This is a genomic window from Lunatibacter salilacus (assembly GCF_009797935.1).
In the GTDB taxonomy this organism is placed as follows: domain Bacteria; phylum Bacteroidota; class Bacteroidia; order Cytophagales; family Cyclobacteriaceae; genus Lunatibacter; species Lunatibacter salilacus.
The window spans coordinates 288,357-346,027 of sequence record NZ_VOLC01000002.1 but is presented as its reverse complement, the minus strand read 5'-3'; the positions used below and the strand labels follow the sequence as shown (position 1 = coordinate 346,027).

The window sequence follows — 57,671 nt, the reverse complement described above, 5'->3', positions numbered from 1 at the left end:
CCGTTATGGTGGGGTAGTAGTATCCAGAACCAAGACCATTGGATCAACTTCCGGGCAGCTTGAAGAGACGCTGCTGGGAAGGGAAAATGGGTACGACCTAAGTATAGAAGGTAACGGGATTCTCAGTCCGGGGGTGATTCGAACAGCAGATGGCTCCTATATTCCCAACGACAGAAAGATCAGTTCCCGTGACTGGCACAACAGGTACTATGAGCGAAGCAATGTGGAGGCAGCTCTGTATGATGCCTCTTTTGTCAAACTGAGGGAGGTGACTTTGGGCTATACGATTCCCGGTGCGGCTTTAACGAGAACACCTTTTCAAGAAGCCAGAATATCCTTGGTAGCCAGAAATTTGGCACTTTGGACGGAGAACCCGCATTTTGATCCGGAGACCATGTCCATGTCAGGCGGTACGCTTATTCCCGGCGTGGAAGACATGGCCTTTCCGTCCACAAGAAGTATGGGCTTCAATTTGAATATCAAGTTTTAACCGAAGAATCGTAGAACTCATGAAATCGAGCATGACGAAAACGTCACACAGTGGGATGATTATCGTTGCGACCTGCCTGCCGCAGGCAGGGATTCCACCCCGATACTCGGGACAAGTTATGACCGTTAAAAATCAAATTATAAACAGATGAAAAATATCAATCATATACTATTTACAGGTTTAATGCTGCTGAACGTCTTATTTTTCAGTAGCTGTGATGAGGGCTTTGAAGAGGTAAACCGTAATCCAAACAGTCCAGAGACAGTTTCCGCAGCCCTGTTGTTGCCTCATGTAATCCGAAATGCTTCCAATGAAATAGTTGGAAAATCCTGGGGTATTGGAAATGTGGTTATTCAGCATTCCGCCAAAATCCAGTTCACCAATGAGGATCGGTACAACTGGGGTCCCCAGGGAAATCCGTACAATGTATTTTATAACACCATGCGGGATGTAACGAATATCATCAACCTCTCGGGAGAAGCGGGACAGAACAACTATGTAGGAGCTGCCTTGGTCATGAAGGCAATGATGTATGCCTTTATGACCGATGCTTACGGCGATCTTCCGTATAGTGAGGCTATACAAGCAAAAGAAGGCATCAATTATCCCAAATTTGACAGACAGGAAATGATCTATCAGGGAATTTTGGCGGATTTGACGCAGGCCAATCAGCTGCTGGGAAGTTCTACTGAAACCATGGAAGGTGACATTCTCTTTCAGGGAAATGTAATGAAATGGAAAAAACTGGCTAACTCTCTCCGTTTAAGAGCATTGATGAGGTTATCTAAGCGCCAGGATCCGTCAGCTGCTATGCAGGCCATTGTATCCAATCCCTCTACTTCACCGATTATTGAAAGTAATGAAGACAATGCGGCTTTACAGCACCTTCAGGATGTCCCTAACCAACACTATTTGTTTACTACACGATCAGGATCTTTTGACGAATATCGGTTGAGCAAAAAATTGGAGGGCGTGCTGAAGGCATATAATGATCCCCGATTATTTGTTTATGCGCAGCCTACCGAAGAGTCCGGCGCGGGTTTGATTGGCGATCCTGAGGATTATTCGGGGGTTCCCAATGGACTTGCGGATGAGGAGGCCTACGGGTATTCTCCTACGGGCGACCCCAATAAAGGCGGGTCCAATTACATTTCCCGTGTAGGAATGCTGTTCTCCTGCCTGGCTTGTTCCCCCAATGCTTCTCCGATAGGGTTTCAGACCATGCTTATAAGTTATTCCGAAGTTCAGTTCATTTTAGCGGAGGCCAGAGAGCGTGGATATATATCTACCGGGGATGCTGAAACCTATTATTCGAATGGCATCAAAGCATCATTTGATTATTATGAAGACCGTCTTCGGGTTGCCAATTTGGGCGTTATTGCAGATGCGGTGCAGCCGGACCCGGCATACTATACACAGACGATCATTGCTTTCAGTGGGTCTCCCCAAGAGCGTTTGGAAAAAATAGGCACTCAAAAGTGGCTTGCCCTATTTTTCTCCGGACTGGAGGCATGGTATGACTGGAGGAGAACGGGTATTCCGGCTATTACACCTGGTCCTGCGGCTTTCTTCGATGTAGTTCCCACAAGGTTTATATATCCTACGAGTGTACAGGCACTAAACGGCGACAACTACGAGGAAGCCGTCAGCCGACAAGGTGCTGATGTGATTACCACCAAAGTTTGGTGGGATGTAGATTAGTTTTATTTCCTAGCAAGTAATAAAAAAGCATGGCTAATATCTAGCCATGCTTTTTTATTAAATGGAATTAGGCAATTTCCCAAAATATAATCTGGGGCAATAAATATACACTCCTTTTGCAAGTAGAAACCCATCCCTTGTCCATCGTTTACTTATTTTCCTTCTTGCGGTTCTACTAGATTCTATCTTGATTTCTCCTTTTATGCAATACAAGTCTTTTGTGGAGGTGCAAAGCATTTAGGGCATTGTTATACATTGTTACTTTTTTGCTGCAGGCTTGCCCTGACTACAGTCAGCGGGGTTCGACTAAGCTCACACCCACCGTATTCGGTTTTAAAAAATGACCAAGGATAATATTTTCTACCTATTTTTATCCAAGTTGTTATAATACTTGATTTTCTCATTTAAGGCTTTGAAGTCCAAGGCTCCATTTACTTCTTTAAGGTGGGAAATGATGGCCAGAGATTTGTTTAGCCGGCTATTCGGGTTCTTTACCTTATTGACTAAAAAAATCAGTGCTCTTTGTTTGCCTTTCGTTAGTTCTTGGAAAAACCGATTTCCCTCTTCGTCCTGATCCATCAATACTTGTAGCTCTTCCGGCATTTCGTGTCCATATTCAGAGTAATCTTTCTCAAGTGTCACATTTACTTTATCTCCCTCTGAAAGATTAAGCCTTTGACGGAACTGTTTGTTGACAAGGATAAACCAGTAGTCTTGATTTTTTATAAGCGCGGCAGGGTAGGGCGCCGCATTATTTATTTTACAGATCACCCGTTTGTTGTCTCCTTCAATAAATAATGCAGCCAGTTCATCGGGCACGGGAACATGAAACTGCCATAGACGGGTATTAAAGTTTTCCAGCGTTGATTGGAAGTTTTTCATAATGAAAGTTAAAAATATTATTTCGGAATTATCTCAAGGTTTGTTAGTTTAAATAGGCAAGAGATTATTCTTGGTTTAAGTAAGTGTTAATTAGTTAAAATTCTAAATTTGTCTATTTATTGATGGAATATTATTATCCGAGTATTATTTTAAATTCTATGGGGTCATTTGTGTATAGATCTTTCTCTTGTTAATGAAAATTAAAAATACAGCACTCTTGAGTTTAAAGGATCTAGTATAGACTGAAGCCTAAAACAGCTCTAATTTTTTTAAATTTTCTATTTCCGGTAACGTACACATAAAAATCTGATTAAAAGGGTTTTAATGAGAATTTTTATCAGGACATCAATTATTTTTTAAAAAATAATTCGTTTAGCACCCTGTAATCCTTGATTTAGATTAAAATATTTAATAGCTTTTCAAATCATTAACTATGTATTTAAATTATTTTAAATAATTATTTTTTTATATAGTTTTAATTATGAAATTATTTTAAAAAATTATGTATTAGGCATTTTAATATTTATCAACAAGCAAGCAACTTAAAATAATTATATATGATATAATAAAAATTTTATTTCCCGGATAGTATAATTTTATCAATTATTAATTTAAAAATTTAAGACAAATGAAAAAAACACTACCAGTTAGAAGTGGAATACATCCGTTCCACATGCGTGGCTTTATTGTCCATCTGCTATTTATCGTTGGGTTTTTTGCTTCTCTAGGAGTAAACGGTGCCGAAGCAAATAAAAACCATATCTATGATATCGAATCTGAGTTCGAAATTACCATTACTGGTACAGTGCAGGATGCCAATGGTGCACCGATACCGGGAGTTACTATTTCCGTTCCTGGAACCACAAAGGGTACAGCTACCGACATTGACGGAAAATATTCGCTGAGTGTCGACGAGGGAGTGACCTTGGTCTTTTCTTTTATTGGTTTCGAATCACAGCGGGTTGTGGTAGGCACACAAAGTGTGATCAATGTGACTTTAAATGAGGATACCTCATCCCTTGCGGAAGTAATCGTGGTTGGTTACGGTACCCAAAAAAGGGAAAATTTAACAGGTGCGGTATCCACTGTCACCTTTGATGATGAGCTACAAAACAGACCGTTGACCAATGCTTCACAGGCACTTAGCGGACAGGTTCCTGGGGTGTGGATAAGCCAAAACTCAGGACAGCCCGGAAATGACGGTGCGCAAATCCGTGTAAGAGGTTGGGGAACTTTGAATAATTCAAATCCTCTCATTCTGGTAGATGGGGTGGAAGCCTCCATCAACGAAATCAACCCAAATGATATCGAAAGCATGACCGTTCTAAAAGATGCTGCCAGTGCTGCCATTTATGGATCCAGAGCTGCCAATGGTGTGGTTCTGATTACCCTGAAATCGGGTAAATTTGGGGAACAGACCAGAGTAAATATAGGTAGTTATGTAGGTCAACAATCTTTGGGAAGAAGATATGACATCATAGATAACAGTGCGGAATACATGGGATTGTGGAATCAGGCTCTAATAAATCAGGGAGGGGGTGCACTGTTTCCGGAATCTGTTATCAATGAGTTTAGGAACAATAATGATCCCTACCAATATCCCAACACTAATTTTTTTGACGAGGTATTCAAAACGGCACCAATAACGGAACATAATTTATCCATTAATGGTGGCTCTGAGCAAACGAAATTTTACATTTCGATGAACTACTTAGACCAGGATGGAATCATGCAGAACTCAAAATCCAGCCGCTATGGTTTGACAGTTAATCTGGAATCCAAACTTAATAAATGGCTGACAATAGGCGGAAGACTGAACGGTATAAAAAAAGCTTCCGAGGAACCTTTTAATTTAGGCAGGATGATGTACATATTTGCCAATGGTGGATATCCTTTTACAGCACCCTACACAGAAGATGGGAGATTTGGATCTGTCCAGGCATTACACGCAAATGGGAATACTATTGTCGGGAACAGGAACCCATTAATCGAAACAGCAAACGGACTGACATTGACGGAAAATAATTTTTTCAAAATGAATGTTTATGCCAATATTGCTTTTACAGATTATCTGACGTTAACAACAAATTTCACCTCCCAGTATAACAGTAACCTCAGGGACAGACATAACAGTTTGGAATTTGGATACACCCATACTGGTCGGGAGGGAAGAAATCTGGATTATCTTACCATATTGGAAGCCAGCAGAACCAACGTTCAAAGTGATTATAACATCCTGTTTTCTACGTTGAATTTCAACAAGACCTTCAATGAAATCCATAGTGTGTCTGCGATTCTAGGTACCCAGGTAGAAAGCACAGTTATAAAAGATGTTTATGGAAGAAGATCTGACCCTCCAAAAGAAGGGCTGACTCAGATAAACGCAGGGACATCAGGGTTCCAGGCAAACGGAAATCTGAGTGAATTGAGGATGATGTCTTATTTCGGAAGGGTAAATTATGCCCTGTCAGACAAATATCTATTTGAAATGAACCTAAGAGCCGATGGTTCTTCCAGATTTAAAGAGGGCTACCGATGGGGGATATTCCCGGCATTTTCAGCGGGATGGAGACTGGGTGAAGAAGCATTCATGCAAAATTTGAATATTTTCTCCGATCTGAAATTGCGGGCCTCATGGGGAAAATTGGGTAACCAAAACATTGCTTCGTATTGGCCATATCTTGCGGCTGTTAACCAAACCAATGCGCTAAGTTACAATTTTGGGGGAAGTTTTGCTCCCGGAGCCGGTGTCACCGCTTTGGTAGATGAAACGATCGGTTGGGAAACCTCTGTGACCACTGACCTTGGTATCGAATTCGGTTTATTTGATAACAGGGTATTTGTTGAGGCAGATTATTTCCGAAAAACCACCAACAATATCATTGTACAATTGCCTATACCAGCCATTCTTGGTGGAGTAAGTGCACCTTTCGAAAATGTGGGTGCAATGATCAATAATGGGTTCGAATTCAATATCAATTATTCCAAAATGTCACCTGACAGGAATAACGTTGGATATAATCTGGGGGTAAATATGACCTATATTATGAATCAGGTAACCAAATTCAGAGAAAATGCACCGGATCAGTTGTACCTTATCCGTGAAGGGTTTTCCTACAGGGAATTGTACGGATACAATGCGGTCGGCATCTACCAGTCTGACCAGGAAGCCAGTGAGCACATGTATGCCAATGGGTATGTGCCCAAAGCAGGTGAATTGAAATATGAAGACGTCAATAATGACGGCCGCCTAGGTTTTGAAGATAAGATGGCGCTGGGAAATACAATCCCAAAATACACTTTTGGTTTTACCCCAAGTGTTAATTATAAGGGTTTTGACTTTAGTGTTTTGGTAATGGGTATTGCAGGTGCGAGCGTATATACTCAAAATGCATGGACCCAGCCATTGGGGATATCGGGCGGAACAATTACAAAACGTTGGAGAGATGCCTGGACTCCGGAAAATATGGATACCGATGTACCCCGGATCTCCATCAGTGATACATGGAGAAGTGAACCATCTTCTTTTTGGGTGAATGATGTATCCTTCGTAAAGCTAAGAAATGTTCAATTAGGCTATACTTTTGATCCTGAATTCACTAGAAGGCTAGGTGTTCAAAAGCTATATTTGTATGGCAACGCCCAAAATGTGGGAGCTCTAGTCAGCAAAGATTATGAAGGGTTCGATCCTGAAAGAAATACATTCGACTCTGGAGAAAACTTCTATCCCCTTCCAAAAATATTTACTGTTGGTGTTAATATTAGTCTATAAGCATTATGAAAACGATAAAGAATATTAATATAATTATACTGCTATTGGGCATGTTTACCTTTAGTGGATGTAGTGAAGATTTTCTGGAAGTATATCCCCAGGACAGGATTACTACTGTTTCTTTCTGGCAGAATGAAAATGACGTAAAACTAGCTTTAAATGGTATCTACAGCGTATTGAAGCATCGCGGTGTTTATGGGGCAGGGCCTACTATGGATGCCATTACTCCGTATGCGTTTCAATGGGCCCATTGGAACGGAATGCAGATGCAAATAGGCAATGGGTCTATTACTGCTGCTACTTCCGGCGGAATGCTGAATGAACGATGGACGATGTGTTATCGCATCATCAACTTCTCCAATGATTTTTTGGCTAATATTGACAGGGTAGAACTGGATGAAGCTTCAAAATCCACTTATTTGGGAGAAGTGTATTTCCTTCGGGGCCTAGCCTTCGCACTATTGGCGGAAACCTATGGTGGGGTGCCGGTAATTACCTCTGTGTTGAGTACCGCGGAAGTGACTTTAGTAAGCCGAAATACCCTTGAAGAGACTTGGAATCAGGCCATTTCGGATTATGATGAGGCTATACAAAGACTGGCTCCAGTTTCCTATGAAGTAGGACGGGCCACTAAAGGGGCCGCTCTGGGAATGAAAATGAGAGCTTATTTGTACCAGAATAAATACGACCAAGTATTGAACCTCATCGATGAAATTGATGCTTTGGGCATGTATTCCCTTTTCCCAAGTTATGAAGGGCTCTTTCAATTGGATAATGAAAACAATGAAGAAGTTCTTTTTGATATCCAATATATGGTAGGGGAACAAGGTCAGGGCAATTTCTTTGCCTGGCTTGCTCTACCCGGAAGTGTAGCGGGCGCAGGGGCTAGTGATCCCGCACCCACCCAACATATCGTCGATAAATATGAGATGATTGATGGGTCTGAAGTGGACCCCAACAATCCCTTTGAAGGAAGAGATCCCCGGTTGGATTTTACCATTCTTAGACCGGGAGCTACTTTTGAGGGCTTGGTCTATCCAACAGAAGTATCCAACCATACCGGTCAAAGGGTAGGGTATAACCTTAGAAAAAACGTTGGCGAAGGAATTCCATTGCTATCGCCTAGAGTATCTCCTTTGAACTTTATCGTATTGCGCTATGCGGACGTCTTGTTGGCCAAAGCAGAAGCCCTGATCGAAACCAATCAAAATTTGGAGGAAGCAATAGGACTTATCAATAGGATCAGAACCGAAAGAACGGATGTCACCATTACTAGTTTACCAAGCGATTTGTCCCAGGAGGAAGCGAGAGATGCGTTAAGACATGAGCGGGTGGTGGAGTTTTTTGGAGAAGGTATATTGTGGGCGGATATTAAACGGTGGAATATTGGTCAAGATCTTTACCCCGTCGAAGTAAGAACAGCCGATGGAGGTTTGGTTGAGGTGAAATTTCCTACTGGATATGAGGATAAAGACAATTTATTGCCAATCCCGGATAATGAAATTTCCTTTAATGAAAATTTGGAACAAAACCCAGGTTGGTAATTCCGCTTGATTGATGTCCTATGGATGATCACTAAAACTTGAGTAATTATTTCCGTTTGAATTAAATCAGGGAAACGTTTTAGGTGAGGCTGTGGATAGTGAATTTAACATGAGGGAGATGAAATGGCTGGCGAAATTCTGGTAAGATCCTTAGTGTGGGTCTGTTCAGAACGGCACCGGTCCTTTCATCTTCTTTTATGTAAGCTTTTTTTTATATCTTGTTAACGATTTAGAAGGATAAGTAAATGTAAAATGAGCCAAAATCAGGTAATAAAGATATTGATTTCAGTGGCTATTGTTTTCTTTGTCATTTGGGTGTTGCAGTACGAATCTGAAGTAAGATTCCCGGATGAAATCGAGGCTTCCTTACCCGCCGAAATTGATTTCAATTTTCATATCAAACCAATTTTATCAGACCGTTGCTTTGCCTGCCACGGGCCGGATGAAAACAAAAGGGAAGCGGGCTTGAGGTTGGATTTGGAAGAGTTTGCCTTGGCGGCATTTGGTGAAGAAAGGAATAATTATGCCCTAGTCCCTGGCAATCCTCATAAAAGTGCGGTTTACAAGCGAATTGTCTCCTCCGACCCGGAACTGAAAATGCCGCCGGCGGCATCCAATCTGGCATTATCCGAAACAGAAATAGCCCTTATTACAAAATGGATAGAACAGGGTGCGGTCTATAAACCCCATTGGTCCTTTATTATTCCAGAAAAGCCGGAAGTTCCTTCAATCGAAATGGAAGAATGGGCGATAAACGAAATTGATCAATTCGTTTATGACAAATTATCGAAAGTGGGTTTGGAACCATCTAAAGTGGCCACAAAAGAGACACTAATCCGTCGGGTATCCTTTGACCTTACCGGACTGCCACCTACCGTTCAGGAAGTGGATGATTTTTTGGAAGACCAAGCGCCGGATGCGTATGAAAAGCTGGTAGACCGATTGTTGGCATCCCCCCATTACGGCGAGCGCATGGCTTCCGAGTGGCTGGATGTGGCCAGGTATGCGGATTCTCACGGTTATCAGGATGACGGCATGCGAAATATGTGGCCCTGGCGTGACTGGGTAATCCGTTCCTTTAACAAAAACCTTCCCTATAATGATTTTATTACCTGGCAGTTGGCAGGCGACATGTTGCCGGACGCCACCAAGGATCAAATTTTGGCTACCGGGTTCAACAGAAACCATCCCCAAAGTCAGGAAGGTGGGGTCATAGCCGAAGAATACAGGGTAGAATATGTTGCCGACCGGACCAACACCCTGGGTAAGGCATTCCTGGGATTGAGTACCGAATGTGCCCGTTGTCATGATCACAAATATGATCCTATTTCGCAGAAAGAATATTTCCAACTGTATGCATTTTTTAACAGCGTAAAAGAAACCGGTCAGGTGCCCTACATGGGAGAAGCAAGTCCAACTCTAATTCTCACTGATGAGGAGGTAGAAAAAAAACTAGCCTTTGTCAATCTACAGATCCAGCAGCAAGAGGGGGAATTGGACTCCCTACAGGATAAATACCGGAAAGGATTTGAAAAATGGTTGTCCGGAATAAAAACTAAATCTGAGACAAAGCTGGTCCCTAAAGGAAGAGTTGGTTACTATCCCTTGGATGCGCCATTCAATGATAAATTTAATAACCTGGCTGATCCGTCCAATCCTGCCAGTATGGTGGTGATCCAAAAGGACAAGGAACTTCAAATGGCGGAAGGAAAGTTTGGCAAAGCGGTAAAGCTGGTGGGTGACAGTTATGTGGATTTGGGGAGTAATGTAGGCTATTTTGAACGCAATGATCCTTTTACGATCAGCTTGTGGTACAAAGCCTTAGCGGACAGTTTGGATGGGCCGATTTTCTCCAAAACTGGTGGGTTTGCCAACGGTTTTCGGGGGTATGAGTTGTTGGCGGCAGGGGATGGTAGCCTGAAAGGTCTAATTTCCCATACCTGGCCCGCCAATGCGATCGAAGTACAATCCGAGGATAAAATTCCCGAAGGGGAATGGGTTCATTTGGCCATGGTATATGATGGATCAAGCGAGGCAGCAGGGTTGGAGCTTTTTATCAATGGAAAGTTGGTGACACTAGAGATTAAAACAGATAATCTGAAAAGAAGCATTTTATCCTACGGAAAAGACAAGCTTAGTACCGGTCATCCGGGAAACCTACAAATCGGCAAGCGGGGAACAAACTTTGCGGAAACCCTAGACCAATCCTTGGTGGATGAATTTAGTGTATTTGATCGCCGGCTGTCGGCCTTGGAAATTGATGCCTTGTATTCGATGTCCAATCCGATAAATTCCTATATCGAATTGGGCAAGGAAAAGGAATTGTTTGACTATTACCTATTAAATGTTGACTCGGATTTTCAAGCCCGTCAAAAAAACCTCACCCGCCTGCGTGGTGAAGAGAACGCCGTTCTCAGTGCACAGCCTGAAGTGATGATAATGGAAGAGCAGAAAGACCCCCGCCCCACATTTATTTTGGCCAGGGGTACCTACGATGCGCCTACCGAACAGGTATTCCCGGGGACACCTAAATCCGTTTTGGAATTCCCGGATGATTTCTCTAGAAACCGGCTGGGCCTAGCCTCGTGGGTGACTCATGAGAAAAACCCGTTAACCGCCCGTGTGGCGGTAAACCGCTATTGGCAGCTTATTTTTGGAAACGGAATTGTTTCCACTACAGATGATTTCGGGAATCAGGGTGCATTTCCTTCCCACCCGGAATTGCTGGATTGGCTGGCGGTATATTTTAGGGATTCGGGCTGGAACCTCAAGGAACTGCTTAAACTAATGGTCACCTCGGCAACCTATAAACAGTCATCTGATTGGAATGACACCTTAAGGGAAAAGGATCCCGAAAATGTTTGGTTGGCCCGGGGGCCAAGCTACCGCATGCCCGTGGAAATGATCAGGGACAATGCCCTTGCTGCCAGTGGTCTGTTGGAGAAAGAAATAGGTGGTAGAAGTGTCAAACCCTACCAGCCAAAGGGGTTGTGGAAGGAGCTTGCTACTGCCAACGTGCGGGAGTATGTGCAGGATACCGGAAAAAACCTTTACCGCCGTGGCCTGTATACTATTTGGAAACGCAGTTCCCCCCCGCCATCGATGATCAGTTTTGATGCTTCTGACAAATATACATGCACGGTGGAAAGGCAAAAGACCAATACCCCTTTACAGGCCCTTGTACTCATGAATGATCCTCAGTATTTGGAAGCATCAAGGGCATTGGCGGAAAAAATGATTAAAATTGGCGGGGATGATCTTCAAAGACAAATCAGCTACGGATTCAAGGCCATGACCAGCAGAAGTCCCGATTCGGAAGAATTAAGGGTATTGATGAGACTTTATTCAATGGAATTGGAGGATTTTACGGCATCTCCCGAAACAGCGGAGGGCCTTTTGAGCCTCGGAGAATTTACCTCGGACCCAAATCTTCCCAGGGAAGCAGTGGCTGCCATGACATTGGTGGCATCTACGTTGGTGAATTATGATGAAGCTGTATATAAAAGATGATAACGTTTGCCAATAAGCTTACGGTTTGAAATCAACATGTATTATAGAATTAAATTTCCCTTGAAATGAGCATTTTGCACAATCTACATATGGACCGCCGTCAGTTTTTAACAAAAACCAGTTTGGGTTTGGGTAGTTTAGCCCTTGGCTCGCTGCTGGGTCCCAGCCAATTGATGGCCAAACTGCCTCCGGGCAGTGATGAGGGTGGCGGATTAAGCGGTCTGCACTTCGTGCCTAAGGCTAAGCGTGTAATCTATCTTTTTCAAAGTGGAGGTCCTTCTCAGATGGAGCTTTTTGATTACAAACCCCTGCTTAACGAACGCTTTGGTCAGGAGTTACCGGAGTCTATACGGGCGGGGCAGCGGCTCACCGGCATGACCTCCAATCAGAATTCTTTTCCATTGGCGGGGTCAGTTTTTGATTTTGCCCAACATGGTCAAAGCGGTGCATGGGTTAGTGAATTAATGCCACATACCGCAAAGATTGCGGATGAGTTGTGCTTTATCAAATCCATGCATACAGAAGCGATAAATCATGACCCGGCAATTACTTTTTTCCAATCAGGATCCCAACTCAGCGGTCGGCCTTCTATGGGTTCTTGGATTAGTTATGGGTTGGGCAGTGAAAACAAAAATTTACCGGATTTCTCCGTGTTGCTTTCCAAAGGAAGAGAGGGTGACCAGCCGCTGTACGCCAAACTTTGGGGGTCCGGCTTTTTGCCATCTCTACACCAGGGAGTGCAGTTTCGATCCGGTAAGGACCCGGTCCTATATCTGAATGACCCGGAGGGGATAAACAAAGGAAGCCGTAGAAGGATGTTGGATGCGCTGAAGGAGCTTCATGAGATGAAATACGAGAAGGTAATGGATACGGAAATTAATTCCCGCATTGCCCAATATGAAATGGCGTACCGGATGCAGGCTTCCGTTCCGGAAACCATGGACATATCCAAAGAGCCTGATTACATCTATGACATGTATGGACCTGATTCCAGGGTACCGGGTACCTTCGCCGCCAACTGTCTTTTGGCGAGGAGGCTGGCGGAAAAGGACGTGAAATTCATACAACTCTATCATCAGGGTTGGGATCAGCATGGCAATTTGCCTAGAGATATACGGACCATGAGCAAGAGCGTGGATCAGGCGGGTGCTGCTTTGGTCATGGATTTAAAACAAAGGGGGCTCTTGGATGATACGTTGGTTATTTGGGGAGGGGAGTTTGGTCGAACCAATTATTCGCAGGGGAAATTGACAAAAGACAATTACGGCCGCGATCACCACCCGAGGTGCTTCACCATGTGGATGGCAGGAGGTGGTGTCAAGAAAGGATACACCCATGGTGAAACCTGTGAATTTGGATACAATATTGTCAAGGATCCCGTACATGTGCACGATTTTCAGGCCACCCTGCTCCACCTTTTGGGAGTAGACCATGAAAAACTTATTTTCAAACACCAGGGAAGAAGGTTTCGGCTGACGGATGTAAGTGGACATGTGGTAAGGGATATTTTGTCTTGAGTACCATATATTGGAGTCATGTATGGTAAACCCAACCCTGTGAATGGTTTGAAAACGACCTGTAAATAGGTGAGGGAGCTGCATGTAACGTTCTGGATCTATACTACTGACCCTAATTAAATAGGAAGAGTACTTGATATTCCCCAGATGAATTGGATTTTGGGAGTGCTATCCTATTTTGAAAAGATTGGTTTTTGACGCGGATAAAATCATACAATTCGAAATTCTGGGAAGAAAAAATAATTATGAACTGAAGACAAACTTTTTTAATCGATCAAAACCTGCAGCTCCTCTTGATTTCATCCATATTCCAGTCGGTCTTTTTCGGATGTCACCTTCAGAGGCGGGTGTGGAAGTTTTTCATAGCGTAATTAAAAATAATTTTTCAGAATGATACTAAAGTTTCCACCTAGAAATTTGTGTTTTTAAGTTAATATTTTGTTTTATAACTGACGATTGGATAAATATTTTGTTTCCTTGGTTTTAATAAATTTAATTTATTTCATTTTATATTTTTTTTGAAATTTTATGGGGTCATTTTGCTGCTTATATTCCTCTTAATTATATAAAGCGAAATACCCAGCGCTCATGAACATAAACCCAAAAAAGAATACCACTATACCCGTTATCCCCTTGCCCTACCGGCATGCGGCTACTATGGAGATTTTTAAAGATAAAACAGACACGGAAGTATGGAACGCATTTGATGCGGGAGACGAAATGGCTTTTAACTATATTTATCGTATACATGCGGCCTCCCTTTTTGGTTTTGGCAGCCAAATCAGCAAGGATCAGGGATTGGTTCAGGATTGCATACAAAATATTTTTATAGGGCTTCGCAAAAAGAGAGGCAGCCTAAACGAAGTGAAAAGCATAAAATCTTATCTCTTCAAATGTTTACAAAGAGATCTGATTCGGGAACTTAATAAAAAGGAAGGAACAAAATTTACTTCAGAGGGAATGGACGAGCGTTTTTTTCACATTGAAGTTTCCTTTGAAACCAAATTGATTCAGCAGGAACGGGAAACCGAGCAAAAGGCAATGATACAGGAGGCACTCAATCAACTTACATCCAGACAAAGACAGGCGGTATTGTTGCTGTATGAGGAGGGTATGAGCTACAAGGAAATTGCGGAAGTGATGGATCTGAACGAGGTTAAGTCAGCCCGAAAAATCATCTATAGGGCTTTGGACAGCCTTAAGATTCTTTTAAAGAAATAGGCAGTCATTGAAGCATTAGAAAACATGGAATATCCGACATCAATAAGATATAGAGATTATAAATTGGAAGATTTCCTTATGGATGAATTTTTTATCCAGTGGGTAAAGTTTCCCGACAGCAATAACTGTCATTTTTGGGAAAAATGGATCCAAGAATATCCCCACAAGCGGGAAATGGTGACGCAGGCAGCGAGATTTATAAGAGGAGTACACTACAGTCAGGAGGCAAGTTTTTCGGATAACATGTATGTAGAAACTTTTGAAAACATCATTCGCACCACCACACCGCTTGATCGGAAAGTTTCTGCTAAAAAGACTACTTTTAACCTACTAAGTCTATTTTCGCTAAGAAAGTTAGTGGCTGTCTTGGTAGTTGGATTTTGCTGTTGGATGGGGTATTCCCTTATGTTTCAGCAGGAAGAGGTGAAAGTAGCTGTAGTGGAAATACCAGTGGTCAAAAAAATCAATCCTGCTGGAAAGAAGTCCCTTATTACCTTGTCGGATGGGAGCAAAGTATACCTGAATGCAGGCAGCTCCCTGCAATACCCTAAACAATTCGGTGCTGAAAGGAGAGAAGTTCAACTAACAGGAGAAGCATTTTTTGATATTCAATCTGAAACTGACAGGCCCTTTATAGTGTGTACGGCAAATACCCAAATCAAAGTATTGGGTACCACCTTCAATGTCAACCAAGAGGAGAGCGGCAAGATTGCCGTGGCTCTAGTATCTGGAAAAGTGAGGGTAAATGACAATAAAGGCAATCAAGTTAATTTGGAGCCCAGTGAAATGCTAGTAATGGAACATGAGGGTGAATTTTACAAAACAAGTTTTGATGCGCTTGAAATCTCGGGTTGGAAAGACAAAAAACTGGTATTCAAAAAAGACACTTTTGTAACTGTGCAGCAAAAAATTGAAAACTGGTACGGTGTGGATGTGCAGGTAATTGGTAAGATGCCAAAGGGTTGGGTTTATACCGGCGTTTACGAGGATGAATTGTTGGAGAATGTGCTTACAGGAATTTTCTACACCTCCGGGATAACCTATAAGATTGATGGAAAAAAAGTAACCATTAATAACACTAAATAATATAAGCATGAAGCATATAGATACTGGTTAGCATCAAAGGCAGCATCTGTTCTGGGGAGAACAGGATACTGCCTTCTTACAGCCTTGTGTCCGTGGAAAGAAGACAAGGCATGGTTCAAGCTCAAAAACTTAAACAATTCAATATTATGAAAAAAATTATACTTAGGCAACTAGTTATGCTGTCCAAAAGATTATTGTATGGGTTTCTAATTCAGCTTTTCTTCTGTACGTTGCTTTTGGCCAATACAGGGAACGCACAGCGGAAAACCCTGGAGGAGGTGAAAATTTCAGTAAACCTCACCGATAAGTCCTTAAGCCAGTTTTTCAGACTGGTGGAGTCCAAGACGGATTTTAAGTTTACTTTCAATGATGGGTTGGTTAATCTCAGCCAAAAGGTAACACTTACTGAAAATAATATTTCTTTATATAGAATTTTGGAGAATATTTCCCATCAGGCCTTTCTAAATTTTGTTCAGGTAAACAATAATATCCATGTGAGAAACAGGGAGGGAACCGAGCGGATTTCTTCGGTTGAGGTTGTGAAAGTTCAGGATATAACCATTACAGGAAGGGTAGTTGATGGTAACGGTGAACCATTACCAGGAGTTACAATTGCTGTGCCTGGCACTACTACGGGTACAGCAACGGACTTGGATGGCACATATTCCCTAACCGTTCCTGAAGGATCTATACTTGTGTTCTCCTTTATCGGGTTTGAATCCAAACGCATTGAAATCGGGCAACAGAATGTTATCGATGTAGTTCTTACGGAGGATATGAGTTCTTTACAGGAAGTTGTAGTAACAGGTTTTGGAACCCAAAGGAAGGAGAACCTTACCGGGGCCGTATCGAGCGTAGGAAAGGAAGTTCTTGAAAGCCGTCCCATCACCAATATAGGTCAGGGATTGCAGGGACAGATTTCCAATTTGAACATTACCCAAAATACAGGAACCCCGGGAGGAGGGGCTTCTTTTAATGTCAGAGGATTTACTTCCATTAATGGTGGATCGCCATTGATTTTGGTCAATAATGTCCCCATGGATGTGAATCTAATCAACCCCAATGACGTGGAAAGCATTTCAGTGCTTAAAGATGCGGCCTCGGCAGCTATTTATGGTGCTCGTGCCGCTTACGGGGTAATTTTGATTACCACCAAATCAGGTAGCACCAGTCCGAAACCAACTATTTCTTTATCTTTTAATTCCGCAATCAACACTCCAGTAGTTAGGTTTGAAACCGAGGATGCTTTGGAGAGAATGAATTATATGAATACGGCGAATATTGCAAGAAACGGTGTCCCCTATTACCAGTTTACAGACATTTACCAAGAAAGAATTAGGAATCATTATAATGACCCTTCGCAACCTAGTGCTTTTCCGGATCCCCAAAACCCTAATCAATGGTTGATGAGTGGCAATACGGATTGGCCAAGGGAATTATTGAGAGACAGTTATCCCATGAGCCAATATACTGCTTCCATATCCGGAGGAGACGAGAGGTTTGATTATTATACCTCATTGAATTACCTGTATCAGGAAGGCATCAATCGGCAGTTTGATGAAAAATATAAGCGATACAATTTTATGACCAATTTGAATTATAAAATCACGGATTGGGCGAAGATTGGTACCAAAATTTCCATGAACAACAGTAACCATATCTTCCCGCCCAATAATTCCGCCAACCATCATCCAGAGGGAAACAGCCCTTTCCAATGGCACCAATGGGCCAATTGGCCTGTTTATTTTCCTGATGGGAATTATGCATCAGCTGGTTCTGTTCCCAATATGGTTCAATTTTACAGGGAAGCAGGACACAGAAAAAGGGATATTTATGATACCTGGTTAACTGGGAGTATACAACTTACTCCGATTAATAATATGACTTTTAATTTTGAATATACTTCCAACATCAAAAACACTCAAGAGGAAGAATATTGGCGTAGATTACCCATGTATTTTGTAGATGGGGGCATCAGTGGTTATTTTCCATATACCAATCCAAGTCAAGTTACCAAACGGAATTTTAATGACAGATATTATGTCATCAATGCATATGCAGATTATGCCAATAGCTTTGGGAAGCATGACATCAAGATTATGGCAGGATTCAACCAGGAGAACCTTGATTCTAGGTTTTTTAATTCCAAAAGAGAAAATCTGACAGTCGAATCCATTCCTTTTATGAACTTGGCTTATGGAGAACGCTTTGTAGGGGATGGTGCCTCTGAATATGCCATTCGAGGAGTATTTACACGGTTTAACTACAGTTATGAAGACAGGTATCTTTTGGAATTTAACGGTAGGTATGACGGTTCTTCCAAATTTCCCAAAGACGATCGGTTCGCTTTTTTCCCCTCTCTTTCCTTGGGTTGGAGAATTGACAATGAGGCCTTTTTCGGGAATTTGGAAAGAACATTTGACATGCTTAAAATCAGGGCATCCTATGGGAATTTGGGAAATCAGAATGTACCAGGGAACTACCCATATATTGCTACCTTTGCTTCCAACACGGTGAATTATCTTTTAAATGATGACAGGCCATTAACCGTTTTAGCTCCAGGATTGGTCAGCCCCACACTGACTTGGGAGACCGTGACCCAGCGCAATCTAGGATTGGATTTTACCATGTTTGAAAATCGGCTGAATACCTCTTTTGATATATATAGAAGAGATACAAAAAACATGTTGACCCGATCTCAGACTCTACCTGCAGTCTTAGCGGAAAATGAACCACGTGAAAATGCAGCGGACCTAAAGACTACGGGGTGGGACTTAACAGTGGGCTGGAGACAGCAAAGCAATGATTTAAGGTGGGGGGTTACACTTATCCTTTCTGATTATACCGCTGAGATCACCAGATTCAGTAATCCTGTCGGACTTATTTCCGATTATTATGTAGGACAACAGATTGGTGAAATTTGGGGATATACCACTACTGGTATTGCACAGACCGATGATGAAGCCAAGGCTCTGGACCATAGAAACTTAGTCGCATTTGAAAGAAAAGCCGGAGATTTGCTTTTTGCAGATCTAGATGGCGATGGAAGGATCACCCCTGGAAATGGTACTTTGGATAATCCCGGTGACCGCAGCATTATCGGAAACAATACCCCACGTTATAGTTATGGTTTCAAATCCGATTTTCAGTGGAAAAATTTCGATCTTGATATCTTTTTTCAGGGTGTGGCAAAGCGAGATCTCTGGTTAAGCAATAATTTTTGGCTTGCTGGCTATAACAATGAATGGAATGCACGAAATAAGGTTCTTACAGATTGGTGGTCCCCTGAAAACACAGATGCTTATTTTCCTAGGCCGATGATTACCGGTGGAAGCGATGTAACTGCAGTTCAAACCAGGTTTTTACAGAACGCTGCTTACCTGAGGCTGAAACAATTGACCATTGGCTATACCATTCCCGAGGTCATTTCCCAGCGTATCAAAATGAATATGGTAAGGGTCTATTTATCAGGTAATAATGTATGGGAAGTAACAGGGATTTATAAGTACAAAAATGTATCGGACCCTGAAATGAATGGGGCACAGTTTTACCCCATTTACCGATCATTTTCCTTAGGAGCAAATATCAATTTCTAAATTCTGAAGACCGTGAAAAATTTAAAGATATTCGTATTATTATTGTCATTGATTACAGTATTTGCCTGTAATGATGATTTTCTAGAGAGGTATCCTTTGGACCAAATCAGTGATGTCCAGTTTTGGACATCTGCCACCGATCTGGAATTGTATGCCAACCAATTTTATGTGGACCTGAGGGATCCCCATTACAATTGGAGATATGATGATATTTCGGACAACAATGCACCTGGCAACAGACATCCTTTCTCTTGGAATGAATACGTTATCCCAGCCACAGGAGGAGGTTGGGGAAAAAATGATTGGCTGCCTATTCGTAGAACCAATTATGCCTTGGTCAGGATAGCAGATATGGAAAAAAATGCTTCCATTTTAAGGTACGAAGGTGAAATTCGTTTTTTTAAAGCGTTTTATTATCATAAAATGGTTGTCAGATATGGAGATGTACCATGGTATGATGCCGACCTTCAAACTGATTCTGAAGAATTGTACAAACCTAGAGATTCCAGAAAAGTCGTATTTGATAATTTATTGGCTGATCTCGATTTTGCTATCGAACACCTTCCGGAGGAATCCGGGACAGACAGGTTGACCAAATATGCAGCCCTCACCTTCAAAGCCGAAGCATGCCTGTTTGAAGGCACCTTCCGGAAATATCATGGTCTTGGGGACCATGAAACTATCCTCAGAGAATCTGTGGAAGCTGCGGAGCAAGTTATCAATTCCGGTAAATTTGCATTATATTCGACAGGTAATCCTGATCAGGATTATTTTGACCTCTTTGTTCAGTACAATTTGAATGGAAATCCAGAAGTCATCTTTTTTCAAAGGATGGTACAAGGCATCCGAATGCACAACAATGTTCGGCAACTTGGTGAGCAACGAACTGGATATACCAAAGATTTTGTCAATTCCTACCTCAGCGTAGACGGTTTGCCAATTGCTTTAAGCCCCCTTTATCAAGGGGATAAGGGAGAATTTGATAAGGAATTTCAAAACAGAGATCCGAGGATGAAGCAATCCATCTATGTTCCAGATCGTCCTTATAGGATTTATGTTGATGGGAGTGTAGATTACCGTACCATGCCAGAGTTTGATAATAATTATGTAACCACAAGTTATTATATTACCAAGGGGTATTCCCCTTACGAAGTTGACCGGCTACAACTTCAATGTACAATTGATGTTTTCACCTATAGGTATGGTAAATTATTGGTTACCTATGCGGAGGCAAAAGCAGAACTTGGTGAGGCCACTCAAGAGGTTTTGAATAATTCCATCAACCTGTTACGAGACAGGGTCGGAATGCCACATTTAACTATAAATGTAGGTTTTGAGGATCCCAACTGGCCGGATTGGGAAATGCCTGTATCTCCACTAATCAATGAAATTCGAAGGGAACGCAGGATAGAGACTGCGGGAGAAGGTACCCGTTGGGAGGATATAGTGAGGTGGAAAGCAGGAAGATTATTGGAAAACCCCTTAACCTACAGCGGGGCATATGATCCGGAATCCGGCAATTATAGGGAGATCTATCCAGGAAATACCCGGCAATGGAATGATAAGTTATATCTTTTCCCCTTGCCTGTACAGGAAATATCCCTGAATCCTCAATTGGAGCAGAATCCAGGCTGGCAATAGTTAATCACCTCACAAATAGTTTTATTTATGATCATTGGAATGACAAGTTTATAATGGTTATTTATAATTTCTTCTGATTTAAATTTGTACAAATGGCGTTTTATTTTAAATTGACATCATCCATTTTTCTTCTGGCCTTCCTTCTATTTCCAGTTTTGGCCAGTAACGATCCTTCTTTTGATGAAACCTTAAAAGTCGGTTGGGCTTTAGCGGATATTACCCCCGATAGACCTGTTTTAATAGCCGGGCAATTTCATGCCCGGTTATCAGAAGGGGTTTTGGATCCTGTGTCCGCCACCGTTTTGGCTATGGAATCCGGAGTCGGCAACCAAACCAAAAAGGTTGTCTGGATCAGTTGTGACCTTGTAGGAATCAGTGATGGAACCAGGGGTGGTGCTAATATTAGGGACAGGATCAGGGAGCAGGTAATCCGGTTGGAGCCCTCCCTGTCACCGGGTCAAATCATCATTAATGCTACCCATACCCATGCTGCGCCTTTGGTTTCATCGGTGGATAAAATTGAAGAAGTATATGGAGTAAGTTTGGAAAAAATTGCTTCAGGAGGTGATGCTATGCCACCTGCTGAATACATCGATTTTGCTGCTGACCGCATTGCAAAGGCTACAAAGGAAGCTTGGAATAGTAGAAAGAAAGGGGGCGTAAGTTTTGGTCTGGCCCATGCTGTGGTAAGCATGAACCGATTACAGGCCCTACATACCGGCAAATCCGTCATGTATGGCAATACCAATAACCCGGACTTTAGCCATATAGAGGGACATGAGGATCATAGCCTAAATCTGATGTATTTCTGGGATGAAAACCGGAAATTGACTGGGCTGATCATTAACGTTGCTGCCCCGTCGCAGGTAAGTGAACATTCCTACCAATTGTCCGGAGATTTCTGGCACGACACCAAAGAAGAATTGAAAAAGCGGTATGGAATGGATATCCATATATTGGGTCAGGCTAGCGCAGCAGGAGACCTATCCCCTCATGTCATGATAGGCGGGAAGGCTGAGGAAAGAATGCAACGCCTATTGGGTTTTGAGGAGGATGGAACTGGACGCGGAAGTTTGGGGCAAAGGAAACAGATTGCCTTAAGGATTTCCGATGCGGTAACCTCCATTTATCCGGTCATGAAAGACAATATTAACTGGAATCCTGAATTTGCGCACCGGGTGGCAGAGTTGCAGCTTTCAAGAAGGTTGTTAAGCATTGAAGATGTCACAGAGGCAAAAAAAGAAGCGGAAGAATGGCAAAAACGCTATCAGGATATGCTTGATGATTTGGAAAAGAATCCGGAGAAAATAAAAGAAGCCAGATGGTACAGGGATATTACTATCAGCCACAGTAGATTAAGAAGAGGATTGGTGGTAAAAGAAAGGTATGAATTAGAAAAGACGGAGCCCAAATTACCAATTGAGGTCCATGTTTTAAGGATAGGTGAAGCGGTTTTTGCCACCAATCCTTTTGAGCTTTATCTGGATTATGGTATGCAGATGAAAGCAAGGAGCCCTGCAACACAGACCTTTATCGTGCAGCTTACAGGATCAGGTTCCTATCTGCCCACCAAAAGGTCAATTGCTGGGGGTGCTTATGGGGCTGTCCCTGCAAGTACCTTGATTGGTCCTGAAGGCGGCAGGGAATTGGTAGATCAAACTTTAAGTCTTATCGAATCCCTTTGGTAATATCGTGATATGATTGGAACTGAAATACGGAAAATAAAATCCTGGTTAATAGAAAACCTAATACCCTGGCAATTCCTCTTGTTAGTGCTGTTTGGCGCCTATCAGAACCAGTTGTCCGCCACTACAAGCCAAGGTCTAAGGATTGGAACGGCTTCCATTGATATTACCCCACCATTGCCTGCAGCGGTTGATGGTCAAATGAGGCTGAGGGTGGCAACAATAGCGGAAACTGCTTTATTAGCCAATGTGGTGGTATTGGAATTAAAAGATGATTTCGGAAAGCTTGATGTAAGTGTGCTTATTTCTTGCGATCTGGTAACCATTCCCTATGAATTGAGAGATAAGATCAGAGAATCTGTGGCATTTTCAATTCCGGAACTGGATACCCGCAAAATAATCATCAATGCCACCCATACCCATACTGGGGGCGTGATAAGGGATGGATGGTATGCAATTCCCGACACAGTAACCCAAGCTGTGGACTATCAGAATTTGGTGTCCAGGCAGGTAACCCGTGCGGTGGCGGTAGCATGGAAAAAAAGGGATTTTGGAAGTATTTCCTGGGGGATGGGACATGCCAAGGTGGCCTATATCAGAAGAGCAGTCTATAAAGACGGCAGCGCCAAAATGTATGGGAAAACCAACCAGGATGATTTTAGAAAAATGGAAGGATATGAGGATCAAAGTATCTTTTCATTGTTTTTTTGGGACCAGGCTGGTAAATTGATAGCCACCTGTATCAATGTCTCCAGTCCGGCTCAAATTGTAGAATCTAGGTCGACCATTCATGCAGACTATTGGGATCCCGTTAGACAGGGGCTACAGAAAAAATTTGGTTCCGACCTGGTAGTCCTGGGGTGGATAGGTGCTGCGGGGGACCAAACACCCAGACCAATGTACGACCAATTTGCCGAACTCAGAATGGTGGAATTGCGCCAAAACAATAGCAGTCCAGAATTTGAAAGTGGTTCCGAATCGGTTAATTTTAGATCCGACAGCTATTTGGATGAGGTGGGGGATAGGATTGTAAACGCAGTTATGCAAACTTATGATACTGTGAGCAAGGACCAATATCGGGAAGTTGTATTTGATCATGCTGTGGAGGAAATAGACCTGCCAATGCGCTTGGTGACAGAAGAGGAATATCATAATTCTAAAAAACTGAGGGATGAAGATCTTAATGACAATTATAGAGCAATAGAATTCAGTAGGCGTATTGCCTTTTATGACGAGGTAGTAAAAAGGTTCGAGAACCAGCAAAAGATTCAACAGCCTATGTACCCCGTGGAAATTCATGCTTTGCGGATAGGGGATGTGGTGATTTGCACCAATCCATTTGAAATGTTTACTGATTTTGGGATACAAATCAAAGCCAGAAGCAGGGCTTTACAGACCTTTATAATCCAATTGGTTGGTCCAGGCACCTATTTAGCAACCAAAGAAGCTTTGGCTGGAGGGCATTACTCCGCCATTGTAGAAAGCAACCGGGTTGGACCTGAAGGGGGGCAGATCCTGGTTGATCATACGATTTCAATGATCAGTGCCCTTTGGCCAAAATAAAAATTCATAATTAAAATAACTGCATTTCATTTTCAGATTGATAAAAAAATGGTCTCTACATTCAAATACTTCATTGCTTTTATTGTAGGGGTGTCGTTGCATCTGCACCAATTGGAGGCTTCCCAAATTTACATTGGTGCCCAATCAGTAGACATCACTCCCGAATTACCAGTTGCTGTGACAGGGCAATTTCATCTTAGGATTGCAACGGAAGCGGAAACGCCACTTACTGCAAATATTTTGGTGCTGGAATCCCGGGAAAACAACCGGATGGAAGAGCTGGCTGTGATGGTTTCCTGCGATGTGTTGTATATTCCCATTGATTTGATTGCAGATCTCAGGAAATCCGTAAAACAAAGAATTCCCGGGTTGGATGTAAACAAAATATTTCTAAATGCCACCCACACCCATACCGCTCCTGTCTTGGCAGAGGAAGGGGAATACTGGATACCAAAGGAAGGGGTAACCCAAGTGAAAGATTACAGGTTGTTTTTTGTTGAAAAGGTAACAGAAGGGATTGTAAGTGCGTGGAATAGCCGTACGGAAGGAAGCGTGGCCTGGGGTCTGAGTTATGCAGTCGCGGGATATAACCGCCGTATTGCATATTCCGATGGTACTTCAGGAATGAGCAGCAAAACCAATTTGAGGGAATTTGTAAACTTGGAGGGATCAGAGGACCACGATATCAACACTTTGTTTTTTTGGAACAAGGAGGGAAAATTGATCTCAATGGTCATTGGAGTGGCCAGTCCTTCCCAGGAAGTGGAAGGGAGGCATGCGGTGAATGCCGATTTCTGGCATCCAGTTAGGATGGGCATCCAGGAAAAATTCGGTAAAGAGGTTTGTATACTGGGATGGGTTGCAGCAGCTGGCGACCTCACACCCCATCTGCGCTATAGAAAGGCAGCGGATGACCGGATGAGGGAACTGAGAAACCTAAGCAGAATAGAGGAATTGGCGAGAAGGATAATCATTGCCGTAGAAGAAGCCTATGAAACAGTGAAGACGGAAAAACAGGTGACACCTATTTTTAAGCACCATATCGAAAAGGTCCCTTTACCGGAAAGATGGGTCACGGAAAGAGATTTCCTTGATGCGGATGCCTTTGTTTCGGATGCCAAAAAACAGATTGCTAATGATCCCAAGGCCTCTGAAAGACTGTACCGCCGGATGAAATGGCAGGAATCAACAGTAGAGAGATATAAAAAACAAAAGGATAACCCAAACCCCGTTTATGGAATGGAATTACATGTCATCCGTCTAGGAGATATTGCAATTTGTACCAATGAGTTTGAACTCTTCTCCGATTTTGGCATAAGAATGATTGCCAGAAGTAAAGCACTACAGACATTCGTTGTTCAATTGACAGGCAGTCCAGGATGGGGATCCTACCTGCCCACGGTCAAAGCAGTACAAGGCGGAGCCTACAGTGCAGTAATTCACAGCACACTGATCGGGCCAGAAGGCGGTCAGAAATTGGTGGACAGAACCGTAGAAGTAATCAATGGCCTTTGGCCTGAATAATACAGGTTATTTAATCCAAACAAAAATGATAAACATCCGAATTATTATAGTATTTGCCCTGGCTTTCTTAGGAAAATCAGGCGTTCAGGCTTCCGATTTGTATTTGGGAGCTGCCACCGCCGATATCAGTCCCGAATTGCCGGTGGCACTTATGGGCCAGTTTCATATGAGAATTGCAGAAAGGGCAGATACACCCTTATATGCCGCCATTGTAGCCATTGAATCCAGAAATGGGGATAAGGGACTTGATACTGCCGTTTTTGTATCCTGCGACCTGGTTTATATTTCCGCCCAGTTAAGAAGGGAATTAAGGCAGGAGGTTGGCAGGCGGTTGCCCGGCTTTAATGTCAATAAAATTATTCTGAGTGCCACCCATACCCATACCGCTCCTGTTCTTGAAGACGACCCGGATGAATCTTCCTTCTTATATCCTATACCTGCAAATGGGGTTTCCAAAGTGAAGGATTACAGGGACCTTTTTACGGAGAACGTGGCGGATGCCATTGTAAAGGCATGGAACAGCAGAAGTAGGGGAAGCGTTACCTGGGGCCTTGACCGCGCGGCGGTGGGGTATAACCGTAGAGCCGTCTATGCCGACGGAACTAGCGTCATGTACGGAAACACCAATAGGCTTGATTTTCAGAGCCTGGAAGGGTACGAGGACCATGACGTCAACTCCCTGTTTTTTTGGGATTCGAAAGGCAAATTAATCGCGATGAGCATTGATGTGGCGTGCCCTGCCCAGGAGTTTGAACATAAATCCACTGTCAATGCTGATTATTGGCATCCCGTACGAATGGCTTTGCAAAAACGGTTTGGCGCCGATCTCCATGTTCTAGGCTGGATAGGTGCTGCCGGAGACCAGTCCCCCCATAGTATGTACCGAAAAGCTGGTGAAGCACGGATGCAGGAACTTTCCAACAAATCCCGGTTGGACGACATTGCTGAGCGGATAATAAGGGCGGCTGAAAATACTTATGAAATCGTAAAAAATGACCAACATACCAATGTGGCTTTTTTCCATGAGACCGAAAATTTAAAACTTCCCATGCGCGTCATTACCCATGAAGAATATCTGGAATCAAAAAAGGTAACCGAAGACTGCGCCACCCAGATCGCTGCTGATCCTTCCAAGGCTTCTCAATTATATGCGAAAATGACTTGGTTCGGAGACGTACTGAAGCGGTACCATGACCAACAAAAACATCCGGAAAAGATGTATGAATCGGAAATCCATGTGTTAAGATTGGGTGACGCAGCCATTTGTACCAATCAATTTGAATTATTTACGGATTATGGGATTCGGATCCAGGCCAGAAGCAAGGCGGTCCAAACTTTCGTCATACAGCTGGCAGGGCCAGGTACCTATTTGGCTACAGAAAAGGCCATTGCTGGAGGAGGGTACAGTGCGGTTTGTCAAAGTAATGTGGTGGGTGCTGAGGGAGGTCAGATTCTGGTAGACAGAACCCTGGAAATCATAGACAGCTTCTGGTCAGAAGAAAGACAACTTGAAATCGAAAGAAATCTGTAAACTACAAAAAACAGCGCTTTATCCACCGGCTTGCAAAAGAAACCTAATGAAAAGAATTTGTTTTAAAAACCATATCCCTTTATTATTTATTGTTGCACTTGTTATATCCTTTGGTTGTGGGAAAGGTAAAGACTCCCCTTCCACCGAAGGTTCTGTCCCTCCCGGTAATGCCCTTTCGACCTTCGAATTGGAAGAGGGTTTTCAGATGGAATTAATTGCCCATGAACCCCTGGTTTCAGATCCCGTGGACATGGAGATTGACGAATTTGGCAGGCTGTATGTGGTTGAGATGCCCGGGTATCCGATCGACAAAAGCGGAACCGGACGAATCAGACTACTTTCTGACAGCAATGGAGATGGCATCATGGATGAAAGCACCGTTTTTGCGGAGGATTTATTGCTGCCCAATGGCATCCTGAGGTGGAAAAAAGGGGTTTTAGTAACGGATGCTCCGAATGTATTATACTTGGAGGATATCGATGGAGATGGAGTGGCTGATGTGAGGGACACCGTTCTTACCGGTTTCTCATTATCCAATCCCCATGTCAATGTTAACAATCCGGTTTATGGTTTGGACAACTGGATACACCTTGCCCATTTGGGACATATTGGAACCCGGAAGTACGAGGACCTATTTGGTGACCGGGGCAGTGAAATCGTCTTTTATGGCCGTCAGGATGGACCTATTTTACCTAAAAATGCCAATGGCCATTCAGTCAGGTTTAGACCGGATAAGATCGAGATGGAGATGGCTTCAAGCAGGACGCAGTTTGGCCATACTTTTGACCAGTGGGGAAGGTATTTGCTGACCCATAATCAAAATCATATTTACCATGAAGTAATAGGAGCTTCCTATCTTGACCGCAACCCGGACCTTTTGGTTTCCAATGCCACAGAATCCATTTCGGATCATGGGAATGAAACCGAAGTTTTTCAAATCACAACCAATCCGGACCGTCAGCTTTTTACCCCAATGGGTTTGACGACTGCATCGAGTGGGATTACGGCCTATTTGGGAGGAATTTTCTCGGAACCCTTCGATCAAAATGCTGTTTTTGTAGCGGAATCCGTAAGTAACTTGGTTCATGTGGATATACTTGAGGAAAAAGGGGCAAGCTTCACAGCCAAAAGGCATAGGGATAACAGAGAATTCTTGGCCTCAAGGGATTCTTGGTCTCGGCCTGTCAATATGTATGTAGGGCCAGACGGCGGACTGTATGTTCTGGATTACTATAGAAGGATCATAGAACACCCAGAATGGATGTCTGATGAGGCGGTGGAAGCTGGAGGGCTCTATGATGGGGTAGGAATGGGGCGGATTTACCGAATTACGCCCAAAGGTACCGGAAAGGCGGATTGGACTTCCGGCCTGGATTTTGGAAATGAAAGTCCAAAAGAATGGGTAACCCATCTTGCCAATCCCAATATCTGGTGGAGGATCAATGCCCAGCGCCTCTTGATAGATGCCATGGATATGGACGTTATACCGAATCTGGTTTTCATGGCAAAAAACGAAAACTCACCTGAAGGACGTTTACATGCGCTTTGGACGCTTGAGGGCATGGGAAAACTGGAATCCCCATTGATTCTGGAATCATTGAAAGATTCAGAAGCTGGAATCAGGGAAAATGCCATAAAACTGGCAGAATTGCACTTGGAAAAATCTCCCGAATTGGGTGCGGAATTACTTAAACTAAAAGATGATCCGCATCCAAGGGTACGGTTTCAGTTGCTTTGTACGATAGGATTTATGGATAATCCTCAATCGGCAAAAGTGACCGAAGAATTATTATTCCAAGACTTGGCCGATGAATGGGTTCAAATCGCGGCCTTGTCGGCTGCATCTTCCCAGGCTGTTCCATTATTGGAAACGGTATTAAAGCGGTTTGATTCCTCACAGCCAGCTTATGGGAACTTGGTTACCAGGCTAACCGCAATGATTGCTGCGGGTGATGAATTAGATAAAACAATGGATTTATTAAATATTTCCCTTTCCCCTTTGGAACGGGAGGAAACTGGTTGGAAGGCGCCGGTGCTAATTGGAATAACCGAAGGAATAAGGCGAAAAAAGGAAAACGCGAAGCAAATCAATAATCACTTAGACAAAATCCTCCGGGCATTCTTTGACCATCCCCAAGCTGAAGTCCGAAAATCTGTCCTTGCTTTAATCAAAGTGCTGGAAATTGAAGAGGTAGAATTGGTTGAGAAAAGCATGGAGAGAGCCATTTCAATCGCAACGGACCCTTCTGTTTCCGATGATAGGAGGGCGGAGGCATTAAGGTTTCTCCCTTTGGGGGATGTTTCCCCATTTGATGCCAAGCTAAAAGAGATGATCGTGACAAAGGAACCGATGGTCATTCAGATAGCTGCAATGCAGGCATTGGGAAGAATTGAAGGAATAGGCGTTCCTCAGTATTTTCTGACCAAATGGGAGACACTAACACCAGAAATACGCGATGTGGCTTTGGAAACGTTTTTATTCGAACCCGAAAGAGTTAAATTGTTGTTGGATGCCTTGGAGTCAAAAAAAATACCTGTAGCGCTGATAGGTTGGAAACGAAGGGTTCAGTTGATGAACCATTCCGATCTTAACCTAAGGACACGGGCACGGGACCTGTTGACCAAAGATGAGGGAGAAGAAGTTAATCGCCAATACCAAGAAGCACTGGAAATGGAAGGGGATCCGGTAGCAGGGAAAACAGTGTACATGGAGAACTGCGCCGTCTGCCATCAGTTCAGGGGAAAAAACGGGGTCGCTTTTGGGCCAGACCTTGGGACCGTCCACAATTGGCACCCCAAAGACCTAATGGCAAATATACTGGATCCCAATTTGTCTATTGCACCTGGTTTTGATTTGTGGGACGTAAGGATGAATGATGGAGAACAGGTTCAGGGAATGATCATGAACGAAACTTCGGCTGCCATCAGCCTGAGAACCTCTCCGGGAATTGAAAAATCGATCAACCGGCAGGAGATAAGTTCCATCCGTGGATTGAACATGTCGATGATGCCGGGATTGGCGGGGCAGATAGATCAGCAGGAAATGGCAGACCTTATCGCCTATATCCGGAATTTGCAATAGATTTTAGTAAACGAAATTTTCATGAACCCTTTAACCTGTAAGAAATGAAAAAATATCGGTTGGTTTTGACAATACCCATTTTGCTGTTACTCCTGGTTAGTATGTTCCAAGTTGGGAAATCCAATAGTAAATCCAATGATTCGGACTGGAACATCGGTGTAGCCCTTTATTCCTTCAACCGGTTTCCCTTTGTAAGTACATTGGAAAAGGCCGGCACTACGGGGGTTAAATATGTCGAAGGTTTCCATTTTCATAAGATGGGGAAAGAATTTGGAGATAAGACCATGGCTGAATTAACCCCTGAGGAAATCCAAAGGGTAAAAATCCATTTGGATAAAAAGGGATTGACAATGAAATCCATGTACGTGGGAGGGGCAAAAGACAGAGAGGGTTGGAAGGCTTTTTTTGATATGGCCCAATCCCTAAACGTACAATACCTGGTTTGCGAGCCGGAAAGGAAAGACTGGGATATGGTGGATGAGCTGGCTGGAAATTACGGCATAAAAATAGCCCTTCACCAACATTCCAAAGAATCGGGAAGCATTTATTGGCATCCTGATTCAGTTTTGTCCGCCCAAAAAGGCCATCCCAATTTTAAAGCTTGTGGGGATTTGGGGCATTGGACAAGGAGTGGATTGGACGCCGTGGCCTGTTTAAAAAAGCTAGAAGGACAGCTATTAAGCATACATTTAAAAGATTTGGACGGCAACCACCAGAAAGCCAACGATGTAATGGTAGGAACCGGAATAATTGATTTTGATAAAGTGATCAAGGAACTGAAACGCCAAAATTTCAATGGAGAGGTCTATGTGGAATGTGAACATAAAATGGAGGATAATCTTGCGGATGTTCTGGAGGCTGTGGAATACTTTGAAGGTTTATCCAAATAACACCATTGAAATATTACCCAAAGGCAACTTAAAAACCCAAAAACTTAAACTACTACCACATGAAAAGGAGATCTTTTTTCAAAAATGGACTTATTGCGGGAGCAGCAACCATAGCTGGACTATCTTTTCCTAAGCCAATAATGGCCTTAGGCGGTTCCCAAAAAGCCAATTCTTTCAACATGAAATTTTCCCCTGAGTTCGGAATTTTTTCCGAGGTGGCTGGAAAAGGCTTGGATGACCAGATTAAATGGGGCCATGACCATGGATTTACGGCATGGGAAAACACTTATTTAAAAAACAGGCCTGTGGAAGAACATGAACTGATCAGTAATACCATTCAAAAGCTGGGAATGGAGTTTGGACAGTTCGTGGGAACCATGAATTTTAAGGAGGTAACTTTTGCTGGTAGGGATGCCGCTATCCGTGATAATGTCCTTAATGAGGTCAGGGCCTCGGTGGAAATAGCAAAGCGGATGAATACCAAGTACATTCATAACGTCCTTGGCGTTGCAGATCCGAAATTACCCTGGGATTTTCAATCCGCAAATGCGATAGAACTGTTAAAAAGGATAGCAGAGATATATGAACCCCATGGCCTGATTATGGTAATGGAGACCATGAACCATAAAATCAACCACCCGGGGATGTTTTTACATACCGTCCCCCAGGCCTACGCATTGGCAAAGGCAGTTGGAAGCCCTAGTGTAAAATTGCTTTTTGATGTTTATCATGTTCAGATCCAAGAAGGTAACCTGATACCTACCTTGGATTATGCATGGGACGAAATTGCCTACTTCCAAATTGGGGATACGCCGGGTCGTTTTGAACCTTCAACGGGTGAAATTAACTATGTGAACTTACTGAAACATATTTATGAAAAAGGGTACCGAGGGTTTTTGGGTTTGGAACATGGAAAAAGCCAACCGGGTAAGCAGGGAGAATTGGCAGTTTTGGAGGCATATAAGAAGATAGATTTTCGTTAAGTGATTTTTATATAAAATATACATGAATATTTACTTGCACTTCAAGAAGTATAAATACTTAACGGCGTGTTGGTAAACAAGGCATTGGAAGAAAGGCCAAGAAGAGGGAAAATCCACATCCAGTCCGAAGGCGCGGAAATGATGGTGAAAAAAGTCGACCTGAGCCCTATAAATTAGGGGTTCTTGTTTAAATACTTAACCGATTGATATTGAGATGAAGACCTTACAATTATTTAACTTAAATGCCCAAAAAATCGAACATTTACCATGAAAAATTTTAATAAAAATTATTTAGCGAAATGTATTTATACCTTGTTTTTCCTTGTCGTCGCCACTCCGATTTTTGCTTCTGAATTATTGGTAGGAACATCGACAGTTGATATTACCCCACCATTGCCGGTTTCTCTGGACGGGCAGATGCGGTTAAGGGTTGCTGAGGAGGTGGAAACTCCCCTAACAGCCAGCGTGGTAGCCTTGGAAAATATCAAGGGGACTGAAAGCCAAACCAGTATCTGGGTGGCAATGGAATTGGTTGTGATTACGGATAAATTGAAAGAAATGATTCTGGATGCAGTAAAACAAAAAATACCTGGAATCGATTCGGAAAAGATCATTATCAATGCTACCCATACACATACAGGGCCTACTACGAGGGAAGGAAACTTTATTTTACCGAATGGCATTACGACCATTGATGAAACCTTGAACTTTCTAACTGAAAAAGTTGTGTTGGCCATATCACAGGCCTGGGACTCCAGAGAACCAGGGAGTGTTTCATGGGGAATCGGTCAATCCAAACTGGCGACCAACCGTAGGGCCGTCTACTATGACGGTTCTTCGAGGATGTATGGAAAAACTGATCTACCGGAATTTAGAGGGTTAGAAGGGGTCGAGGACCATGATGTTAATCTTCTGTTTTTCTGGGATGCGACGGATAAGCTTTTGGCCACCGTAATTAACGTTGCCTGTCCCGCACAGGAAGTGGAAGGCAGGTCCTCCATCAATGCTGATTTTTGGCATCCGGTAAGAGAAACATTAAGGGAAAAATTAGGTGAAGAATTAGTGGTTTTAGGTTGGATTGGTGCAGCTGGAGACCAATCTCCCCATTTAATGTTTGGAAATCAGGCCGAAGACAGAATGCTAAAATTGAGAAATCTGGACCGTTTGGAGGAATTGGCCAGGCGTATTGTCACTACGGTGCTGGATGTTTACCAGGTAATTGAAAATGATCGCTACAAAGATGTAGAATTGATCCATGAAGTGAAGCGGGTAAAACTTCCCAAAAGATGGGTGACATTGGAGGCGGTCAACGAAGCTAAAAGGACGATTTCGGATTTGGAGAAGTTGGATGAGGAAACCAAACTGAGGCAGTACAGACTATTGAAATGGCATGGTGCACTTTTAGAAAGGTACGAAAAGCAGAGTCAGAACCCGGATGAAACCTATGATGTGGATATACACCTGGTTAAACTTGGAGATGTGGTGATATGTACCAATCCATTTGAATTATTTACGGAGTATGGAATTAGAATAAAGGCAAGGAGCAAAGCCCTTCAGACTTTTGTAGTTCAACTGGTAGGTGGCGGAACCTATTTGCCCACCATGGAGGCAGTTAGGGGCGGCCATTATAGTGCCATTATTCAAAGTACTGAAGTGGGCCCCGAAGGAGGTGATATTTTGGTGGAAGAAACGGTCCGGGGAATTCATCAATTATGGGAAAATTAAATAAATGCAAGAAGAAAAAAGACTAGAGGTAGAGTAAAAAATTCCGTACCACTAACAATCAATTGGTAGTAAATTTCTAAAAAAATGAAAAGCAGAAGGAGTTTTATCAAAAAAGTATCTGCGTTGGGCTTGATCATTAGTTATCCAGCAACAAGTTTTGCCCATCGAGGTGGCCCGGAGAAAATTACTTGGTTTGCCTCCGGAAATGATGGAATTCTGGCTGAGATTCCTGCCCCATCTGCAAAGGCTGGTGTTAACAATCTTGAAAAATGGGGCAATGCGGTAGCAGTCATTACTATAAGGGGCCGAGCTGACCGCTGAGGAATTCGACTACCTGAGGACTGTCAAATTCGTGCTTGACAAGCAGGTAGTTCTTCTGAGCCATCCGGCGAGAGAGATGAAAAACAGGATCGTTGCACTTCCCAGACCCTAATTCCGGCCCATTATCCGTGGAAATGAAAACAAACGGGTGGAGTCGGAATTGCCTGTCCCGTTTTTTCGGGAAAAGTACACATGATCCAGGTGAACGGGATATTGTTCCTGGACACAATCGACTTCAGCAACTTCAACGAGTGTACCCGGCTCCTGATGTAGTACTGAATTACAAGAAGATTTTGACCAAGCCCCTCAGCTGGCTGGGGCTAGGATCTATGCCACCAACAGCACCCGGAGATTGCATGGAAAAGAACTATTCACCTGCTTTCCCAAAAAAGGTCCCAAGGGGAGCCTGTAAAGATACTGAGCCGTGAAATATCCAGGCTATGGTTTACGGTGATGGAAGAAGTGTTTGGAAACCACAAAAACCATTAGGGTTGAGTAAAAAAAGTGTAATAGGTGAGAAAAACGAGAATTGGCAGTTGGGTTTTTATTCCAACTGAATGTTTTTAGGCTTAAATTGTAAGTGTTTGTCGATAAACTGATAAGCCTCCAATCTGGTTGTTGTAGGAAAATCATGTTCAGCTTCAGGGTAGCGGACCTGGAGATGTTGGGGAACCCCAAAAAGATTGAAAACTTCCTGGACCTGTTCAATTCCTTTTTTTACACCGACCACATCAAAGTTACTGTCATTCAGTGGGGAATTGGAGTAAAAGGCCCTGGGTGCCAAAGTGCTAATCAGCTCAGGGAAATCAAAGGGAAGTTTTCCGTCCTCCATATAATTCCTCACTTTAGGCATATATCGGATTTGTGCCCATGGGCCCAATCTTCCTCCATACCTTTTAGTTCCTGCGGTGCCGATATTATAGAAATCAAAAGGTGTCCAACCGCAGCTGGAAACTACTACTTTGATCCTTTCGTCAAATGCCGCAACAAATATCGAGTTATGGCCTCCCAATGAATGACCTATGACCCCGATTTTCTCTGGATCAACCTCCTCCAAGGATTGCAGAAGATCTACTGCCCGGTAATGGTTGACAATTGCTTTCATGGTCGCTGATTCGTACCGGTCATTTTCAAAATCATAATCCGAAAGGTCTCCCATGCTAGGATAATCCGGTGCAATGACTACATACCCTCTCATTGCCAATTCTTTGGCAGTGGCCCGGTTTGCCAGCGGGCTTTTACCGTCTACCAATTGCTTCCCAAGATCTCCGGTGCCATGCAGCACCAGCATGCCAGGTTTTTTTTGGTTCTTCTTGGTTTTTGAAGGTAGGTAAAGATAAGCCGGCACTTCCTCATTGACGGCGGCGGTGTAGAGAATCGAATACCGTATGTAATCCTTGGTCTGTAAACTGTCCAGGTATTGAATGGAAAGAGGGGGTGAATCGGCAAGGAGGGGTAATGGTCCTGTTACTTTTTGAAAATTTTCAAGTATAGCTGTTTTTTTGGCTTTCCATTCCTCCACTTTTGTGATTGGGCTTCCGTCTTTTTTAAACAGTAAACCCTTAGTTTCGGAAGCGGGGAAATCTTTATGCAAAAGATTTTTGATTGCACCCATCAGCACAGCTTCCGCTTTTTCCGTCACAGGGCTGACATTGATTTCATAACCTCCTTTGGGATAGGCAGATGCCGGACCAATGTAAAAAGGCCCATAATCACCATAAGCTGCCATGGCTACAAATAAGTCCGTTCTTTCTTCTTTGGCTGCCAATTGATATTCCACAAATAATTCTCCTGGGAGGTGCAATATCCGGACATCACCCACATAGAGACAAGAGATATCTATTTTTTTTCCTTCTTTTTGTCGGTTGTACCAGGCAAGTTTCATCAGGTTATTGGTAAGCCAACGATGGTTTTGCGTCTCCATCTCAGTCCGGATTTTTTCCAATCCCTCCTTGGGCTCCATCGAAACAGGAACGAAATCCCATCCCAGATCATTGGCGGAAATGGGCAGTTTTACGGTATTTTCCCATGCCCGTCTCATACCATCCGCAAGCCTTTCAGCCAATTTTAAGCGGTTTTCTTTGGAACCGTCATTGTATTTGCCGGCAGTAACGTTAGCTCCGGCTCCGTTAAAGTGAACATGGAGTGCGTCTGGAAGGGACATTTGCCTTAGAAATCTGGCTACACCCGGAAAATCAGGGTTGGCCACTTTGGTAAGGTAATAGCTTTGGGGATGAACGGCATAATAACTCAATACGGCAAGTGCTTCCTCTCCGTTCCAAAAACTAACCAAGGAAACATCCGGATCTATCAATCCTTCAGGATGGGCCCTCATAGTAGAATCACGAGTCGACGATGTTCTTGAAAATACGATTTTACCATCCTCACCCTCAATTCTTCTGTTACTGGCCACTTGATGAACCTGTGCTTTACCTTTACCCACATGGGTAACCGTTTTCATGTTTTGCATCGCATCCGTAATGGCAATTTCCAGATTCGTTATCAATTGTCTGCTGAAGCTGCCCTCAAAACTTTGAGGGTCCATGCCGGCGTCTTTCAATATTTTTTCAGCGCCAAAATCCGATATCGGGGCATCGTGTTGGTGCAGGGTATGGATGGCTACTCTGGATGGTATGGTCCCGGCTGCCCTGGCTAAACCTTCTTTGAAGGCATCCTGGCTTTCATTGGCGATGCCAATCCAATCCACTGCACATAGGACAATGGGCATTCCTTTACCTACCAAAACAATTCCCTTGGCTTTGAGCCCCAAATCCCAATTTTTTTCCATCGGATCATAAGCCAGCTGACTTCCAATAGGTGGGCTGGCATCCACATCAAAGGTGGCGATTTTGACCATTTTGGATGCTGGAAGAGTATCAAAACCCTGGGCCATTGACCAAGTTGGGCAATTAAATATGAACCAGCATAGAAACAGAGAAAAAACAATTCTTTTTATGGGATACTTGAAGGCGATATTGGTAATCATCTATTTTGTTTTAAATGTAGGTTGTGTTATTGAATGTTTTGATTTTCCGTTTGGACTTTATTTTGAATAATATATATGATAGGATCAGGGACCCTCGTCAATTCCCCAGTCCTCAGGGAGTTGAAGTGACCATACATCATTGACCAAAGGAGGAGTCATTCCCCCGGCCACATAAATTTTATCCTTAAATACAAAAGCAGAATGCTCATGGCGTTCAGGCCAACTGACCTCAGGTCTATAAGCCATCCATTCTTTGCCGTCCTTGGTATACCAGACGTCTGCCCAGTTTTTATAGGGATTGTTGGACCAACCTCCCATTACCCATATTCTGTCTCTGTAAACTACGGAGGAAAACCAAATCCTTGAGTGCCAGGGAGCGTTTCTCGTCACTTCTACCCAATTTGTTCCGTCTTCTGTTACCCAAACATCATTTTTAGCGTGGTATTCGGGTGTGTAGTTGCCACCACCGAATAAATACATTTTACCATGGAGTACCGCAGCCTGATGGTAAGCCCTGGGAGACCAGGCTGCATTCTCCGTAGCCAGTTTCCAATCTACTCCGTTATCCGAATACCAGACATCATTTTTCAGGCTGGCTTCATCCCCAAAATAGTAGTTTTCTGTCCCTCCGAGCATCCACATTTTCCCATTGAACTCCACTACCGCCGCTGCAATTCTTGGTGACCAAGTGGCTTTCCTGTTTTCCAGGTCCCAATCTTTCCCATTGGTGGAAGACCATACACTGTTGCTGGCGGAATGACCTTCCAGCCGCCCATTGTACCAGCCCCCCATAATCCACATTTTGTTTTTAAAAACAAAAGTCATGGGAAGGTCACTGTGGATCCATGGAGCAGAGGGTTGAATAAGCTCCCATTTTTTACCGTCCTTTGAACCCCATACATCCCGGGGTGGTGCTTCATCGGAAGCAAACCATCCCCCTAATACCCACATTTTATCTTTAAACACCACTTCACCTTGTGAATCCCGGGCTTCCCAACCGGCATTTTCGGTTACCTTCACCCAGTTGTGGGGATCAAGTTGGGCGTAAAGATCCATTTCCATTGACCCTTGAAAAACCACAAATACAAGAAGAGTTTTGGAAACCGAACTCAGCCATTTTTTGGGAGGCGAGAGGGAGCACATTGAAAGTAAATCATTCATTTTCACTTTATTCTTCAATGGTTTCTAAGGGTGGAACATTCCCTTCAGACCCCTGATAACCTCTGTTTTGGTTGATTTTACCCATGGTATTGGCGGTAATTACACTTTGTGGAATAGGCCAATAAATGTTATGGGTCTGGATTCTAGGGGTCTGACTTCTCCACCACGTTCCTTGTGGGGTTTTATAAATATCATTATAGGCCATTACCCGATCAAACCACCAACTGCTTTGACTGATATTATTCAAACTGTAGCCGTTCATGTTTAACTTGGCCATGATGTTGGAAACCCGGACCATTTCAGAATGACGGGTTTCTTCCGCATACAATTCTCGGGCTCGTTCATCAAATAGGTAATCTATGGTGACATCCCCTCCGGTAATCAAGGGAGCATTTGAACGTGCCCTCACCATATTGATATCATTGGCCGCTTGGCTAAGCTGGTTGTTCCAAAAATAGGCTTCTGCCCTGAGGAGATAAATTCCCGCTAATCGATAAACATAAGAATCTCCATTTCCACCTCCCCAGGTGCTTTCTTCTTGATTTGAGGGGTTGTAGGTTTTGTAATGGGGCCATGAATACCACCGAATGGTGGTATCACTGGTATTGGGCCAAAGTTGCCGGATGGGTTCCCCCAAATTGGGAGACTCCGGACGATTATATCTGATTTCAGACATTTCAATCCAATTGATATCCGCCCTTCTCAAATCAGGTGTATTTTGCCAGTTGTAAGTTTCATCTTCCCACAATTTGAATTGGTAAAAGTTAGAAGCAGTGATGATTCCCTGACCCCTCATCAGGGTATCCATCATATCGGATGGGTAAACGATTCCCCTGGTACCCGCTTGGTCAGGTACATCCCAATAATGGGGCATGAAATTGGCGGCGAGATGTTGGTTTACCCTTGCTCCATCAGGAGCTTCCCATCTGTCCACCAAACCCAGTATGGTTTCGGTATTTTGGGAGTTATGGATGTTTTCATGTCTATGAAGATCCCAAATCACATTCCTAGAAGGATCATTGGCCATACTGCCAAAACGGTGTTCCATCAGGGAGTAAGGGCCTTCTATGACCCGGGTAGCGGCTTCAATGGCTTTATCAAACTCGGTATTGGCCAGATAAATTTTTGTCAAAAGGTAATTTCCAGCACCTTTGGTGGGTACCCTAGGTGCAGCCGTTACAGGCATCCATTCAACCGCCCATTCCAGGTCAGATTGGATTTTTTCCAAAATGGCCCATCTGGAATGGGTTTGGAAATCCAGCTTAGCACCTGTTAATTCAACTCCAATATAGGGCACATCTCCATAAGAATGGGTTAATCGATAATACCAATAAGCTCGGTGCCAGTATGCCTCTGCCAATAAACGGTTTCTTACCGTTTCATCATCCCAGGTAACCCCATCTATTCTTGAAATCAGTACATTGGCATTTTTTATAAAGCCGTATACCTCATCAAACATGGGGCCATAGGGAACCCTATCTGATGAAGTGGGGGTATTGATCGAAAAATCAGGCACATAACCAGCCACTCCCAGATCACTGGGGGCAAATTCTGCCGTTGAAAAATTGAAAAACCCATAATATTCTCTTTTCAGGCTCCTTCTCATGGTCACCAAAAGCGACTCAAAACCTGCTTCATCCACGTAAACATTTTCCGGTGCAAAGAAAGACAAGGGATCAGGTTCCAGCCACTTTTCATTACAGGAAACCTGGATTAACACTATTGAAATCATTAATAGAAAAAGCTTGATGTTTTTGATGGCTAAACGTTCCATATCTTGTCGCATTGAAGTTTGAAAATTATAATGATAGGTTTAACCCCAAGGAGTAAGTCCTGGGCATAGGTGTCATGTTGGATTCTGGATCCCAACCGGGCCATTGATCAAAACTATAAAGGTTTCTTACCGCACCGAATATTCTCATTGAATTTAATTTTAACCGATCTACGGTCGCCATTGGCATATTATAGGATAAAGATAGGTCCTGTATTCTTACAAAAGAACCCGGATGGTAGATTCCCAGACCACCCCCATACGGCGAATGAATCGGCCTTAAACGGGCAAATTCATTGTTGCGGTTCTCAGGTGTCCAATAGGGCATGGGGCCACCGTCATAATTCCTCCTGTCATGGGACAGGGATCCCTGTAAGGCTTGATTGAAAGGCAGAATATGTCCAAGACTTGCCCGGATAAATATTGTGGCGGTAAAGTTTTTGTAGGTAGCTTCATTTCTGAAGCCGATGTTGTATCTGGGGTTGGTATATCCTATGAACTGTTTGTCAATTAAATCTGTATAAACACCATCCTCGTTGACATCTTCACCTTTAAAATCCCCGGGTGAAAGATTGTACACACTTGCCGCATCGGCTTCCTCCATCTGCCACACCCCAAGCACATTATAATCCCACACTATATCCACTGCTCTTCCAGGAAACCAATGATTGGAAAAATCGGGCAACTCCCCAAAACGGGTTTCACCCAATAAAGTATATTCTCCTTCATCTCCAAAAAGAGATTTTATTTTGTTCCTGTTTAAAGAGAAAACCAAATTCGAACTCCATAAGAAATCAACTTTACTGATGTTTACAGTCCTCAGCGCCAATTCAAACCCCCTGTTCTCCAATTCACCTAAATTGGCAGTAATGCTTTGAAAACCGGTGATACGGGGGAGTTGTCGGTTCATCAGCAAATCTTCCGTAGTACCCACATAATAGTCGGCACTGATATCTATCCGGTCGTCAAAAAGTCCAAAATCCAACCCAAAATTCAGTGATTGTGTTTTTTCCCACGTTAAGCCGGGATTTGAAAGGGTGGCATTTTGAACCCCCACCACCACATTGGTGCCATCATAATCCAAAACCGAACCCAATTGAGCCAAAGCCGAGTAGGCGCCTATGTCCCGGTTACCGTTAAGCCCCCAAGAAAGACGGAACTTTAATCTGTTTACTAGCCAGTTTTCATCGTAGAAACCTTCATCGGAAACCTTCCAGGCAAAGGCAGTAGCAGGGAACAAAGCCCTAGGAAACTCCTGCCCAAATGCGGAATATCCATCTCTGCGGAGTGAGGCGGTAAACAAATATTTATCCAATAAGGTATAATTGATTCTTCCCATCAGAGCATCCCCGGTTTGCCTGATATCATTATTGTTAAGTGAAGGATTACTGCCGAATTGAAGGCCATGATACCCCAAATTAGCATTGGGAGCAAAATTCTGATTAGCCTGCTGTTCAAACCAGCTTCTGAAACTTTCTGCATTGTATAAAAAGGTAGCATCAAAATTATGGACGCCAAACTGTTGGTTCCAGGTCAGCAGGTTATCCAACATCCACTCACTGGTTTTACTGGATTGCCTGACCCCTCTTCCTCCGGGAAAAGTTTGAGAACCGGTGATGGTTTGTTCTCCCCAAAAACTCTGGTCTGTGGTAAAAGTGTACCGAGGCTGAAAAGAAATTCTATAGTTGATACCGAATGGAAGTTTTACATTACTATATATACTTGAAAAGAAAGTATTGACTTTTCGGTTCCTGTCTCGGCCGTAAAAGTCCATTAAGGGGTGGTAGGCAGAAGGATCGTCATGTGGTCTCAGATTAACGCTCCCATCATCATTAAATGGCTTTCCAAATGGGCTGGCAATATACATTAAACCTAAATTTGCAGGTACGGAGCTTTCATCCCGCTCGCTAAATTGGGAGTTGGCTCCAAAAGAAAGCCAGTCATTTACTTTGAAATCCACATTTAGCCTGGACCGGATATTTGTATGTTTGTCCCCTTTAATGATACCCTCGGTGTCGGTATAGCCCACGGACCAAAAATACTTGATGTCTTCAGTCCCCCCACCGATACTGAGATCATAAATCTGCCTTAAACCTTGGTTCATGGTCTTGTCATACCAATCCACGGTTCTTCCTGCCAAGGCGTTTTGCTGTTCGGTGGGATAAAGGTTTAATCGGGATAAATACTCTATATAAGGGTCTTGATTGGGATTCTCGTTATAATTTAACCAATCATTGACACTAACATTTTCCGGTAAGTCATTGGGATTGGTGTAAAAGGTTTGCGGTACGTTCGGATTATTCAGGGCACCTTCACGAAAAAAATCCCCCTTAAATATAAGGTATTCCTCTGCATTCAATGGCCTTCGGTCTTTTGTGGTATTCGAAATGCCAACCTGGGCCGAAAAATTGATGGTTGGTTTCCCAATTGAGCCTTTTTTTGTCGTAACCAGGATGACACCATTGGCGGCCCTTGCTCCGAAGACGGCTGAAGAACTGGCATCTTTTAAAACATCTATCGTTTCAATATCATTTGGATTGATATCCGCAATGCTTCCGTTATAAATTACTCCGTCCAATACCACCATCGGATCTGTGCCCGCACTTAGAGAAGTGGGACCCCGGACCTCCAGAGAACCTCCTCCCGCAGCAGAAGGACTTTGGTTGGCACTTAAGCCGGCGATTGTTCCGGTAAGCATATCGGTCAATTGCGTCATGGGTTGGTTTTTGAAAGTCTCTGCATCCACCCTAGCCACCGATCCGGTAAGGTCACTTTTTTTGGACGTACCATATCCTATGACTACCACCTCCTCCAGGTCAGCCGCATTGGATACAAGACTTATATTTAACTCACTTTGATTTCCCACCACAATTTCCTGCGTTAGGTACCCAATAAATGAAAAAACCAAGATAGATTCAGCATTGGGGACATTGAGGCTGAAGTCACCGTTAATGTCGCTGATTGTACCGATTGAAGTTCCTTTGATTAAAACATTTACACCAGGCAGGGTTTCATTGGAACTGGCGTCATTTACCACTCCGGAAACCCGTTGGTTGGACTGAAATCCATGCGCAACGGAAAAATTGACTAGTGATATTATCCCCCACAAAAACAGAAAAGGTCTGAATGAGGGAAAAAACCTTTTAGGTATTAAAGATAAACCTATTAAATTTATTTTAATAAAATTGATTAATTTATAGTAAATCTTCATAAAAAAACTATTAAAGGATTAGTATTTTTTTTTGGATTGGGAATTTCATATTGAATTTGAATTTTATTTCAATGCTATGGTTTCCACGCAATCGAATTAGAAGCCCCTGGCAATAGCAGGGTTTTTACATATTTTGTTTAAAGGTAAAATTTAGTTGTTTCTTCTGTTCGGGTACGTAACCTAAACTTAATTAAAAAAAAATCATAAAAAAACTATGATCAAATTTTTGTTGAATTTTTAATATTATTGGCTTTATTCGAATTCTATTGGTGAGAGTTATTAATGATCCTAGGAATCAGAGGCCGATTTTCAATTCCGCATCGGTGTAACCTAAACATCTTCTGCTTCAGCTTTGAGAAATCAGATGCAGGATTAGTTGACACATCAAAAAGCCATCCTTTTACTTTAATTTACTCTGCGTCCATCAAGGTAATGATTTTCACTTTTTTTTCCTCGTATAAGCAACAGTTGATCTAGCAATAATGCTCCCTTGATTGATTGCCCAGTAGTCTCGTTTGCTTTCATATCTTGATATTGCCCTTTGTGTTTAGTAATAAATTTTAACCGCAAAGAACGCCAGGAGGTAATTAAATGTAATCCCTTTTGTCTGCCATGTTTCAGAAGAAAGCTTTTGTGTTCAAAAACTTAATAAAAATACGCATCAAAGCTGGCAAAATTCACCATGATCAACTAATTTGTACCTAACTATGACGTCTATTAGATTTTAGCAAATCAAAAAAGCACCCTACCAATGACTTACTTCAAAAGAATAATAGGATTATCCTTTATTTTTTATGTCTATTTTAATGGCTCACTTGCGCAAGGAAACCAACCTGAATTTGATCCCCCACAACTAATAAATGGTTCCGAGATATCACAACAACATTCCATAGAGAGCAGAAAATTTAGCGGTATATCAAGCCTTGCAGTGAGTCCCAAAGGACGGATGTGGGCGGTTTGGTATGCAGGTATAACCCCCGGCGAAGACCTGAATAATTACGTTGTATTGGCAACAAGTGCGGATCTAGGTCAAAATTGGGAAGAAGTATTGGTGATTGATCCGGATGGGCCGGGACCTGTAAGGGCTTTTGACCCGGAAATTTGGCTTGCTCCAGATGGAAAAATCAAGGTTTTTTGGGCACAGGCCACCGCTAAAAGCGGAGGTACTTGGTCTTTAGTTTCGGAGGGCACACCGGCAGGTGTTTGGGCCTTGGATATAGAAGATCCCGAAGTCGGCAACCCAAAGTGGGGCGAACCAAAACGCCTTACCGATGGGGTAATGATGTGTAAGCCAATCGTTTTGTCTACCGGGGAGTGGGTTCTTCCCGTTTCATTGTGGAAAATGGAGAAAGAAAATGCCAGAATGGTCGTCTCATCAGATAATGGCCAATCTTGGAATGTGCTGGGCGGGGCCTCCGTAGCTGATGATGTGCGCGCCTACGATGAGCATATGATAGTTGAACGAAAAGACAGATCCCTCTGGATGTTAATTCGAACCAAATATGGTATTGGCGAATCTACCTCCTTTGATCGGGGATTGACTTGGACACCAGTCGTTCCTTCAAGGATACAGCATCCATCCGCCAGGTTTTTTATATACAGGCTCAATTCTGGCAGTCTTTTGCTGGTGAAACATGGTCCCATAGACCAAAAAATCGGACGTTCCCATTTGATGGCATTTATATCTAAAGATGATGGCTATACTTGGTCAAATGGCTTATTGCTTGATGAGCGGCCTGGGGTATCTTATGCGGACGGTCAGCAAACTAGCGATGGCACGATTTACATCACGTATGATTTTAGCCGGACGGGGAATCAGGATATCCTCGTGACGCAATTTTCTGAGAGTGACATCTTATCGGAAAGAAATAGCGAAAAAATTCTTAAAGTTTTCAACAATAGAAGGTTAATTAGTTCGGGAGTAAAATGAAATATTTTCTAAAAGCTTTTTATCTGCTTTGTTATGAGGTTGAGATTGGAAGCGGATAAATGAATTAAGTTGAAGATGCTATAAATCGTTGAGCGAAACATTGCTTTTTCTTTTTTTTGTTTCGAGGTGGTTCAAACTGAGATCTAAATTGTCTCGGTAAAAGTCAGGATCTATTCGTATCCAAAAAGCGTCTGCATGCATAGCCACCAAGATCTTGTATTTTTAACCAATTGTTTTTCAGCGGAGGATTACACAGCTACATGAAATATAAATCCTCCCCTTGCCAATTATTTGATTGAAATATTGGAATTATAGGATTAATTTTATTATAATTACCCGTCTTTTTAACCCAATAACCCAAAATATGACTGTTTCAAAGTACAAACATGATAGCAATGATTTAGAAAGGGATATAAAATTTTGGAATGGTTTAAAAAATGGAGATAAATCAAGTTTGGAGGGGTTGTATCTAACCTACGCAGAGGACCTTTATCGCTACGGACTTGCCGTTTGCAAAAACAAAGACGTGGTCAGGGATGCCATTCAGGATTTATTCATTGATTTATGGAAATATAGGAGAGGTCTAAAAAATACAGATAATGTCAAACGGTACATCTGTAAATCTCTTGTCAATAGAGTCTTGAAAGTTGCATTAATTGAGAAGACAAGAAGCCAACCTGATTTTTACGAGTTGAAAAGCACTCTTTATGAGGGCTACATATCACCTATAATTGCCGATGGAGACCGGGAAGATGAAGTGTTGAAAATTAAATTGACAACGGCCTTGGACAGATTGCCCAAAAGACAGAGAAAAGTTATACAGTTGGTGTATTTTGAACGGCTTTGCGGGGTCAAAGTTTCCGAAGTAATGGGGATTAATCTTCAATCTGTTTATAACCTTACTTCTAAAGCCTTGGTTAACTTGAAAAAAGGCCTTGTTTCGGTTTCATGTTTATTTGTCGCATTGTTTTAGACATAGATATTGCATATTTTTTTACAAAATATTATTTCTATTTTAATTTTTTTACTTATATAATTAGTGTATTTGATTAGTAAATTCCGGTATTTACAAATTTTATATCAAAAGATCAAAGGTAAAGTGAATTTTTGTAATTTCTGTACTATTTATTTTTCGATAAAATAGGGTAGGAAATTCAGGTATCGTTCTTTAAGTAATTATAAAACAATCTTATGGACATATCTAAATATACCATATCGGATTTTGTATTTGACAATAGCTTCAGGTCTTGGGTGTATGAAAAGAACTCAAGTTCGAATAGCCATTGGCATAAGCTAGTGAAGGACAATCCACAACAACGGGAAAATATAGAGAAAGCCATCAAGATTTTGATTGAATATCAAAACAACAAAGAAAAACTGGATCCCGCGGAAATCTGGAAAATATGGGAAAAGATTGACATGGAAACGGAGAGTGAGGAAGGAAATGTAGTGCCGCTTTCTTCTCATAAATTTTACAACAAACCAGAAATATCTGTACATCGGAGGTCTTATTTCTCGATACAAGGGAAATCAGTTGCGGCTATTTTAGTTGTAATTTTTGGACTGGCATTTTTTGCAAATTATTTTATGAATAAGGAAATACCGGATTCTGAAACACTATCCGTGATTATAGAAAAAATTGAAACAGAAAAAGGAACAAAGTCCTCTTTTGTTCTAGAGGATGGAACTAAGGTGATGGTCAATGCAGGCAGCCAAATTCGTTTTAAAAAGGGGTTTGATGGCGATCAACGTGAGATTTTTCTCGAAGGAGAAGCATATTTTAAGGTAGCGAAGGACACACTTAAGCCATTCACTGTGGTTTCATCTCAAAACATAAGCGTTACGGCGTTGGGAACTTCCTTCATGATTCAGGCCTATCCCGGCGAGGAAATGAAGGTTTCCCTACTTACAGGAAAAGTGAAAGTGAATGTTGGCCAAGAAAAGGACCCGGTTTATATGGAAGAAGGGGAAGGGTTAAAAATAAATACCGACACAAAACAGACGCATAAGCATACATTCAACCGGGACCAGGTACTGGCTTGGACCAAAAGGACTATTTATTTTGATAAAATCCCCATTTCAGAGGCCATAAGGATTTTGGAAAATTGGTATGGCGTTCAATTTGATTTCGAAAACTCCCCTCCTCCAGATTTATTGCTGACAGGAATATTTGAAAATGAAACGTTGAAAAATGTTTTGGAAGGGCTGAAATATACATCAGGTATCCAATACAAGATGGAAGGGAAAAAGGCAATCATTTCATTTAATCATTGACAAAAACTACTAAAACCGAAATTGCTATGTAACAATAAAACCCTACACCACATAGCCGGGGATGCGCTGACACCCCCGGAATTGACAAGCCGGTATGTAGATTCCCGTCAAGTACCGACTTAAGTTTATTTTAAACAGTTGCATCAGTCTAAAACAAACATTGTAAAGGTATGAAAAATATTATACTGTCACATGTAATAAGCATGAGTAAACTATCTGTGTACGCATTTTTGATTCAATGTTTTTCTATGAGCCTGCTTTTTGGCTCGAACGGAAATGCTCAAATAAAAAATATTGAAGAAGTTGTAATTAGGATTTCATTGAACGAAGTTATTATTGAAACCGCTTTGAGCCGAATTCAGAAAGCGTCGGGTTTTAATTTTGTATTTACTAATAAAGAGATACAAGACCTGCCCAAAGTCACCTTAACGAACGAGAGTAGAAGCGTTTATGGAATTCTTCAGTCGCTTTCCAGTCAAACCGGACTGCAATTTAAACAGGTGAATAAGAATATACTCGTCCATCGCTCACAGGACCCAGTACCAAGCCATAGGTCGAGTTCCGTAAGTAATGGTCTGGAGGTGGTCATTTCAGGGGTTGTTTCCGATGAAAACGGAGAACCTTTACCCGGAGCGACAATTACAATACAAGGGACCAACAAAGGATCCGTAACCGATTTAAATGGTCAATTCAACATTGAAGCGGAAGAAGGTGCTGTTTTGATTTTCTCCTATATCGGTTATGAGTCTCAAAGAATTACCGTTAGTAACCAAACTATCATCAATATTTCCTTATCCCAAGATGCTTCAGCCCTTGAGGAGGTAGTGGTAGTAGGTTATGCGGAACAACGGAAATTATCTGTAACCGGGGCTGTTAGTTCGGTGGATTCAAAGGAATTGCGCCAAAGTTCAGCGGCTAGTTTGGCTAATGCCCTAGCAGGTCGATTGCCTGGCCTTACGTCCATCCAATCCGGAGGTGGACAGCCAGGAAGAGATGATGCTACATTATATCTTCGGGGAGCTGCAACTACAAACGGAAGAAGTCCCCTAATCTTAATAGATGGCGTTCCAAGGGATAATATCCGAACGCTAGACGCCAATGAAGTGGAGTCTGTTACGGTTTTAAAAGATGCCTCTGCCACCGCTGTATTTGGAGTACGTGGTGCCAATGGCGTCATTTTGATTACAACTAAGAGGGGAAAAGAAGGCGAGATGGAGTTGAATATTAGTGTGGACCAGAGTTTCTCGTCCTTCACCTACGAGCCGGAACGCCTAACATCATTGGATTACATGTCATTGAGAAATGAAGCAGCAAGAAATGACGGTATAACGGATCCTCCGTTCAGTCAGGCTAGAATTGCAAAATATGCCAATCCACTTGCAGGGTTGGACCCTAATGACCCGGATTATGAACGACAGGCAATGGTCAGGAACTACATGTATCCCAATCATGATTATTACAGAGAATTTATTTCTCGCTATGCCCCGCAAACGCGTGTTAACGTGAGTGCTAGGGGCGGGACAGAAAAAGTATCTTATTTTGTAAATGGAGCCTTCCTTAATCAAGGTGGGAATCTAAATACAGAACCTGAGTCACAGTTGGGGTACGATCCTTCCTCTTGGATGAAAAGGTATAATTTCAGAGCGAACGTCGATTATCAAATCTCCTCCTCTCTAAAATCTTTTTTGAATATCGGGAGTTACATCGAACAAGTTAATATGCCAGCAGCTTGGTTGTACGGTGGTAATGATACAAACTGGATGATGAGAGACTTGTTTTACCAAGCCCAAACAATTCTGCCCATCACTCCGGGGCCTACTACCATTGATGGCTTTGGGATACCTCCCGGTCAAATAGTCGATCCTGGATATATGGACCGATCAGCATTTGAAATAATGAATCGTATGGGATATCGAAATGAAGTAAGGTCCAATCTAAATTCCTCATTTGGTTTAGAACTGGATCTCAGCAACATGGTTACTGAAGGATTAAGTTTACGTGGGATGGTTTCGTATGATTCACGATCTACCACAGCCATGCAGGGAAGAAAGTCAGAAAGGTTGTTTTTGGCGGAAGTCAATCCGAATTCAGATGAGCTAAGTTATGCAGTGAGAAGGCCGGATGAAACTCTTTTAACGTTAGCAAAAGGTGCCGATTCCCGCTATAATATCAATATGCAGGCGGCTATTCAATATTCTCGGACCTTTCGTGAAAAACACATGGTTGGAGGTTTAATACTTGCTCAAAGGGACAACTGGGAATCTATAATCGGTGAAATTCCATACAATGTGTTAGGTGTGGCTGCTCGGGGTACCTATGAGTATGATTACAGGTATCTAGCTGAAGTAAATATTGGCTACAATGGCTCAGAGCAATTTGCTCCAGGCAATCGATTTGGCTTTTTTCCTGCTGTTTCCGTAGGGTGGATTTTAAGTAACGAAAGTTTTCTATTTGAAAACCCGATACTAACTAACCTTAAATTTAGGGCATCGAGGGGTAGGGTAGGTAATGATCAAATGGGTACAGCTAGATTCCTTTTTCAAAGCGACATTACAATGGGTGGTGGTCCTTTAGGCAGTCTAGGAAGAGGTCAAGGGGTGAATCAGGGCCTATTGGGAAATCCTAACATCACTTGGGAAATTGCTGACAAGCAAAACTTTGGAATTGACGTTGGAATAATGGATCAATTAAGTGTTTCGTTTGATTATTTTATTGAAAACCGAACAAATATTCTAATCAGTCGGGGAACAGTTCCGGAATTCCAAGGGGTACCATTGGGGAATATTCCCCGAGTCAACATGGGCGAGGTGGATAATCAGGGATACGAAATTGAGCTTGCCTACAATAAAAATATCTCGCAGGATTTCAATATCAACATTAGAGGGAATTATGGCTACAACCATAATACGGTTACTTTTATTGATGAGCAAATACGTGATGAATCCTATGTTCACCGATATCGGCAAACGGGGTATCCAATAGGCCAAGCTTGGGGATATAGAATTGATTATGAAAACGGTAATGGGATTTTCAATTCTCAAGAGGAGCTAGATACTTATCTTGCAACTACCCAATATGGGTTTGGGGTACCCCGGGTAGGAGATTTTATTTACAAGGATTTGAATGGTGACGGAGTTGTTGATGACAGGGACCAAACCCCTATAGGTTATTCGTCAATACCAAGAGTAGCCTATGGCATGGGGGTTAATCTTCAATATAAGGCGTTCGATTTTTCGATTTTTTTCCAGGGAGTTGGGAAATATTCCAGTAACTATGCTGCTCAAGGTGTTTACGAAAACATTATTCAGGGAACTTACTTTGATTATCATAAACAAGCTTGGACTCCTGAGCGGTACGCTGCAGGAGAACAGATTACCTATCCCGCCCTTAGCACCCGTAGTACATCCAACCATGTTGCAAATGATTTCTTTGTAATGGATAGGTCCTTTACTAGGTTAAAGAATGTCGAATTGGCTTATAATTTCCCCAACTATCTGACAAGCGTAATAGGGATCAATTCATTGCGAGTATACGTTGGAGGTCAAAATCTATTTACATGGGATAATCTGAAGATGGGGCACCTGGATCCGGAGAACAATGACGCCATTGGGTATCCAGTAAACAGAATGATGAACTTTGGATTCAACGCTACCTTTTAAACCCATTCAAAACCATGAAAATGTTTAAAAAATATATATTGATACTTCTCACAAGCTTAATTGGTGTTTCGTGCGATGATGTCCTAGATATGGCCCCTGATGGAAAAATTTCTTTAGAAGAAGTGTTTTCAGATAATGATAGAGTGGGAGCATTCTTAAATAGTTGCTATACGAATTTACCTATTAAAGGCACCCGCTACTTTTTTTGGAGCAGAGGGCCCGTCAACTGGAGCGATGAATCTTGGGATACAGACGCAGAAGCTGAGTCGTGGCTTACATCTGGCAGATTCTATAATGGGGATGCCTCGGCGGGAAACCATCCAGCTCTACAATGGGCGGATGCCGGTAATGGCAATTATTGGGCGAGGTATTGGAGTTCAATTAGAAACCTAGCCTTATTTATAGATAGAATTGACGAAGCGACAGTAAATAATGACTCTGATAGAAACAGATGGAAAGCTGAAGCACATTTGCTAAGGGCGTATTATTATTCTGAATTACTGAAATGGTTTGGAACCGGTCTACCCATAGTAAGAGCACCATATGATTTCTCGGATGATTTTTCAGAGGTACAACAGGCAAGCTATTACGAAGTAGTACAATTTATTATTGAGGATTGTGATATAGCTTTAGGAACTGATGAATTGCCTTGGAGGATAACAACCAACGGGGAGGCGGGGCGAGTCAATAAAGCGCTGGCGGAAGCGATCAAATCTACAATGAGCCTGTTTGCTGCCAGTCCGCTCTATAATGAAGGTCAAGATCATTGGGAGGAGGCTTACCGCATTAACTTGGCTGCGGTAAATAGTCTGAAATCAAATGGGTATGAGCTTTACAGGCAGGTAAATCTGCCGCAGACCTACCTCTCGGATGTTGCTTTTATTGGGGAGGAAAAAGATCCATTTGCTGCACTTTTCAATGAATACTTTACGCAAACAATGGCGTATTCTCCAAATCCAGTTGATAAAGAAACAATCTACCAGAGCAGGGACGGGCAGGGGAATATTTGGAATATTGACGGTATCGGAGCTCAGGATGGTTATAAAACCGGAACCTGTCCTACACAGGAGCTAGTGGACGCTTTTGAGACCATTGACGGTGAACCCATTTTGAATTTGGAAAACCCATATTTGGATGAAAAGCACCTTCAACCAAACTACAATCAAAACAATACCCTTTTCGACCCCCAAGATCCCTATTCAAACCGTGATCCCAGATTTTACGCTTCTATCTATTATAATGGTTCACGACGACGGGCACTTTGGAATTTCGCGGAAGCACCGGAATCCTATGAAAATTATCCAGCGGGCATTGGGAACAGGACCCGCATTATTGCCACCTACGTGGGAGAACCTCAAACAGGGATTCACCCTACGGTGCGAAGAGCGACCAGAACGGGATACTTTCAGCGTAAATTTCTACATCCTAATTCAGGGGGAGATAATCCCGTTGGTGGTGCCAACTGGAAATATTACCGACTGGGAGAAATACTTTTGAATTTTGCTGAGGCGGCCGCCGAAGCCGGTTATCTCGGTGAGGCTACCTCCGCTGTGAATGAAATCAGAAGTCGGGTAAATATGCCCGAGCTGCCACTTTCCCTAACCCAGCAAGAGTTAATCTTACGGATTAGGAATGAAAGGCGGGTAGAATTGGCGATGGAAGAAAACCGCTATTTTGACGTCAGACGCTGGACGTTACCTGAAGGGGATTTGTCTGAAACTGACCGTTGGATAACAGGAGCGGAAATTATTCGAAACGAGGATGGTTCATACGTCTACGGTCGAAGAACCGTCAGAGAGGGCGACCGGAAAAACTATATCAACCGCTTTCTGTGGGTTCCTTTACCCTTAAATGAGGCCAATCGATTACAATCTATAACCGGAGTTAACTGGCAAAATCCAGGATGGTAATTGAAGATTTTTTATGTAATATGAAAGCATTAGAACGAAACTAAGATGACTGTAAATAGAAAAATAAAAATGGGGATTTGCTCTTTCCTTGGTCTTATTTCTTTCCTACTCGGAGCACATTCCTTTGGACAGGGAACTTCAATTTTGATTAGAGGAAGCGTTACCAATGAGATGGGTCAGCCGCTTCGCGGAGTTGTTATCAATACCCTTGGTGGATATATTGGAACATATACGGATATTGACGGAAGTTATAGTTTGAACCTCCCGGATAGTACGGAGTTTTTGGTTTTCCAAGCTAGAGGCTATAGCGATGTATTACGAGAAATAGGAGAGGAAGGTACCATTGATATCTCTTTATCCTTCGATTTGCATCAAAAAGATGAATTGGTCCATTTAGGGTATAGTTCGCAAAAACGAAATGAAGTTACGGGAGCTGTTGCGACCGTCAGTGGGGAGGAGTTGGAAAGAGCACCGGTAGCTAACTTAAGTCAGAGCTTTCCGGGACGATTTCCGGGATTATTTACGCAGGAGACTTTCTCAGAACTGTCTAGGACAAATACCAACTTATTCATCAGGGGAATTTCCGGGGCCAGAATGAATGGACCTTTGGTTGTTATTGACGGGATTCCTGTTTCTTATAACGTAAGCGAAACCTTGGAATACATTTCAGCCAATGAAATAGCGTCCATTGCGGTCCTTAAAGATGCTTCAACCCAGGCTATCTATGGAATTCAGGGTGCCAACGGTGTCATGGTAATTACGACCAAAAGAGGAAGGAAAGGACCATTACAAGTGAGAGCAAGACTAGATCATTCCGTTCAGGAAGTGACGACTCGACCTAGGTTTTATAATTCGGGAGAATATGCGGAAATGCGAAATCAGGCCGCTTTTAATGACGGGTTAGGTGAAGAATATTTATTTACAAATAATCAGATTCAACAGTTCAGAAGCGGAGAAAGTGCGTTATTTCCTAACAATGATTGGTACTCCCGATACATTAAGGACTATGCATCCATGCAACGTGTGGGTGTGAATGTTACAGGAGGAAATGACAAGGTTCAATTTTTTTCCAACATCAACTTCATGCATCAGGGAGGGCAGTTTAAAACAGAACAGACTAGATATGACCCCAATGCAAAAAATATATGGGTGAATTACCGGTCCAATGTTGACATGAAATTCAATAACTTTTTATCAGGATTTATACGACTAAGTGGTAATATAAAAAGAGAGCACACACCGGGTGTAAGTAATCAGGCAGTATACAGTAGTATCTTTCAAATTCCTCCCACTATGTATGGGCCCATAATTCCCGAAATGACAGATGCTGGAGAGGAAGTTCCCGGCGCTGGACAGGTTATTACTACAGAAAGGGTGGCATCCCCGACCTTCGGTATGTTAAATCGATCCGGATATGTCAACCATACTGTTACTAATATTACATCCCAGTTCGGACTGGATTTGGACATGGGATTTTTAACTGAAGGACTAAATCTAACTGGCACATTTGCCTATCAGACCAACTCAGTCGGGAGTTTGAGAACAACCCAGAATTATGAGAGATGGTTGAGAACAGACAATTGGGATGAGTTAGATTTCAATAAAAAAGGTTCTGAATTGAATACTCCTTTAGCGTACAGTAAGGGTCACCTGTATTATTACCACTTAACTTATAATACATCCCTAAATTACGACAGGCAGTTTGGCAAAAGTAGGGTTTCCGGATTTGCTTATATGTTTTATCAGAACCTTACCAAGGCGGATGTATCGTCGCCGGGCTTACTTCCTTATAACAGAGTAAATTCTGGGATTGAAGGTAATTATACTTATGATAACAGATTGCTGCTGAAGCTGGTGGTAGGTTATTCAGGATCAGAACAATATGCTAGAGATGTGAGGTATACCACGACACCCGCTATCGCAGCTGCGTGGTTGTTGTCCAACGAACGTTTTGCTAGGTCCGCCAATTGGTTAAGTAACCTCAAATTAAGAGCTTCTTATGGACAAACAGCCAATGATCAAAGCGGATTAGCTCGGTACGCCTATTTGGATAATGTTACAGCGGGTCAGGGTGGTCCGATTGCCTCTCTCCAGTATATTATCAATGAGAATCAGGTAGGCAACCCAAATATTCGGGCTGAAATTTCGACGAAAGCAAATTTGGGAATTGATATTGGCTTGTTCAATTCACTGTCCTTTTCGGTAGATGTTTTCGACGAATACATGGACAATATGATCGTCAGTGCATTAGCCACCATCCCCGCATACCAAGGAGTTCCTTTGTCCAATTACCCACAAATAAATGCGGGACAATTTCAAAACAAAGGATATGAGATAACAGCTAACTATCATAAGGTTTTTAGTCCAGATTTTTCAGCGAATATAGGTGGCATGTTTACGTATGCTAAAAATACAGTAATCAATTGGAACGAAGCACAACGGGGAGAAGACTACGCATTTAGAAACTGGGAGGAAGGGTATTCCTTTGGACAGGAGTTTGGCTATCTTGTTGATTACAGCAATGGCAACGGATTTTTTAATTCAGAAGTTGAGCTTCAAGAAAGTGATTTGGTTTATGCGTTTGGAGCACCCCGTGTAGGAGATCTAATTTATCAGGATTTAAACGGCGACAATCAGATTGATGAAAGGGATTATGCGCCTATTGGTAATGGAGCTTTGCCCCGGTCAACGCTGGCATTTTCAGGGGGATTTAATTATAAATCCTTTGATTTCAATATACTTTTCCAGGGTCTTGGGGGATTCTCATCTATTATTGGAGGTACCGGAATATGGGAAACCGATTTTGACGGGGTATATGGTAGTCTTCATGAAAATGCCTGGACACAGGAAAGGTTTGAAAATGGCCAGGAAATCACCTGGCCTGCTTTGTCCTTGGCAAGGTCTGTAAATCATGAACCTAGCGATTTCGTTAATTTCGACCGTCAATTTATTCGGTTAAAGAATCTTGAAATAGGATACACCCTTCCTCTTGCAATCACGAGGGCTATCCGATCCGAACATACTAGAATTCTATTAAGTGGACAGAACCTTTTGACATGGGATAATATGAAAACCAAGGACTTTGGTCCAGAAGGTGGAGGTTATTCCGGATTTCCAGTTTATCGGGTTTATAATCTTGGGGTAGTTGTTACATTTTGAAAAATAAGACCATGAATCAGTTAAAAAATATAATTATTATCTTTATCTGCGTCCTTACATTTTCCTGTCATGAGCAATTGGATTTACCTAGCGATGGACGAATTACCATGGAGGAGGTGTTTAGCGATTATAACAGAACAAGGGGCTACCTAAACTCCTGTTATGGGCATGCTCCCAAACCGTATATGGACAGGGCATCTTTCTCAGACGAAGCCCAAGATGCGGACGATGTTACACCGGGTTCAAGATACGTAGTTTGGTATAGCGGCAATATAACTCCCACCTCGTTTCCTTCATATTCTGTAGATGGGAGCCCTTGGGGGAACCTGTATGAGGGGATACGTAAATGCAATGTTTTTATAAAGAATATTGAGACAGCTACTGTGTACGCTCCAGATATTGAGAAAGCAGCATGGAAAGGCCAAGCCCACACCCTTAGAGCACTTTATTACCTGCAGCTTATCAAAAGGTATGGTGGCGTCCCCATCTTCAAAGAGCCTTTACCCATTGACCATGATTTCTCCACAGACCAGAGAGCAACTTTTTCCGAAGTAGTGGATTTTATTTTGGAAGATTGCAATACTGCATTAGCGTTACCTGGAGGGAGAGATGGATTTTCATGGGATATATTTGACAATCAATATGGTATTATGACCAGAGCTATTGCCTATGCGATCAAATCGCAGGCAGTAACCTATGCGGCAAGTCCCTTGTGGTCGGATGGCACCTATACTTGGGAGGACGCAACGGCCATTAATGCGGAAGCTTTATCCCAATGTCTTGCAAATGGTTACGAACTCTTTGACGAAACGCCTTCGCCTGACATTGCCCAAAATTCCTATGCGCTTTATTTTTTTACCAGTTCGAATGATCAGCGGGGAGTAGACAAAGAAACCATTTATCATTGGGGTGATCCTATGGAGGTGTGGAGATTTGCTGGTATGCCTACCAATGATGGTATGGATAGAACTGGCCCATGCCCTACACAAGGATTGGTGGACAGTTATGAAATGTCCAATGGAGAAATGCCTATTATCGGATATTCAGATAATGATAACTTGGTTCCGATAATTAACCCGGCGGCTGGTTATGATCCCGAAAATCCCTACGTCGGCAGAGATCCGAGATTTTATGCCTCCATCTATTATAATGGCGCTGTAAGGTATCTGGATCAGCCAGAAGGTAAAAAGGTAGAAACATATGTAGGCGGTACTGAAGGAATTTCCAACAGCAACAGGAGGAACACAAGAACAGGCTACTACCTGCGCAAATTCAACAATCACCAATCAGGAATTAACAACAGTGCCGATGGCGGTATTCGATTGTTTAGGCTTGCTGAGATATAC

General features: G+C 42.6%; 32 protein-coding genes (2 of these 32 cut by a window edge). 27 read left to right on the top strand and 5 right to left on the bottom strand.

Translation table 11 applies throughout. The annotated features are described in order from the left end of the window. Both FQ608_RS04165 and FQ608_RS04160 read left to right on the top strand, forming a co-directional pair. On the top strand, positions 1-490 hold the final stretch of the coding sequence (locus FQ608_RS04165) for a SusC/RagA family TonB-linked outer membrane protein (protein ID WP_158856534.1). 2,759 nt of this gene lie to the left of the window's left edge; the window shows 490 of its 3,249 coding nt (coding positions 2,760-3,249); the start codon falls outside the window, past its left edge; it ends in the stop codon at positions 488-490. 147 nt (positions 491-637) lie between these two features. Continuing rightward, positions 638-2,191 carry a SusD/RagB family nutrient-binding outer membrane lipoprotein gene (locus FQ608_RS04160; protein ID WP_158856533.1) on the top strand — a complete coding sequence of 518 codons (1,554 nt, stop codon included), beginning with the start codon at positions 638-640 and terminating at the stop codon, positions 2,189-2,191. A 360-nt stretch (positions 2,192-2,551) separates the two neighbouring features. Here the strand turns inward: FQ608_RS04160 and FQ608_RS04155 are convergent, their stop codons facing one another. Further along, a complete protein-coding gene (locus tag FQ608_RS04155; RefSeq protein ID WP_158856532.1) occupies positions 2,552-3,073 on the bottom strand; it encodes a YdeI/OmpD-associated family protein in 522 nt (173 codons plus the stop codon). Positions 3,074-3,701: 628 nt separating this feature from the next. On the opposite strand from FQ608_RS04155, the gene FQ608_RS04150 reads away from it, so the two are divergent. The 18 genes from FQ608_RS04150 to FQ608_RS04065 all read left to right on the top strand — a co-directional run bounded on the left by FQ608_RS04150 (position 3,702) and on the right by FQ608_RS04065 (position 34,692). After that, the gene (locus tag FQ608_RS04150; RefSeq protein WP_199856303.1) at positions 3,702-6,845 is read left to right on the top strand and encodes a SusC/RagA family TonB-linked outer membrane protein; all 3,144 of its coding nucleotides are present in this window, start codon (positions 3,702-3,704) and stop codon (positions 6,843-6,845) included. Positions 6,846-6,850: 5 nt separating this feature from the next. Next, positions 6,851-8,389, top strand: a complete 1,539-nt coding sequence (locus tag FQ608_RS04145; protein WP_158856531.1) for a RagB/SusD family nutrient uptake outer membrane protein — start codon at positions 6,851-6,853, stop codon at positions 8,387-8,389. A gap of 252 nt (positions 8,390-8,641) precedes the next feature. Then, on the top strand, positions 8,642-11,899 hold the full coding sequence (locus tag FQ608_RS04140; protein ID WP_158856530.1) for a DUF1553 domain-containing protein: 3,258 nt from the start codon (positions 8,642-8,644) through the stop codon (positions 11,897-11,899). A 65-nt stretch (positions 11,900-11,964) separates the two neighbouring features. Continuing rightward, positions 11,965-13,416 carry a DUF1501 domain-containing protein gene (locus tag FQ608_RS04135; RefSeq protein WP_158856529.1) on the top strand — a complete coding sequence of 484 codons (1,452 nt, stop codon included), beginning with the start codon at positions 11,965-11,967 and terminating at the stop codon, positions 13,414-13,416. A gap of 588 nt (positions 13,417-14,004) precedes the next feature. Beyond that, positions 14,005-14,637, top strand: coding sequence for an RNA polymerase sigma factor (locus FQ608_RS04130; RefSeq protein WP_158856528.1), 633 nt, complete (start codon positions 14,005-14,007; stop codon positions 14,635-14,637). 24 nt (positions 14,638-14,661) lie between these two features. After that, a complete protein-coding gene (locus FQ608_RS04125; protein WP_234364061.1) occupies positions 14,662-15,723 on the top strand; it encodes a FecR family protein in 1,062 nt (353 codons plus the stop codon). 146 nt (positions 15,724-15,869) lie between these two features. Further along, positions 15,870-19,319, top strand: a complete 3,450-nt coding sequence (locus FQ608_RS04120) for a SusC/RagA family TonB-linked outer membrane protein (RefSeq protein WP_158856527.1) — start codon at positions 15,870-15,872, stop codon at positions 19,317-19,319. A gap of 12 nt (positions 19,320-19,331) precedes the next feature. Continuing rightward, a complete protein-coding gene (locus FQ608_RS04115; protein ID WP_158856526.1) occupies positions 19,332-20,960 on the top strand; it encodes a RagB/SusD family nutrient uptake outer membrane protein in 1,629 nt (542 codons plus the stop codon). A gap of 92 nt (positions 20,961-21,052) precedes the next feature. Next, on the top strand, positions 21,053-22,648 hold the full coding sequence (locus tag FQ608_RS04110; protein ID WP_158856525.1) for a hypothetical protein: 1,596 nt from the start codon (positions 21,053-21,055) through the stop codon (positions 22,646-22,648). A gap of 9 nt (positions 22,649-22,657) precedes the next feature. After that, positions 22,658-24,208: a hypothetical protein gene (locus FQ608_RS04105; RefSeq protein WP_158856524.1), complete on the top strand. Its 1,551-nt coding sequence runs from the start codon at positions 22,658-22,660 to the stop codon at positions 24,206-24,208. A gap of 48 nt (positions 24,209-24,256) precedes the next feature. After that, on the top strand, positions 24,257-25,732 hold the full coding sequence (locus FQ608_RS04100) for a hypothetical protein (protein WP_234364060.1): 1,476 nt from the start codon (positions 24,257-24,259) through the stop codon (positions 25,730-25,732). Between the two features lie 25 nt (positions 25,733-25,757). Then, positions 25,758-27,263, top strand: a complete 1,506-nt coding sequence (locus FQ608_RS04095) for a hypothetical protein (protein WP_158856523.1) — start codon at positions 25,758-25,760, stop codon at positions 27,261-27,263. Positions 27,264-27,309: 46 nt separating this feature from the next. Further along, on the top strand, positions 27,310-30,345 hold the full coding sequence (locus tag FQ608_RS04090; RefSeq protein ID WP_158856522.1) for a PVC-type heme-binding CxxCH protein: 3,036 nt from the start codon (positions 27,310-27,312) through the stop codon (positions 30,343-30,345). A gap of 44 nt (positions 30,346-30,389) precedes the next feature. Next, entirely contained in the window at positions 30,390-31,235 is an 846-nt protein-coding gene (locus FQ608_RS04085) for a sugar phosphate isomerase/epimerase family protein (RefSeq protein WP_158856521.1), read from the top strand. Positions 31,236-31,294: 59 nt separating this feature from the next. Then, positions 31,295-32,218 carry a hydroxypyruvate isomerase family protein gene (locus FQ608_RS04080; protein WP_158856520.1) on the top strand — a complete coding sequence of 308 codons (924 nt, stop codon included), beginning with the start codon at positions 31,295-31,297 and terminating at the stop codon, positions 32,216-32,218. Positions 32,219-32,485: 267 nt separating this feature from the next. After that, positions 32,486-33,943, top strand: coding sequence for a neutral/alkaline non-lysosomal ceramidase N-terminal domain-containing protein (locus FQ608_RS04075; RefSeq protein ID WP_158856519.1), 1,458 nt, complete (start codon positions 32,486-32,488; stop codon positions 33,941-33,943). Between the two features lie 84 nt (positions 33,944-34,027). After that, entirely contained in the window at positions 34,028-34,264 is a 237-nt protein-coding gene (locus tag FQ608_RS04070) for a hypothetical protein (protein ID WP_158856518.1), read from the top strand. A 134-nt stretch (positions 34,265-34,398) separates the two neighbouring features. Continuing rightward, positions 34,399-34,692, top strand: coding sequence for a hypothetical protein (locus tag FQ608_RS04065; RefSeq protein WP_158856517.1), 294 nt, complete (start codon positions 34,399-34,401; stop codon positions 34,690-34,692). 116 nt (positions 34,693-34,808) lie between these two features. On the opposite strand, the gene FQ608_RS04060 is transcribed toward FQ608_RS04065, so the two are convergent. From FQ608_RS04060 to FQ608_RS04045, 4 genes are all read right to left on the bottom strand, one after another. Further along, positions 34,809-37,157, bottom strand: a complete 2,349-nt coding sequence (locus tag FQ608_RS04060) for an alpha/beta hydrolase family protein (RefSeq protein ID WP_158856516.1) — start codon at positions 37,155-37,157, stop codon at positions 34,809-34,811. Positions 37,158-37,334: 177 nt separating this feature from the next. Continuing rightward, complete coding sequence (locus FQ608_RS04055) at positions 37,335-38,411, bottom strand: Kelch repeat-containing protein (protein ID WP_234364059.1); 1,077 nt, start codon at positions 38,409-38,411, stop codon at positions 37,335-37,337. Positions 38,412-38,418: 7 nt separating this feature from the next. Further along, the gene (locus tag FQ608_RS04050; protein WP_234364058.1) at positions 38,419-40,185 is read right to left on the bottom strand and encodes a RagB/SusD family nutrient uptake outer membrane protein; all 1,767 of its coding nucleotides are present in this window, start codon (positions 40,183-40,185) and stop codon (positions 38,419-38,421) included. A 25-nt stretch (positions 40,186-40,210) separates the two neighbouring features. Then, positions 40,211-43,291: a SusC/RagA family TonB-linked outer membrane protein gene (locus FQ608_RS04045; RefSeq protein ID WP_234364057.1), complete on the bottom strand. Its 3,081-nt coding sequence runs from the start codon at positions 43,289-43,291 to the stop codon at positions 40,211-40,213. Between the two features lie 853 nt (positions 43,292-44,144). On the opposite strand from FQ608_RS04045, the gene FQ608_RS04040 reads away from it, so the two are divergent. The 7 genes from FQ608_RS04040 to FQ608_RS04010 all read left to right on the top strand — a co-directional run. Next, complete coding sequence (locus FQ608_RS04040) at positions 44,145-45,323, top strand: sialidase family protein (protein ID WP_158856514.1); 1,179 nt, start codon at positions 44,145-44,147, stop codon at positions 45,321-45,323. Positions 45,324-45,687: 364 nt separating this feature from the next. Then, entirely contained in the window at positions 45,688-46,296 is a 609-nt protein-coding gene (locus FQ608_RS04035) for an RNA polymerase sigma factor (RefSeq protein WP_158856513.1), read from the top strand. 218 nt (positions 46,297-46,514) lie between these two features. Then, a complete protein-coding gene (locus FQ608_RS04030) occupies positions 46,515-47,597 on the top strand; it encodes a FecR family protein (RefSeq protein ID WP_158856512.1) in 1,083 nt (360 codons plus the stop codon). Positions 47,598-47,767: 170 nt separating this feature from the next. Continuing rightward, on the top strand, positions 47,768-51,256 hold the full coding sequence (locus FQ608_RS04025) for a SusC/RagA family TonB-linked outer membrane protein (RefSeq protein WP_199856302.1): 3,489 nt from the start codon (positions 47,768-47,770) through the stop codon (positions 51,254-51,256). A 14-nt stretch (positions 51,257-51,270) separates the two neighbouring features. Then, on the top strand, positions 51,271-53,166 hold the full coding sequence (locus tag FQ608_RS04020) for a RagB/SusD family nutrient uptake outer membrane protein (protein ID WP_158856511.1): 1,896 nt from the start codon (positions 51,271-51,273) through the stop codon (positions 53,164-53,166). A gap of 45 nt (positions 53,167-53,211) precedes the next feature. Next, on the top strand, positions 53,212-56,325 hold the full coding sequence (locus tag FQ608_RS04015) for a SusC/RagA family TonB-linked outer membrane protein (RefSeq protein ID WP_158856510.1): 3,114 nt from the start codon (positions 53,212-53,214) through the stop codon (positions 56,323-56,325). 11 nt (positions 56,326-56,336) lie between these two features. Continuing rightward, on the top strand, positions 56,337-57,671 hold the 5' portion of the coding sequence (locus tag FQ608_RS04010) for a RagB/SusD family nutrient uptake outer membrane protein (RefSeq protein WP_158856509.1). 432 nt of this gene lie beyond the right edge of the window; the window shows 1,335 of its 1,767 coding nt (coding positions 1-1,335); it begins with the start codon at positions 56,337-56,339; the stop codon falls past the right edge of the window.

Coding starts and splice junctions, on each gene's coding strand:
- FQ608_RS04070 (WP_158856518.1), top strand. CDS start 34,028: ATGAAAAGCAGAAGGAGTTTTATCAAAAAAGTATCTGCGTTGGGCTTG.
- FQ608_RS04050 (WP_234364058.1), bottom strand. CDS start 40,185: ATGGAACGTTTAGCCATCAAAAACATCAAGCTTTTTCTATTAATGATT.
- FQ608_RS04040 (WP_158856514.1), top strand. CDS start 44,145: ATGACTTACTTCAAAAGAATAATAGGATTATCCTTTATTTTTTATGTC.
- FQ608_RS04055 (WP_234364059.1), bottom strand. CDS start 38,411: ATGAATGATTTACTTTCAATGTGCTCCCTCTCGCCTCCCAAAAAATGG.
- FQ608_RS04145 (WP_158856531.1), top strand. CDS start 6,851: ATGAAAACGATAAAGAATATTAATATAATTATACTGCTATTGGGCATG.
- FQ608_RS04065 (WP_158856517.1), top strand. CDS start 34,399: ATGAAAACAAACGGGTGGAGTCGGAATTGCCTGTCCCGTTTTTTCGGG.
- FQ608_RS04035 (WP_158856513.1), top strand. CDS start 45,688: ATGACTGTTTCAAAGTACAAACATGATAGCAATGATTTAGAAAGGGAT.
- FQ608_RS04120 (WP_158856527.1), top strand. CDS start 15,870: ATGAAAAAAATTATACTTAGGCAACTAGTTATGCTGTCCAAAAGATTA.
- FQ608_RS04075 (WP_158856519.1), top strand. CDS start 32,486: ATGAAAAATTTTAATAAAAATTATTTAGCGAAATGTATTTATACCTTG.
- FQ608_RS04085 (WP_158856521.1), top strand. CDS start 30,390: ATGAAAAAATATCGGTTGGTTTTGACAATACCCATTTTGCTGTTACTC.
- FQ608_RS04030 (WP_158856512.1), top strand. CDS start 46,515: ATGGACATATCTAAATATACCATATCGGATTTTGTATTTGACAATAGC.
- FQ608_RS04110 (WP_158856525.1), top strand. CDS start 21,053: ATGGCGTTTTATTTTAAATTGACATCATCCATTTTTCTTCTGGCCTTC.
- FQ608_RS04020 (WP_158856511.1), top strand. CDS start 51,271: ATGAAAATGTTTAAAAAATATATATTGATACTTCTCACAAGCTTAATT.
- FQ608_RS04130 (WP_158856528.1), top strand. CDS start 14,005: ATGAACATAAACCCAAAAAAGAATACCACTATACCCGTTATCCCCTTG.
- FQ608_RS04140 (WP_158856530.1), top strand. CDS start 8,642: ATGAGCCAAAATCAGGTAATAAAGATATTGATTTCAGTGGCTATTGTT.
- FQ608_RS04135 (WP_158856529.1), top strand. CDS start 11,965: ATGAGCATTTTGCACAATCTACATATGGACCGCCGTCAGTTTTTAACA.
- FQ608_RS04125 (WP_234364061.1), top strand. CDS start 14,662: ATGGAATATCCGACATCAATAAGATATAGAGATTATAAATTGGAAGAT.
- FQ608_RS04080 (WP_158856520.1), top strand. CDS start 31,295: ATGAAAAGGAGATCTTTTTTCAAAAATGGACTTATTGCGGGAGCAGCA.
- FQ608_RS04160 (WP_158856533.1), top strand. CDS start 638: ATGAAAAATATCAATCATATACTATTTACAGGTTTAATGCTGCTGAAC.
- FQ608_RS04090 (WP_158856522.1), top strand. CDS start 27,310: ATGAAAAGAATTTGTTTTAAAAACCATATCCCTTTATTATTTATTGTT.
- FQ608_RS04060 (WP_158856516.1), bottom strand. CDS start 37,157: ATGGCCCAGGGTTTTGATACTCTTCCAGCATCCAAAATGGTCAAAATC.
- FQ608_RS04095 (WP_158856523.1), top strand. CDS start 25,758: ATGATAAACATCCGAATTATTATAGTATTTGCCCTGGCTTTCTTAGGA.
- FQ608_RS04025 (WP_199856302.1), top strand. CDS start 47,768: ATGAAAAATATTATACTGTCACATGTAATAAGCATGAGTAAACTATCT.
- FQ608_RS04155 (WP_158856532.1), bottom strand. CDS start 3,073: ATGAAAAACTTCCAATCAACGCTGGAAAACTTTAATACCCGTCTATGG.
- FQ608_RS04100 (WP_234364060.1), top strand. CDS start 24,257: ATGGTCTCTACATTCAAATACTTCATTGCTTTTATTGTAGGGGTGTCG.
- FQ608_RS04150 (WP_199856303.1), top strand. CDS start 3,702: ATGAAAAAAACACTACCAGTTAGAAGTGGAATACATCCGTTCCACATG.
- FQ608_RS04015 (WP_158856510.1), top strand. CDS start 53,212: ATGACTGTAAATAGAAAAATAAAAATGGGGATTTGCTCTTTCCTTGGT.
- FQ608_RS04105 (WP_158856524.1), top strand. CDS start 22,658: ATGATTGGAACTGAAATACGGAAAATAAAATCCTGGTTAATAGAAAAC.